The sequence below is a fragment of the Anabaena subtropica FACHB-260 genome (genome assembly GCF_014697105.1).
In the GTDB taxonomy this organism is placed as follows: Bacteria; Cyanobacteriota; Cyanobacteriia; order Cyanobacteriales; family Nostocaceae; genus Trichormus; species Trichormus subtropicus.
In genome coordinates this window covers 1-57671 of sequence record NZ_JACJRF010000025.1, presented here as the reverse complement: position 1 = coordinate 57671, position 57671 = coordinate 1, and the positions used below count along the sequence as shown (strand labels likewise).

48 protein-coding genes and 2 pseudogenes (1 of these 50 running past the window's edge) are annotated in these 57671 nt (G+C 38.6%); 19 read left to right on the top strand and 31 right to left on the bottom strand.

From position 1 onward, the window contains the following. Window positions 1–6 carry the beginning of a PEP-CTERM sorting domain-containing protein gene (locus tag H6G18_RS15175; RefSeq protein WP_190407931.1) on the bottom strand. The gene continues 648 nt to the left of window position 1, outside the view, so the window shows 6 of its 654 coding nt (coding positions 1–6); the start codon lies at window positions 4–6; the stop codon falls past the left edge of the window. A 394-nt stretch (window positions 7–400) separates the two neighbouring features. Next, window positions 401–2260 carry a carbohydrate-binding protein gene (locus H6G18_RS15170; RefSeq protein ID WP_190407930.1) on the bottom strand — a complete coding sequence of 620 codons (1860 nt, stop codon included), beginning with the start codon at window positions 2258–2260 and terminating at the stop codon, window positions 401–403. A 1370-nt stretch (window positions 2261–3630) separates the two neighbouring features. Between H6G18_RS15170 and crtA the strand changes: the two genes are divergently transcribed. Genes crtA through hpsJ-A form a run of 3 tightly spaced genes read left to right on the top strand, consistent with a single transcriptional unit; the run spans window position 3631 to window position 5948 of the window. Further along, entirely contained in the window at window positions 3631–4476 is an 846-nt protein-coding gene (crtA, locus tag H6G18_RS15165) for a cyanoexosortase A (RefSeq protein ID WP_190407929.1), read from the top strand. Window positions 4477–4481: 5 nt separating this feature from the next. Continuing rightward, window positions 4482–5141, top strand: coding sequence for a cyanoexosortase A system-associated protein (locus H6G18_RS15160; RefSeq protein ID WP_190407928.1), 660 nt, complete (start codon window positions 4482–4484; stop codon window positions 5139–5141). 39 nt (window positions 5142–5180) lie between these two features. Continuing rightward, a complete protein-coding gene (gene hpsJ-A / locus H6G18_RS15155) occupies window positions 5181–5948 on the top strand; it encodes an HpsJ-like protein, cyanoexosortase A-associated (RefSeq protein WP_190407927.1) in 768 nt (255 codons plus the stop codon). A gap of 101 nt (window positions 5949–6049) precedes the next feature. Here hpsJ-A and H6G18_RS15150 read toward each other — a convergent pair whose 3' ends face one another. The 23 genes from H6G18_RS15150 to H6G18_RS15040 all read right to left on the bottom strand — a co-directional run bounded on the left by H6G18_RS15150 (window position 6050) and on the right by H6G18_RS15040 (window position 31277). Then, a complete protein-coding gene (locus tag H6G18_RS15150) occupies window positions 6050–6610 on the bottom strand; it encodes a YdcF family protein (protein WP_190407926.1) in 561 nt (186 codons plus the stop codon). A gap of 39 nt (window positions 6611–6649) precedes the next feature. Further along, the gene (locus tag H6G18_RS15145; RefSeq protein ID WP_190407925.1) at window positions 6650–7426 is read right to left on the bottom strand and encodes a glycosyltransferase family 2 protein; all 777 of its coding nucleotides are present in this window, start codon (window positions 7424–7426) and stop codon (window positions 6650–6652) included. 238 nt (window positions 7427–7664) lie between these two features. After that, a complete protein-coding gene (locus H6G18_RS15140) occupies window positions 7665–8837 on the bottom strand; it encodes a glycosyltransferase (RefSeq protein WP_190407924.1) in 1173 nt (390 codons plus the stop codon). Between the two features lie 114 nt (window positions 8838–8951). Further along, entirely contained in the window at window positions 8952–10106 is a 1155-nt protein-coding gene (locus H6G18_RS15135) for a glycosyltransferase (protein WP_190407923.1), read from the bottom strand. Between the two features lie 24 nt (window positions 10107–10130). Next, complete coding sequence (locus H6G18_RS15130; protein WP_190407922.1) at window positions 10131–11378, bottom strand: glycosyltransferase family 4 protein; 1248 nt, start codon at window positions 11376–11378, stop codon at window positions 10131–10133. Window positions 11379–11382: 4 nt separating this feature from the next. Then, complete coding sequence (gene wzy, locus H6G18_RS15125) at window positions 11383–12891, bottom strand: O-antigen polysaccharide polymerase Wzy (protein WP_190407921.1); 1509 nt, start codon at window positions 12889–12891, stop codon at window positions 11383–11385. Window positions 12892–12901: 10 nt separating this feature from the next. Then, window positions 12902–14212, bottom strand: a complete 1311-nt coding sequence (locus H6G18_RS15120; RefSeq protein WP_190407920.1) for a glycosyltransferase — start codon at window positions 14210–14212, stop codon at window positions 12902–12904. Between the two features lie 67 nt (window positions 14213–14279). Beyond that, window positions 14280–15017 (bottom strand): FkbM family methyltransferase, encoded by a 738-nt coding sequence (locus H6G18_RS15115; protein ID WP_190407919.1) that lies wholly within the window; start codon window positions 15015–15017, stop codon window positions 14280–14282. Between the two features lie 94 nt (window positions 15018–15111). Next, a complete protein-coding gene (locus H6G18_RS15110; RefSeq protein ID WP_190407918.1) occupies window positions 15112–16134 on the bottom strand; it encodes a glycosyltransferase in 1023 nt (340 codons plus the stop codon). A gap of 13 nt (window positions 16135–16147) precedes the next feature. Continuing rightward, window positions 16148–17374 (bottom strand): glycosyltransferase, encoded by a 1227-nt coding sequence (locus H6G18_RS15105; protein WP_190407917.1) that lies wholly within the window; start codon window positions 17372–17374, stop codon window positions 16148–16150. Next, window positions 17371–18657, bottom strand: coding sequence for a glycosyltransferase family 4 protein (locus H6G18_RS15100; protein WP_190407916.1), 1287 nt, complete (start codon window positions 18655–18657; stop codon window positions 17371–17373). Before H6G18_RS15100 ends, H6G18_RS15105 begins: the two co-directional genes overlap by 4 nt. Before the next feature lie 75 nt (window positions 18658–18732). Next, window positions 18733–19743 carry a glycosyltransferase family 2 protein gene (locus tag H6G18_RS15095; RefSeq protein WP_190407915.1) on the bottom strand — a complete coding sequence of 337 codons (1011 nt, stop codon included), beginning with the start codon at window positions 19741–19743 and terminating at the stop codon, window positions 18733–18735. Between the two features lie 53 nt (window positions 19744–19796). Beyond that, window positions 19797–20768, bottom strand: a complete 972-nt coding sequence (locus tag H6G18_RS15090) for a glycosyl transferase (protein WP_190407914.1) — start codon at window positions 20766–20768, stop codon at window positions 19797–19799. A gap of 18 nt (window positions 20769–20786) precedes the next feature. Beyond that, the gene (locus H6G18_RS15085) at window positions 20787–21731 is read right to left on the bottom strand and encodes a glycosyltransferase (protein ID WP_190407913.1); all 945 of its coding nucleotides are present in this window, start codon (window positions 21729–21731) and stop codon (window positions 20787–20789) included. Window positions 21732–21859: 128 nt separating this feature from the next. After that, entirely contained in the window at window positions 21860–22933 is a 1074-nt protein-coding gene (locus H6G18_RS15080) for an acyltransferase family protein (protein ID WP_190407912.1), read from the bottom strand. Between the two features lie 40 nt (window positions 22934–22973). Continuing rightward, entirely contained in the window at window positions 22974–23684 is a 711-nt protein-coding gene (locus H6G18_RS15075; RefSeq protein ID WP_190407911.1) for a class I SAM-dependent methyltransferase, read from the bottom strand. A gap of 35 nt (window positions 23685–23719) precedes the next feature. After that, a complete protein-coding gene (locus H6G18_RS15070; protein ID WP_199311705.1) occupies window positions 23720–24976 on the bottom strand; it encodes a glycosyltransferase family 4 protein in 1257 nt (418 codons plus the stop codon). Between the two features lie 29 nt (window positions 24977–25005). Continuing rightward, window positions 25006–25992 (bottom strand): polysaccharide pyruvyl transferase family protein, encoded by a 987-nt coding sequence (locus H6G18_RS15065; protein WP_190407910.1) that lies wholly within the window; start codon window positions 25990–25992, stop codon window positions 25006–25008. 87 nt (window positions 25993–26079) lie between these two features. Further along, the gene (locus H6G18_RS15060; RefSeq protein ID WP_190407909.1) at window positions 26080–27339 is read right to left on the bottom strand and encodes an ABC transporter ATP-binding protein; all 1260 of its coding nucleotides are present in this window, start codon (window positions 27337–27339) and stop codon (window positions 26080–26082) included. Between the two features lie 104 nt (window positions 27340–27443). Next, on the bottom strand, window positions 27444–28202 hold the full coding sequence (locus H6G18_RS15055) for a Uma2 family endonuclease (RefSeq protein WP_190407908.1): 759 nt from the start codon (window positions 28200–28202) through the stop codon (window positions 27444–27446). Window positions 28203–28271: 69 nt separating this feature from the next. Continuing rightward, on the bottom strand, window positions 28272–29117 hold the full coding sequence (locus H6G18_RS15050) for an ABC transporter permease (protein ID WP_190407907.1): 846 nt from the start codon (window positions 29115–29117) through the stop codon (window positions 28272–28274). A gap of 25 nt (window positions 29118–29142) precedes the next feature. After that, on the bottom strand, window positions 29143–29571 hold the full coding sequence (locus tag H6G18_RS15045; RefSeq protein WP_190407906.1) for a hypothetical protein: 429 nt from the start codon (window positions 29569–29571) through the stop codon (window positions 29143–29145). A gap of 356 nt (window positions 29572–29927) precedes the next feature. Beyond that, window positions 29928–31277 (bottom strand): glycosyltransferase family 4 protein, encoded by a 1350-nt coding sequence (locus H6G18_RS15040; protein ID WP_190407905.1) that lies wholly within the window; start codon window positions 31275–31277, stop codon window positions 29928–29930. A gap of 1166 nt (window positions 31278–32443) precedes the next feature. Here H6G18_RS15040 and H6G18_RS15035 point away from each other — a divergent pair. Beyond that, entirely contained in the window at window positions 32444–34588 is a 2145-nt protein-coding gene (locus H6G18_RS15035) for a GumC family protein (protein WP_190407904.1), read from the top strand. 394 nt (window positions 34589–34982) lie between these two features. After that, window positions 34983–35777 (top strand): cistern family PEP-CTERM protein, encoded by a 795-nt coding sequence (locus H6G18_RS15030; RefSeq protein WP_190407903.1) that lies wholly within the window; start codon window positions 34983–34985, stop codon window positions 35775–35777. A 181-nt stretch (window positions 35778–35958) separates the two neighbouring features. On the opposite strand, the pseudogene H6G18_RS15025 reads toward H6G18_RS15030, so the two are convergent. After that, window positions 35959–36189: pseudogene (locus tag H6G18_RS15025) on the bottom strand (transposase); the annotation flags it as partial. A gap of 249 nt (window positions 36190–36438) precedes the next feature. Here H6G18_RS15025 and H6G18_RS15020 point away from each other — a divergent pair. From H6G18_RS15020 to H6G18_RS15010, 3 genes are all read left to right on the top strand, one after another. Further along, window positions 36439–38979, top strand: a complete 2541-nt coding sequence (locus H6G18_RS15020) for a proteasome protein (protein ID WP_190407902.1) — start codon at window positions 36439–36441, stop codon at window positions 38977–38979. 53 nt (window positions 38980–39032) lie between these two features. Then, window positions 39033–42422, top strand: coding sequence for a virulence factor SrfB (locus H6G18_RS15015; protein WP_190407901.1), 3390 nt, complete (start codon window positions 39033–39035; stop codon window positions 42420–42422). 95 nt (window positions 42423–42517) lie between these two features. Beyond that, a complete protein-coding gene (locus tag H6G18_RS15010) occupies window positions 42518–43612 on the top strand; it encodes a hypothetical protein (protein WP_190407900.1) in 1095 nt (364 codons plus the stop codon). Between the two features lie 79 nt (window positions 43613–43691). Here the strand turns inward: H6G18_RS15010 and H6G18_RS15005 are convergent, their stop codons facing one another. Further along, window positions 43692–44096, bottom strand: coding sequence for an MAPEG family protein (locus H6G18_RS15005; protein WP_242040342.1), 405 nt, complete (start codon window positions 44094–44096; stop codon window positions 43692–43694). Between the two features lie 160 nt (window positions 44097–44256). Beyond that, window positions 44257–44979 (bottom strand): cytochrome b/b6 domain-containing protein, encoded by a 723-nt coding sequence (locus tag H6G18_RS15000; RefSeq protein ID WP_190407898.1) that lies wholly within the window; start codon window positions 44977–44979, stop codon window positions 44257–44259. Between the two features lie 94 nt (window positions 44980–45073). Between H6G18_RS15000 and H6G18_RS24815 the strand changes: the two genes are divergently transcribed. From H6G18_RS24815 to trpD, 4 genes are read left to right on the top strand one after another with little or no spacing between them, the layout of a single operon-like run. After that, complete coding sequence (locus H6G18_RS24815; protein WP_242040341.1) at window positions 45074–45436, top strand: hypothetical protein; 363 nt, start codon at window positions 45074–45076, stop codon at window positions 45434–45436. A gap of 38 nt (window positions 45437–45474) precedes the next feature. Further along, entirely contained in the window at window positions 45475–45996 is a 522-nt protein-coding gene (locus tag H6G18_RS24810; protein WP_242040339.1) for a hypothetical protein, read from the top strand. Window positions 45997–46009: 13 nt separating this feature from the next. Further along, window positions 46010–46891 (top strand): DNA adenine methylase, encoded by an 882-nt coding sequence (locus H6G18_RS14990; protein WP_190407897.1) that lies wholly within the window; start codon window positions 46010–46012, stop codon window positions 46889–46891. Between the two features lie 60 nt (window positions 46892–46951). Further along, window positions 46952–48028 carry an anthranilate phosphoribosyltransferase gene (gene trpD, locus H6G18_RS14985; protein ID WP_190407896.1) on the top strand — a complete coding sequence of 359 codons (1077 nt, stop codon included), beginning with the start codon at window positions 46952–46954 and terminating at the stop codon, window positions 48026–48028. On the opposite strand, the gene H6G18_RS14980 is transcribed toward trpD, so the two are convergent. Next, the gene (locus H6G18_RS14980; RefSeq protein WP_190407895.1) at window positions 47958–49013 is read right to left on the bottom strand and encodes a retropepsin-like aspartic protease family protein; all 1056 of its coding nucleotides are present in this window, start codon (window positions 49011–49013) and stop codon (window positions 47958–47960) included. The two genes, trpD and H6G18_RS14980, sit on opposite strands and share 71 nt — an antisense overlap. Before the next feature lie 280 nt (window positions 49014–49293). Here H6G18_RS14980 and carA point away from each other — a divergent pair, with 280 nt between their 5' ends. The 5 genes from carA (at window position 49294) to H6G18_RS14955 (ending at window position 53368) form a co-directional block, all read left to right on the top strand. Continuing rightward, the gene (carA, locus tag H6G18_RS14975) at window positions 49294–50460 is read left to right on the top strand and encodes a glutamine-hydrolyzing carbamoyl-phosphate synthase small subunit (protein WP_190407894.1); all 1167 of its coding nucleotides are present in this window, start codon (window positions 49294–49296) and stop codon (window positions 50458–50460) included. A gap of 152 nt (window positions 50461–50612) precedes the next feature. Then, window positions 50613–51014, top strand: a complete 402-nt coding sequence (locus H6G18_RS14970; RefSeq protein ID WP_190407893.1) for an STAS domain-containing protein — start codon at window positions 50613–50615, stop codon at window positions 51012–51014. A 421-nt stretch (window positions 51015–51435) separates the two neighbouring features. Then, entirely contained in the window at window positions 51436–51921 is a 486-nt protein-coding gene (locus H6G18_RS14965; RefSeq protein WP_190407892.1) for a Mini-ribonuclease 3, read from the top strand. A gap of 79 nt (window positions 51922–52000) precedes the next feature. Next, on the top strand, window positions 52001–52972 hold the full coding sequence (gene rlmB / locus H6G18_RS14960) for a 23S rRNA (guanosine(2251)-2'-O)-methyltransferase RlmB (protein ID WP_190407891.1): 972 nt from the start codon (window positions 52001–52003) through the stop codon (window positions 52970–52972). A 93-nt stretch (window positions 52973–53065) separates the two neighbouring features. Then, window positions 53066–53368, top strand: coding sequence for a DUF1816 domain-containing protein (locus tag H6G18_RS14955; RefSeq protein ID WP_190407890.1), 303 nt, complete (start codon window positions 53066–53068; stop codon window positions 53366–53368). Window positions 53369–53471: 103 nt separating this feature from the next. On the opposite strand, the gene H6G18_RS14950 is transcribed toward H6G18_RS14955, so the two are convergent. Then, complete coding sequence (locus H6G18_RS14950; RefSeq protein WP_190407889.1) at window positions 53472–54308, bottom strand: alpha/beta fold hydrolase; 837 nt, start codon at window positions 54306–54308, stop codon at window positions 53472–53474. A gap of 171 nt (window positions 54309–54479) precedes the next feature. Between H6G18_RS14950 and hflX the strand changes: the two genes are divergently transcribed. Further along, window positions 54480–56219 carry a GTPase HflX gene (gene hflX, locus H6G18_RS14945; protein WP_190407954.1) on the top strand — a complete coding sequence of 580 codons (1740 nt, stop codon included), beginning with the start codon at window positions 54480–54482 and terminating at the stop codon, window positions 56217–56219. 92 nt (window positions 56220–56311) lie between these two features. Here hflX and cofG read toward each other — a convergent pair whose 3' ends face one another. Beyond that, on the bottom strand, window positions 56312–57286 hold the full coding sequence (cofG, locus tag H6G18_RS14940) for a 7,8-didemethyl-8-hydroxy-5-deazariboflavin synthase subunit CofG (RefSeq protein ID WP_190407888.1): 975 nt from the start codon (window positions 57284–57286) through the stop codon (window positions 56312–56314). Between the two features lie 227 nt (window positions 57287–57513). Here cofG and H6G18_RS14935 point away from each other — a divergent pair. Next, window positions 57514–57671 (top strand): annotated as a pseudogene (locus tag H6G18_RS14935) (photosystem II q(b) protein); the annotation flags it as partial.

The following is a 57671-nucleotide window of genomic DNA, read 5'->3' as shown; positions in this document are numbered from 1 at the left end:
TTTCATAGGGTTCCAATTTATTTCCATGAGATTATTTTGCGAATACTAATACAAGTATCAATTAATCTTTTTATTTAAAAAAGTTATCAATTTTATGATTAACTATTTAATAAATTAATTGAATTATACTAGTAATCTCGATTACAATGATTTCAGAATTACCGTAAATTTACAATACTTACGTGTATAGTTTACAAAATCTTCTTATGAAATACATATTCGATTTACTATTTTTTCATTAAACAATTGATGAATTTATTGTGTCCAAATAATAAACAATAAATTAAAGACTGTTTAATTTACTCATAGATGTCATACTATATCTACAATAAATATATAAAAAACAACCCATGAGCCAACTCACAGGCTGTTTTGAAATTTCACTCAATCGAGTTACTTTTTAGTTAGGCGCTCTTACACCATTCGTCCCAAATGCAGAATAGTCTGCTGTGGGGAATATACTGGCTTGGGCATCCACCTTATAGCTGAATCCTTGGACAGGAACTCTTTGCTTAAAGGTAATACCCAGATCAGGTACAGGTGATGTTCTTGCATTTTTCCCGTAAGCATCTGTATAAACTATGGAATTGGGAGAGTTGCCAAATGCAAGCCCTGAAAAGTGGCTACCGGAATGAACACTTCCTCGGAATGGTGAACGAGGGTCATCCCATGTCACTTTACTCCCCGCAGCTAAAGTTTCTTGACACATTAGCGTCTTAGAAAGAGGATGGCTTGAGTTATAGCAAGCATCTACTGTCCTGCTAATTTTCGTTGAGGAAGAAGCATTATAAAAACGAGAGGGATTTGTAACTGCGAAGTAAAAACTACGTCCGGCAAAATCCGTCAGCCAGAATTCAATATTTCTTCTTATAACCGCCGAAGATTGCTCATCTTGTGTACCCCGCACATAACATTCTGCGGTGGGAATGGCTCGATGAAAACCACCTCTGGGCTGGTTAATAGGGTTTGGTGTGATTCCAGATGTAACTGGAAGTGTACATAGCGGAGCTTGAGACTCTATGAACGATCCAGGCACTCCAAATAAGGCAAAATGTTTTAAGTTGAAAGGTTCATGTCCATCACATTTTCCAGACACAAACATCTCATGTGCTGTGTTTGCTAGTGCATCCGGCGAGTGTGTACCCATGTGCAGTTTTAAACTCACATCACAGGTTGTGGTTTTGCTGGAATCTTGTGCATCGTACATACGCCAGTTATTAGCAACAAGAACCTTATGCCCAAAGTGATCTTCATGTCTATGAAGAGATGGACTAGATGGATTATTAGTTGCTAGTTGCTCATTGACATAACCAAAAGCTGGCATACCCGCAATATTAAATACTTCTGAACTGCGGGGATCATCACCATGCTCATGACCATAAGTACAGTAGGTGTTGGTTTCAGGGTTAAAATCTACTGGTGGATGCCATGTGGGGTATACCTTACCATCTTCGCCCTTAGTCCAATAAGTATCGTGCATCCATTTCGGACATTCCCAAGCTTTACCAGGAGACCACATCCCATAGGATTTACCCAGAATCTCAGAACTTGTTGGTAATAGGTTTAGTGTTCGCACCGGACTACCTGCAATAGGAATAATCGGTGCGCCTTTGTTGACGGAATCAGGTTGGATTTTTTGTATTTCGTCAATTTTTTGCAGGGTATTCCTTGCCCAGAAAGCAAACCAATTAAACCGCATACGGCTGTTAGTCCCTATGAACCGGATGACAAGGTTGTGTTTTCCCTTCGCAAGACTAATACTCAAAGGACATCTAACTGTACGGTAAGTGGACTCAGAACCTGTGCTGTTGATAGTACACTTACCCAATATGGAACCACTAGCCGAGCCAGTACGGACTTCTACAGTGTGAGTTCCAGATGGTAAAGCGACACGTAGCATCAAAGCTTCTACACCACTGCCTAAATCAATGTCGTTATACACTGCATAGTTACCATTGGCAGCATTGATCAGTTCTTGGGACTGTGCGGTATAACCAATAGAAAACGGATTTTCGCTACGCTCCCAATAATCCCCAGAAATAGTTTGTAAACCAACGCGGGACGAAAAGCTGAGAGCGTCTATACGGTGAAATACTGGCCAAGGCGCAAGCGCGCTCGATGGAATAGTCGATATGTTGGTGGCTACTTCATACCTCAGTGGCACATTAACAGGAGTTCGTGCATGACTGATGCCAGAGAAGCTCAACAGTAAGGCGATAGCGGCGTATAAGCAGAATTTGCTAATTTTATTTTTCTTCATATTCCTTTAAAACTAAGTAGCTTTGCTGATTCATCTTTTGAATCAGGCGATCGCAGTCAACTTACTGCTACTACTTCCGCTAATGAGTACTGAGTTACACTTGAGATAATATATTACAAATCGAAGCAACAACCTCAGCATTTCTTTGGATTAAAGGATGTTTAAATATGAGAACTCTTGTAGGAAAATTTACACTGATCAACCTGAAATATTGAATAAATCAGCTTTTTTTCACCAATTGTCCAAAAGAAATATCCTAGCTCTTATCTTGCTTGTAAATAGGATAAATACTGCATCGCTGATTAAGAGATGAAGAAGATAATCTATAGTAATCAAGCAAATACAAGGCTAAACTTATAAAAATGATAATCATTTTTGACAAATATAAGAATAAATTATTTTTTGCTTCTTGATTCCTGCATCACATTATCAGTCAAAAATTTGTCTAAATTTTTAACCAAATACCTTCAACTCATAATATTTGTAGATACAGCTTTTAACTGCACCAATTTTATCAACGGCATTTAAAGGTAAAGTAAAAAAATATACTTAACATTCAAGTAACTTGATGCCTTGGTAAGAATATAAAGATTATCAAGAACAAGTAAGGTCAGTACCTAAGGGAAAGGTAGGCTTTAATGCTGTCAGAGAAGACAGCTAAGAATATCTTCTGAAATTAAATGAAGATTTGATGAAAAAAAATCAATAAATATTGTATTATTTGCACGTTGTATGCAAAGGTATTTACATACAAAAGTTAGTTGTCAAGTGGTGGTAAGTTATCGTAAAAATCACAGTGTGCCATAGCAAAACTACTCATCCGTAAACAGCATCTACGGCAGAAGCAGTTCTTAATGTATTGATAATGACTGAAGGAGGGAAAAGGTCAAGGATTTTACTATTGAAAAAAACTGATTCATTTATTTCAAGAGCTATCTAACATCAGGTCAATAATATATTGATAGCAGCATTAAAAACAAATCAGCTATCTGATTCAGCTAGTCTTTTCGTCAAGCAATAGTTTTTCAAAATTTTATTGATGATTCGCTTCATTCTAGTGTTCCCCAGATTTTATTTGTAACTAGCTGTCTTTTGAATAAGCAATATACTTTACAGACTAAATTTTTGTTCAAAAGCATTTGGTCATATTTTTATGCCAATGTATATGAAAAAATCATGACTACTAAATTAGTATGGGGCTTTGACTGCAATTTCCTACTATTAATGTTTATCTTGCCTCAAGAAAATGCAAGGGTTTAGAAACCATTATGCAAGATAAAATTATCTGTATTTGAAAAATCCTGAAAGTAAAATTCTTATTTTTACTTTTAAAATGAGAATTGTGTAAATTAATTCATGAAATAAAAAGTATGCAAAATATATTAGGCACATCATTAAAAAATGCTGAATTATGGTTATTAGGTATAGGCGGTTCACTAATAGCAATTAATTTGACGATGGTTATAAGAAAAGATGAACCAACAGACCTCTACATTAATGTTTTATTCATGTTTGTGATATATTCATTGCTGAAAGAAAAGAAGCAAAAATTAAATCTGGAAAGTGGTTTTTTTTCCAGCTTAATAGGAGTATTCCTGATATCTTTAATATTTATAATTAGTTTATTACAAATAAATATTGGTATATTATCTTTATTACCCCCATTAATATCTGGTTTTGGCATTGCTTTACTGGCTTCTGGTTATAGGGGGCTAAAACAATACTATAAAGAGTTATCTCTATTAGGTTTTCTCTGTCTACGTAATTTTATCTTCCTACTTCCAGATATATCAATCTTAACTGCTAAATTATCAGGAGCCATTCTTTGGTATACAGGTTTCAAAGTAACTCGTTCTGGAATCATTATTAGTTTGCCAACGGGAAGTATAGAAGTATATTCTGGTTGTGCAGGTTTGGATATAATCATAGATTTATTAAGCTTAGTAGTATTGTTTGTTTTTATGTTTGATATTAAATCACAGCAAAAATTTATATTACCGATAGTAGCTATAATGATAGGATTTATTGTTAATGGATTTAGAGTTGCACTAATGGCTATTTTGGTGGCACAGGGTGATAGGCAAGCATTTGAATATTGGCATGAAGGAGATGGTTCTCTGTTATTTTCTATGATTGCCAGTCTATTCTTATGCCTTTTCTGCTGGTTTCTGCTCAGTAGCAATGAAAAAGAAAGTAAAAATAATACAAATTACTGAAAGTAATGTACTGGAAAGAAACCCGGATTAAATTTTTAGCTTTAATATTTGGTGCAGGAATATTAGTTTTAGGTAAGTCTATTTTCTTTCCTAATACAGATAAACCAAAAATTAATACTTTTGTTTTTCCTCAAGAAGTCCCTTTAGGAGAATGGCAAGCTAGTGTAGCTATACCAGTCAAATCTTTAACAAAGGAGAACCTAGATTCATCAACACAAAAACATTACCGATACTTCAAAAATAATTTGCCTCTAGATATTCAAATGCGTTACTTAGAGAATTTTTATCATGCAGATATCGGTGTATATATTAAACACAATCTAGGCATAGAATCACCTACTGTAGTACGTCAAAAAAAGGAAGTAGGGTACTACGGAGTGGGAATAGATAAACAGACAGCCTATCTCAGTAGTTGTATTAATCCACGAGGAGGTAGTACCTTTACTCATCCACAGTTTAGAAACAATCGCTTTTCTGAAGACATTAACTTAAATCGCATAATGCCCATCTTAATGGGACAGGAAGCACTTTTAGACAAACGCTGTTTGTGGGTACATTTATCTATTCCCTTAGGGAATTCTTCCCCAGAAGAAGCCTACCAATTATTAGAGAAAGCTTGGTTTTCCTGGTATCAATGGTGGCAACCGCGCTTTCCTAAACTTTGAATTTTAATAACCTGTACTTTTTGTAATTACCTGAAACTTATGGCTGAAACTGACATCCGTGAATCTAACACCCGCGAATCGGACACCCGTGAATTTGTTGAATTAGAATTTACCAAATTAAGTAAATTAGTAGGGTCTATACAGCCTCTACTTGAATTAATTAATCTTTGGCGAATACTTGGCTACGGGATGTTATTTTTGGCACTACTAGACATAATTGAAATGTTTGTGCCACCAAACTTCATGAATCCTAGTTGGGAATTTCAAACAATGGGAAGGTTAGTAAACCAAGTAGGTGTCCCGTTAATTGCTACATTATTTGTATTTTCAGGTAAGTTAACAAAACGATCTAAATGGGAACTACCTGTCTTAGCTTTATTATCTCGCTTAACTTTGTTAGTAGCACTGTTGTACATACTACTAATTCCTTTAGGAGTATTTAACACAGTGCGTCTGTATAATACTAATCTTGAGCAAATCAAGACTGGCTACGAACAAAGACTATCTCAAGCCAATCAAGTTGAACAGCAGTTGAATAAAACCTCGCCAGTAGAGATAGATAATTTAATCAAGAGCCAGGGTGGTTCATTAAACGGTCGAAATGCTGAAGATGTAAAAAATCAAATAATTTCCCAACTAACACAAGCCAAGCAGCAACTCAAAACTCAGAAGGAAACAAATCAGTCTTCTGTAACCGTGAATTTACTAAAAAATTCGGTGAAATGGAATTTAGGAGCTTTAGTATCTGCTGCTTTGTTTATTACTATTTGGAAGGAAACACGCTGGGCTAGAAAAAAAGCAGGATAGTTTGTAATTACTAGTTAAAAAAACTACACAAATGAAACCCGCGTAAGCGGGTTTCATATTTATTGAATATGTTGAGATTGTAAATGATGTACAGAGATAAGTTAAAATTCAGTTCCGGTATAACCTGTAACTATCCAGAGAAGAGAGCGAACAATATCACGAACAATTCGTAGGATAGATTCTAATTCGGTCTTCTTGGATGCTATGGAGACAGGAGTAAAGGCAATACCCCGACTACCAAGGACTATTGTAGCGATCGCCTTGGCTCTAGGCATATGAAAATCGGAAGTAATTAGAAAGATATGTTGTATCTGCTGTTGCTGGAAAATGTCTACTAAGGTGGTGAAATTAGTAACTGTATCCGTAGCACTGTAGTCAAGATGAAGACGATGATCAGCGATACCTGCGGCACGAAAAATTTCTCGTGCTTTGTGGGGAGGGGTACCAGAAGAAACCCAGATTTTCATATCTGGATAATATTGGGCAAAGAATGCAGTAAATTCTTCTCGGCTGGAACCGCCACCAAGAGTTAGAATAGCCTGGGGTAGAGGAGTTTGGTAATAAGCGATCGCTAATTTTACAGGAATAGTCAGTAGGAAAGCAAGAATAAAACCCGCTAATAACATCCAAATTTTTTTGAGTCGGTATGGTGGCAATTTCATAGCTAGACTAAACGCTTGGATGATGTCTGCCAGGTTAGTCTATTCCAGGTTATTTTGCAATTTTTCCAACTCAATTAAACGAATTGATAATAACACTTCGGCTAGCATTCGCTGGAAAGCATAGTACCAACCAGGCCAGCCGTCCCAAATTCCGCCTTTGAGAATCAGACAATAAAAGAAGATTATCAAAGGTGCTAGAACTTTTTGTTTGCGAATGCGATCGCCTAAACTCAGTTCACTGACAGGAGTTTCTAGTAACTTTTTGCCTTCAATCACCATATAGCGATCCTGCGCCCATAACCAACGACTCAAGGGCTTGCGATCGTCATGATGGATATAGTTGGAAAGTATGCCACACTTACCAGTTAGTTGCAAAAGTTGAGTGTGTCCATCATCTATATAAATAGCTTTATCTTTGCGGAATAAAACTTGGCGGGGGGGAAGTATTGTACCTCTCAATGGTTTACCAACAATGCAATACTGAAATCTGGCAGCATAGCCATTCACTGCCCCATTTACGGGTAAGGTAGCAATTTCAGCAATTAGTTCATCCGTCATGATGTAATCGGCATCTAAGGAAAGTACCCATGCGGATTTAACTTGCTCTAATCCAAAGTTCCACTGTTGAGTATGAGTATCAAATTTTCGTTGAAAAACTTTAACTTGTGGAAAAACCGATAATATTTCTAAGGTTTCGTCTGTACTATAACTATCAATAACTATGATTGTCTTAGCCCAAGTTAGATGTTGGAGAGTGCGCTCAATATTTGGAGCTTCGTTATATGTAAGTATGAGAGGGGTGACTTCTTCTAGCATTTCTCAATAAATTTAAATAATTTTCGTGTTGGAAATAGAGCGACATAACACGATTTAGATTTTTAAGGCTGAAAAATCTGTCTAACAACTTAATAGGTTTACTATTTAATTAATTTGTTTAGGCTCTGATTAAATTGTTTAATATATTTGTATATACATTTTTATGGTTAAGAAATCTTTAAAATCTAATTTAGATTGATATTGTTCATTGTTTTTATTGATTTACAATATCAATTTGCTAAGTTTTGATAGTACTAGTATAAACTGATATCAGGTTGGATGCAATACAATCCCATGTATAATTTTCGGATATAAATTTCCGGGCGTGGTTGCCCATCTGTTTGACTTTGAGTGGATGTTCTAAAGCTTCTTGGATACAACCAGCGATCGCAGGTATATCAAACTCGGCAACATAACCAATATTTTGCTGTGTTACCATTTTAGCTAAAGCAACACCAGGAGTAATTAAAACAGGAAGACCAACAGATAAAGCCTCCAAGACCGCTACTCCAAAGTTTTCCGAGTAAGAAGTGAGGGCAAATAAATCAGCACCTTGTAGTAATAAATCTTTAACTTCTCCTTGAACAAATCCTGTAAATTGGGTGCGGTTCTCAATATTATTAGCAGCAAGAAGAGATTTTATTTCTCTTTCATAATTTGCTTCTCCACTACCTGCTAAAACGAAGGTAAAGCGATAATCAGATAGTTTACCTAAGGCTGGAATCAGGTAATCTAAGCCTTTTTTAGGATGGAGGCGAGATAAAAATAAAATGATTGGTTCATCCTCTGGTAAATTTAAATATTTTCGCAAACCCTGACGAGCATTAGGCATGATATTAGGAACATCAATACCATGAGGTATCACAAAACTTGGTGAACTTAGTTTTAATTGTGAAGCTTCTTGTTGTTCTTGCTCGGAAGTAAAATGTATCGATTTACTAGAATTTAAATTGGCTTTTTCTATGAGTTGGAGATATATTTGCTTTTTATAATAACTTTGCTGTAGTGACCATTCACACAGTTGTCCCAAAGGGCGAACAATGTAAGGTACTTTTTGGAGGCGAGCGATCGCCATTGCGATTGTAGAAGGATAAGAAAAAATAGCATGAATGTGGAGTAAATCATACTTGCAGACATTGTGCCATAACCATATAGTTAGCTCTTTAGAAAAGGCAAATTCTCTGATAGAGCTAACTTGAGGGGAAAAGCGCCTAAAAAACTGTACTGGTACTTGCTTGTAATCAATCAATTTACCAATAGGTACATCAAGCAAATCATCCCCATTATCATTAGTGGTAGCAATTTCAGCTTTAATTCCTGCATTTGTTAGTGCCTTAACTGCTTCGATTACTGCCTGGCTAGGCCCACCTCTTACTGATGCTATGGAAGGGATAATATGTAGAATTTTCATATTGACTTAAATCTATTAAATATATGTAAATATAATAATTATTAAAGATAATTTATAGATAAACATTATTTTAATTTATTGTGAGTAATAATCGTGATACATAAAGAATAAGTTCTAGGAAATATATTGTTGTAAGTAATAACCAATGCTTTTTTGAAAGCGGTCAAAACCAAATCTACTAATAACCTGACTTCTCAATTCTTCCGGTTGATACATTAGAGAGTGAGGATATTTACCCTGTAAGATTTGGATGATAGTTTGAGCGATCGCTTCTATATCATCTGGGTCAACAAGTGCGCCTAATTCACCTTGGCAAAGGGCATCAACAGCCCCATCTTTATTACCTCCTAGCGTAGGTTTCCCACAAGCCAGTGCTTCTAGGTGAACAATACCAAATCCTTCACCTTTACTAGGCATGGCAAAAAGATCACAGAGGTTATAGTAATCTTGCAGTTTTTCATCAGGAATGTAGCCAGCTAGTGTTACACAGTCTTGGAGTTGCAGTTGGGATATTAATTGCTCAATTCTAGGTCGGTCATTTCCCTCACCTACCAAAACATAATGTACATCAGGAATAGTTTGACGAATTTGAGGTAAAGCCTGCAAAATTTTGTCATAGCCTTTACACCTCTGCGGTGATTGAGAAAGACGAGTAACGGTGAGAATAATTGGCTGTTGAGGATTTAAGCCATATTTTTTGAGAAGATGTTCTGGCTTGGGTGCAATTTGAAAATTATCAGCATTAAAGGTATTGGGTAGGACTATAACTTGATCTGGCTTGAGGTTTTGTTCTTGCAAGAGGCGATCGCGGGTGTAATTACTAACCGCTAAAATCAGATCAGCATTCTTGAGAGCTTGTTTGATTGAGGGATTTTGAATATTCCAAGCATCAATTCCATGCGCTGCAACCCAGTAGGGTATACCAATTAACTGTTTTAACAGATAAGCTGTAACACTAAAATTGGGATGGGTGGAAAATATTAAGTCGGGACGTTGCCAAAGACCAAGACCCATCATTTGAGATGCAAGGGCTGGAGTCCTTAATGGTAAAGGCCAATGACCAGTTATGTGAAAACACAAATTAGCCGATTTAGATGGCACATCTGTATCATGTTTAATGACAACATTGTAAGCACAATCAGGGTAAAGACTTTGAAACGCCTCTAAACACAAAGAAGAATATCTTTGGATTCCACCTGTTGAGTTAAATAGGGCTGGAAACCAAAGATGAAAATGGTATTTATTTTTCCGAAAGATAGGTTTAATCACTTTATTTTTATATCTAGCAAAAAATCAAGGCTGGGAAACTTGCTTAGGAGGTTTTTGTTTACCTAGTTCTACTTTGTAATCATCGAATTTGATGGATGAAATTGTATAATCAAGTGCCTGTTTTAGACCCTGAGTTGCTTGAGTATAATTGTACTGAGAAATGATTTTTTTCCCTGCTTCCCCCCAGCGCTGCAAACGCGAGCGATCCGCAAATGCTTCTTGTAGACTATGAGCTAAAGCTGACACATCACCAGCCGGAAATACAAGCCCATTTTGTTGATGATCAATCAAATCTTGAGCGCAACCTACATGACTGCTAACTACTACTGGACGAGATAAGCACATTGCTTCGTTAATTGCTAGTCCCCAGGTTTCTGAAGCACCATAACTGGGTAACACAAATAAATCAGCAATTGCATAGGTGCGAGGCATTAAGCTTTGATTTTGAAAAGGTGCAAAGTAAATATTTGTCTGTTGCGCTGCTGCGGTTTTTAATTGCGCCTCTAAAGTACCTGCACCGACAAATAGTAGAGAAACTTGAGATAGGTTTGCACTCAAAAAAGCTTGTAGCAAATCCAAAGGACGTTTCTTGGCTTCAAACTTCCCAGCAAATAGAATCACTGCATGATCAGATGGGATACCCAATTCCTGCTTCCAGATTGTTGCTTGCTGTTTAGCATGATCAGCTTGAGCAAAAAAGCGATCGTTATCTACTGCATGGGGAGAAAAAAATAGATTATTACTTGATACACCATGATATTTAAAATATTCATAATTGGCTTTTCCTACATACAGACAAGCTGCAAAACGCCGATAAATTTGAGTAATAAATTGCTGACGCGCCCAGGCTTTTATTCCACTAGGTTTGATGAGGCGATGAGAATCACCTCTAAATAGTAAAGGTATCTTACGAGAGTTCCATTTCCACAAAAAGTTATATATGCTGGCGTAGTTATAGTTCATCAACAACACCGCATGAGGATTATACTTTTTTACTTGAGAGATTAAAGATGGATTTTGTAATCCCCAAAAGTGACGCACTCCTGGTTTTAAACTAACATTTGGGACAAACTCATATTCATATCCATCTAATAGAGGTATATCCCACTGTACGACTTGTTGGAATCCAGCATCAAGCTTCTGTGTGACACCAAAATCCCATAAATAAAATACTTTAATTTCTAAATCACTATCATTGTTAATATGACGAAACCAAGGTGCATAGTATTGTATTGGATGAGATGTAATAATTGCCAGTTTAGTTTTATTCATATATTTAAGCCATTTTGCCTCTTGGGAAACTATAATTAGGCGGTCGCTGTTTCTTCATGAGGAAAAACGCTATACCAACCAGAATGATACTTGACTGGTATAAAGCTGCCACATATACTCCAGCCGAAAATTCAGATTGGAAAGCAAAGGACATCATGATGACAGCAAATAAAGATTGAACTGAGAGAATTGGTGCATTAATACTCCAACGAGATACCTTACCATAAATTGCCCCTAATACTATTGCTAATCCTCCACAACCTATTAATCCAAAATTTGCATAAGATTCAGCTAGTAAACCCCAACCAATAGTTGTTTTTAGAGTTTGCTCTCTTGTTTGCCGCTTGTAGTGTATGTTTAATAAACTTGTACCTTCGTGAGACCAAATTTTATTAGAGTTGAAGATGCGAGGAACAAGCAGTTCTGGAATTATTGCATATGTTTCTCCATACATATATGGTATGGGGTCAGGACTTTTGGTTTGAGCTAAAAGCAGCATTTGAATTACACTGGCTCGCTCGAGAAATGATTCTTTTTTTTCTTTTTTAGTGGGTGAGTTATCTCCTTGATTATTCTTATTAAAATAATCTACTGAATAACCTATCCATTCAGCATATCTAGTAGGATATTCCCAAGGTTGAAGATAATAATCTGTAGTATCCCAATATTTAGCTCTCATTGATCCCTTACCGTAGTGCAGTAAAGAAACACAGACAAGAACTATTACAATTGGGATTATAGGTACTTTTTTACTGGAAATTGTAAAAGCAATTACTGCAAGTAAAAATGAACTAGAGGCACCCACAAGTAAATAGCCTAATGAATTTGTTATCATATAGGTAAATACTAATATGATAAATAGAGTACCTTGTATTTTTGTTAATTCTTTATTACCTAACTGATAAGAAAGTACAAAAGTAGCCAGCGCGTTTAAGCCCAAAACAGTAGCACGCACTGCGGTAAATAACCCTCCCGTTAAAATAGATAGCCAACCCCACTTTCCATAAATAGACACATTAAAAAAAACACCCGCTATTAAAATAAAAAAGAAGAACGCATTACTTTTTTGGTTAGTTAAAGCTCGATAATACTTAGGTATTCTAGGAACAGATTTTACAAAAGAAAACCATACTGAAGTTCCAAGAATGAGAAATCCAGCTACAGTTAGACTGGCAAATAATTGACTTTCTAGAGAGTAAGTTAAAACAGTGGGATGATGAGTTACGAGAGGTAAGCCATAAGTCCAAATATGAGTGAGTGCAAAAAAGGGAAAAATAGGCATTCCCTTAGCACGACCTGAACACCAAAGATAATTAGGCCACAAGGCAGCGACGGTGACAGCAACAGCCCCCAATTTACTTAAAAATGGAGTATCTTTCACCAAGAAAAGTTCATAGAAAACCAATCCCAATGCGATGAACCAAAATACCCTCAATAGTTGTTTCTGTTCTTTTTTTGGCAGAGAAGGCAAGTATGCCCATAGTTGAGGAGTTGAATTGGCGAACTGGTTCATAATGATTATTTTATCTGGCAGTAGTCAGGCACCGATCAAAAACGGCACATTGTTTTTGAGTCATTTCCCTAGCTGTATAGGGTCGGAACGCTAACCAATCAGTGTTTGGTTGGAACCCTTTATCTGTAGATAGTAACCAATTGAGTTGAGTAATAACTGGTGATATCAAATCTCTTGGCTGTTGTTTTGAAGTAAATGTTATGGCTTGACCTGCTTGGCTGCGGCGTAAAATATCAACTACAGAGCTTTGGTGATGGAATATTGCTAAGATGGGTTTGCGGGCTAAAATGCAGGGATAAAGTTTGGAAGCTGTATAATCAGGATCATCAGAGCCAATAAGTAAAATAGCATCGCTATCTACAAGAACTTGTAGTGCTTCAAAATACGGAATGCGATGGGGATGTTCAGTTACTAAGTCTGCAATACCTAGTTCTTGAGCTATCGGCTCTATTGTTTTAACAGCCAGATTACCAGGAGCATAGCTAGTACCAACAAAGTGCAACTGCATCGACTGCCAAATTTCTGGGTGATGGCGACGGTGTGACTGAATACCTAAAAATAAAGACCGCACAGCTAGGGCCATATCATTTCCCCCCCGACCAACATATACCCAATGACGCTTACCATCATTGGGGTTAAAGATATTCTGCTGAATATTCAGACTAGAAAGTGCTGTAAAGTCAGGTTCTGGAGCGCCAAAAGGTAAAACGGTAAACTGTTCTGATTGTAAATATGGATAACGCTGTTGTAAGGTTTTTGGATATGCTGGTGAAACACTAATTACATGAGCAACTTTACTTAAGGCCTTTGGTTCTAGTAGTTTTGCCTGGAGTTGAGCAAATCCATATTTAAAGCGTCCACCGGGTGGCAAAGTCCCTGCTTGTTTGTAATAGTCACTTAGCCAAGGGTCTTGAAAGTCCAGGACATAAGGTGTTCTAAAACGTTGATACCATATACTACCCAGCCACATAGTGAGAAATACAGTTGTGGAAAAATAGATTAAATCAAATTTTTCTTGACGAAGTAGGCGATCGCCTGCTTTAAGTAAATAGGGTAAACATCGCAAACCCAAATTACTCATCCCAATACGCCGAGTTTGTTGCACAGATAATGCTTTGGTGTGTGTAATTGGGATGTGAGGGGGAATTGTTTTGACCAGTGTGGGGTCTTGAACGCCTTCAATATAATTTGGCAACACCGTCAGAATGTGTGGTTCCCAGCCAAATTCTTCCATGTAGGGTAGAGACATTCGTACCCTTTGATGATCGGCAGCATTAATTGGTGGAAAGTGGGGGCTGATGATTAAAACTTTATGATTCAACTTTGAACACCCTACACCTTAAATAAAAAATGATATTAACTTTTTATTTGCAATATTTTCTAATTTTTTAATAGAAAGCTATAATTTCCTCAGATTCTTCTAAACTCTTATTACCAATAGGTTTTATTTTGTAGCCTAATGAAGTGAGAAAATCAAGACATTGTTTATGAAGCTCATCACTATGGGTTGCTAAAAATATAGTTGGATGGGCATTCATTAGCATATTTTTAGCACCAGTCAAAACCTTGATTTCTGCACCTTCTACATCAATTTTTATGTAGTTAGGCTTAGGAATTTCTCCTTTAGCGATTAAGTGATCAAGGCTAACTGTTTTAACTTCCAGAGTACCTTTTGATGATAATTGTCCTTGAAAACTAGAGGAATTTAATTCAAAATAATCAATGCCAGTGGTATCAGAAACAGCTGACTCCATAACAGTAACGTTAGATATCCGGTTTAATTGCAGATGCTGTTTTAGATACTTAAAATTAGTAGGCATTGGTTCAAATGCAAACACTTTGCCTTGAGAACCAACTAATGTTGAGGCTAAAAGTGTATAAAATCCAGTATGCGCTCCTAGATCAAATACAATACTTCCCTCTGTAATAGTTTGCTCAAAGAGAATTTGCTTGTCGTATTCATAGCTGCCTAACCAGCAACCATGTTGACTTGAACCAGTAATCCATTGCTTACCTTTGAGTCTCCCTTGTAAGATAGGTAAAACTGTTGTTGGTGGAATCAGGTTTAGTGGCCAGCGCAAAAGCTTCCCGAAAAAAGATTTATTAGAAATTCCAGATATATTCATGGTAAATTTCACCTACAATTTTTACAATTTAGCCAAAAATAATTTTTGAGAAAGCAATAAGTAATTTTATTATATATGTTGGTGATAATTTGATTTAAAAGCTTTTGTATAGTTTTTCATATTGTCCTATAATTACATTAGCTGAAAAATATTTTTCAACACGTTCACGGCAGTTATAACGGTTGATATTTGGTAGGTTTTCAATAGCTATTAAAGCGTCCTCAATATTATCGATTAAATAACCATCAATACCTTGACGTACAATCTCTGGTAATGCGCCTCTGGGGCAAGATATCACAGGAGTTCCACAAGCCAAGGCTTCAGCAAAAACAATTCCGAAAGGTTCCTCCCATTCTATAGGGACAATCATTGCCGCAGCTTGTCCTAGAAGTTCATTTTTCTGGATGTCGTTTACAGCCCCAACATATTCAATTCCATCCTTTCCCAAATGAGGGACAATTTCTTCTTGCCAATATTTACCAGCTTCCCCATTTGTACCGTGATTACCTGCAATGATTAGCTTGCGTCCCGTTTTTTTGGCAATGGCGATCGCTGTATGCGCTCCTTTAATCCGTTCTACTCGACTGAGAAATACTAATGGTGCGTCGGGGGCTACCTTGGGCTGAAAGGTATACTTTTCTATCTCGACGCAGTTGTGAATGGTATGCCAAACGCCGCCAGAAGTCCGTCCAATGCCACAAATGTAATCACTACAACCTGTAAAAGTCAAAGAACCCTTGGCAAGTTTGACACCCCAGCTAGTAGTGCTATGGCTGGGATATCGCTGATAAGACATCACCTTGGGGAGACGAGAGGGTAAAAGGGGTAATAAATAAAAGATGCGCGAGAAACTATGGATAATATCAGGCTGAAACTGCTGCACTGCTGACCATAGAGTGATTGTATTTTGTAGGGCATCAACTTTATTTTGCGATCGCTTCCCTCGCCAACTAAAAGACTGATTTGCTGGTGATGTGGAATCAGGGTGAGCAACAAGCCCAACTTTATGTCCACGAGCCTGTAATCCTGTGACAAGTAAATCAACAATACGCTCAATCCCACCATAAAGTTTTGGCGGTACTGGTAATTCTGGATCAGCAGTAAGCAGGATTTTCATAGCTACGATTTAATTATTTTAAAGCGCTTTTTATCGAGATCAAAAAATTTTGTTTCTCTGTATCCCAGTTATAAATTTTTCTACCTAATTCCCAAGCTTTAGCACGAGCTAAGTGTAATTTCTCTGGGTCGGAAAACCACTTATCCAACGCAATGGCTATTACTGCTGGTTCATCAATATTGACTAATAAAGCTGCTGCTGTTAATTTTTCATAGATTTCTTCTTGGGCAGGCGTTTTGCTCATCAATATAGGCAAACCTGCCAAAATATAAGTAAAAATTTTGTTTGTTAGACAGATAGCTCGATTCAAGGGTTGAGTTAATTCTAGGCATAAGCCCAGGTCATGAGAGGCTGCTAGGCGCACCATTTCCGCCGGGGGTGCAGGGGGAAGCAAATGGAGGCGATCGCTCACTCCCATTTTTTGCCCTAACTCCATGATCTGTTCTGAGTATCCAGCAGCCAGAAGACCACGCAGATGTAACTGTACACGGGTCTGCATTTGCCCCATTGCCTGGATAATTGCTTCAATTCCCCTACCAGGGCCAATGGTTTGGGAAAACCAGTAAAGCGATGGTTCTGAGGCTTTGCGTTCACAGGGTGATGTAGGTGCTTCTGACAGGGGACAAACATTAAGGATGGGCTGCATTTCTACCCCGTAACGTTTAGCGTAGGCAGCCGCAATTCCTGGTGAAGCAGCTGTTAAGTGATGACAACGGGGTAAAAAAGTACGTTCAATGCGATCGCGCACTGCAATTTCTGCCTGATACTCTGGTGTATCGGGTAATTCCCCAGTATGAAAGTCTTCAGCATCAAAACCTAATCTAGCTTGGTGACGTTGGGCTGCGATCGCTGCGGCGGGAAGTGCTGCTAAATTATGAGCAATGTAGAGGTCGGCAGGTTCAGCCGCAGCAGCCTTGGCAAGCTGAAAACTTACTGAACTATGCGTCCAAATAGCAATTGATATGTGGGGAATCCAACCAGTTTTGGTTATCCGGCGTGCAACATCTTGCCATAGCCGACGCACTAAATAAATCGGTCTTGACCCTAAGCCCACCTGAAACCAAGCCCAAGGAGCTTGTGACAGAATCGTTTCATCTAAGGGACGAATAGCTGTCATATAATCTCCGGCAACCACTCTGACTTGAAAGCCAGCTTCATGCAAAGCATTCGCTTCTTTCACCAATCGAGGGTTAGAAGCAACATGACCAGGACTAACTAGACAGACCCGTTGCTGTTTCATAGGGTATATCCCGCCGTTTCTAATCCATCCAGCATTTTTTCAATCAAAGTGCGGCGATAATCAGACCATTGCCAACTAGCAGCAGTTTCTAGCGCAGCTTGTCGCATAGCTTTGAGTTCTTGTCTATGGGTTAAACACCACTCCAAGGCTTCTGCTAAAGCCTCAACATCGCCGGCAGGAATAATCAAACCGTTAACACCATGTTTTACCAAATCAGCCGCACCAGCCCGGCTAGTCGTGATAACTGGTAAACCTTGGGCAAATGCTTCAGTCACGACCATACCGAAGCCATCACATAAAGTAGGAAAAACTAGTACATCAGCTTGGCGATAAAGTTCATAAAGTTCAGAACGGGGAACAGTCCCAGAGATTTTGATTTCCCTTGGTAAATCATGAATCAAAGAATTTGGTAATGCTAAAGCACCAAACACATCTAAACGAGCGCTAGAACCTGGCTGAAGTTTTTTCCAAGCTTTCAATAGATAATGAGCGCCTTTACGAATACTGAAAGTCCCAGCCCAAAAGAATCGCATAGACTCTGTTTCAGAGCTACCCTGAGAAACTTCACTGGTAATTGGTGGCGCTCCATAGGGTACAACTCTAACTTTTGCCACATCTAAACCAGCCGTAGCATAGGAAGCTTTCGTAAATTCTGAATTGGCAATGACAACATCTGCTAACTCCCATTCTTGCCTACGCCACTGGGTGCGACTTTCTTGAAGAGTCAGAACATATTTCCAGTAAGCAGTATTGAGTTCTGGATAATCTTTAATTTCTTCATTGAGAAGATGAGTCACAAAATCATGTTCTGGTGCAGGCACATCATAAATACACGCCATGTTGTGTTTTTTGGCAGCTTGAAAGGTTTCCACACAAGCTGTCTCGTAACTATACACCGCTTTAGCACCTGCTAGAGCAGAACGAGCAACCCATTGGTCAAAACCCTTATTACCCCAGTGAAACACAACATCTGTAAGTCTTTTATCTTTATCTAAGCGGCTTATTAACAAACGGATGATCTCAGGCCAAGGGTAATCTTTGACTAGAGATAGAGGAAATTCAGTAACAGAACGGCGTGATAGCTGTTTACTTAAATCAAATTTAAATAACTTGGCTAGAGAATTAAGAGAATTTAACCATTGAGTATCAGGACGATATACAAGTGTAGTTGTATATTGATTTAACATTCCTGTTTCAAATAATGCCCTACCAACTTGCTGCACAAAAGGAGTGGGAGCAGGATGTGAAAGGGTAATTGATTGAGAATATTTTACTTCAAGCATATAATTATTAAATTAATAAGAAAATTAAGCCATAAATTTTAAAAATAAACATATAAGAAAATTTAGCTTTTTTCTTTATGAATTAAAAATTATTCTGTCTTTTAATTTTGATAATTTCCAACCAAGGGCAGCTTCACCATATCCATATTTATAAACTTGTTTTTGAACTTGTTTTGCCAACTTCCAGCCCAAACAAGCAGACATTAGTTTAAACATTGGCCCACCGGACGGTGTGAGATCAGAACCACCAAAAGCTTGAACCTTGGCTTCTGCTCTATTTTGCAAATCTGGTACATCAGGATAGACCTCATAAATAAAACGTTGGAAAACAGTAGCACAAGCATGGCGTGTGCGTGGACTGTCTTCTTTTAGTAAAAGATTATTTGTACCAAGTTCTAGAGCTAAAAAAGCAGATTCCCAGGCTTTGCGAGATTTAGAACCACTAAGACTATTGTTATTTCCTGACCTGTAGTAAGTTCTGGCTTCTTTACAAAATTTCACTCCTTGACTCGCCAGTAAAATTCTAGTGAAATAATCAAAATCGTTAATTAAGGACAATTGTTCATTCCAAGAACCTGCTTGCTCTGCAATTTTACGTGGAACTAACCAAGCAGCACCGTGCATCATGTAATGTCCTTCCCAAGCAGAAATTAGCCAGTCAACTGGTGACATATCTGCCCAAAGAGGTTGAGGAATAAACAAAGCTTCTTGAGGCGATTTATAAAATCTTGCCCATTCGCCTGATGCTACAAATTCAGAATTGCTATCACCCAAAAGCTGAATTTGGCGTTCAATCTTGTCAGGTGCAAGCAAGTCATCAGCATCTAAATATTCGATAAAATCTCCTTGGGCTTCTTGGAACGCTCGATTTTCTGCTGCACTTTGTCCTGTATTTTCTTGATTAATAATTTTAACTTTAGATGATGTAAAACTTTTAGCTACTGCTAATGTATTATCTTTTGAACCATCATCTACTAAAATGATTTCTATATTTTTCCATGTTTGCGCTAAAGCAGATTCAATGGTTTCTGCAAGCCATTGTTCTACATTGTAACAAGGTATAAGTATTGAAACTAAAGGTTTCATAGAATTTATTTTATAAGATTTACTATTTTCTTTATGACAATCACAGATTAATATTAAATAATATGTTTCCAGGCATATCGGAAATAACCAGGCTTAGAATCTGCGACATAGTGATGTAAAACTGCTTGAGGCTGAATCACTTCCTCTTGATTAGGCATAACTATATAATCTTCTGCTGGAACTACCGTACACTTCTTACCTGCTAAAAACATAGCACTTAGACATTGAGTGACATTATAGTGAGTTCCTTCTGTTTCTATCAAATTTTTCAACCAATATTCAATTTGTTCCCAATCAATATCTTCACTTTTTAAACCAAAAATTCCAATATTTACTAAATCTGGAATCTTTGCACCAGCTAAAGATGTCATTAAATCTTGTGGATAACCATAAGCATTAAAAATATCTACCATATAGCAGGGGTAGTCTGGAAATTTCAACCAATTTAACAAGAAAGTTGGCGGTTTAAAGAAAAGCATATCTGAATCTAAAAACAGCTTCCACCCTTGTGAGCCTACGTGAAAATCAGTTAATTTACGTAAAAGAGGCTGCTTTAAACGTCGCTCTCTTAGATAAGGAAATTTGCTCGTTGGTAAATAGTTATCTAGTATAGGTTCTATATCTTTTAGATATAATATTTTAGCATTAGGGAATATTCTAATAATTTCGTTTATATGTATTTCTTCTAATGTTCCATCGTCATAAATAATTGGTCGAATATTTGTTTGTGTTTGGTCAATCATCGAATAAGCACAAAAACAAGTTTGATACCAATACTTCTTACCAGTCATGAAATAAATATCTAAAATATCAGAAGATTGGTTAACAGAAATCGAAGGCAATTGGAAAGTAGCATTTTCCATTCGCTTTTTTCCAACATTAGTTAGGTAAGTATTAATAAATCCCCAACGCATAAGTTTTTCTAAATAACCCTTAGGTGCATAATAGAGTCTATAAAATGCAACTCCTAAACCCAGTTTTCTAGCTATATGTTTAAAATTATATTTTTCAATATCAGTAGACATTGTTAATTTCATCTCCTATCATAAAAACAAATTAGCTTGACCTTCAAATATGCCACAGGCTCCTTGCCAAAGAATATATGAAGCCTCATTCTTCCATGCTTGATATATAAAAAATGCCTTCAATTTTCTGGGTAACAGAGTCCATCGAGAAATCTTCTTCCAGGGTCTGATACCGTGCATATCTAAAACTTGAACCCAGGAACGATTGATGGCTCGCTTAATTCCAGCTAAATATTCTTTAGTTAAACGATTTTTAGGAATTAGGTGTGTCAGCTTTAGTTGGGGAAAGTATCCTATTGACCAACCAGATTCTAACAAAGTCATAACAATGTCATTATCTTCCCCTGAAGTTAATTTTTTACCAGTACGTCCTAAACTTAAGCCGTCAATATTGTTTTGAATGCGCTGGAAATATGTTGCAAATGCTGTCTTTCTTAAAACTAGACCTGCTCCAATTGGTGCAAAATCAGGATATTTTTTATTTTCAATATCTTTTTGTGTCCATGAGCAAACTTTAATTTCTTCACCTAAATCTCTACATCCTAAACTAATGCCTAATTCATGAAACCAATACTCTGGTTCGGTTTCAAATTCTGCAATAGATTTACCACCAATTGCCCCTATATAAGGATTTAGCTGCAAAATTTCTGCTGTGTTCTTTAAATAATTTTCTTCAATGACGTTATCATCATCAACGAAAACAATAATTTCATTAACTGATTCTCTAAAAGCTCTTATTCTAGCTGCTGTTAATCCTAAATTTTCTTCCCTAATATGCCTTGCTTTTGGATGCCAAGTGATATCTATTTCTTTTGATAAAACGCGCTCGCTAGCATTATCTATTAGTAAAAATTCCCATTCTTCTTTTGACAGAGTTTGAGATTTTAAAGAGTTTAAAACTCTATCAAGATAATCCCTACGAGGATTATGAGTACAGATTATTACACTGATTAAATTTTTCATGAACTTGTATCATTAGATAATTTCAGACTCTCTTGAAGAATATCATCAAAATTTCTTTTCTAATCTAAGTTGCATCTGTTTTTTTTGGATTTAAAGGTTTATCAAAAATATGCTTAGAAGATATTTTCTTACTTAAATCGAGATTTGAGTGAATTAATAGGATTTTCAATTATCTGCCAAGATAAAGCAGAGATCAACACAGTCGCTAAAATTTTATATATGATTTGCATTTCTATTGAACTAGGATATGGTAAGTGCAGAATTTTGAATAGTTTAGGATAAAAAATAATTACATTAATAAAATTATGGAATAAATATATTCCATAACTAATTTTACCCAAATAAATAATGAATTTTGCTGTTAATATTTTCCCTATAACTCCCTTAAATCCATTAGAAGCGTTAATTATTAACCATGTAGAGATTAAAGTATAAGCATTTAAATCCAAAATTATCAAATAGTATTCACGGTTAAATTTACCAATATCTGGGGATGATGCTCTTAAAACATAGGCAGTTATCAAAATGAATAAGCCTATTATTAATCCATAATTACCTACTTTATTTAAGGATATTTTAGAGAAAGAAGATTCCCAATTATAATATGCTATCAACGCTCCAAATCCTAAAGCATCAAAATTTGATGTAGTAAAAGCTATTGCAGCAGTATCAGCACCTATAAGCAAAAAAAGTATACGAGATATAGGAGCTATTGCTATTGTTAGTAGTATTATTGGTTTTAAATGTTTTCTGTCTGCAAAAATAATAATAAAAGGCCAGATAAGATAAAACTGAATTTCTACGGCTAAAGTCCAAAAATGAGAGGCATATCCAATCCAGCCATTAAACGAAATATAAATGTTTGATAAATAGCTTATATGCCAAAATAAATGTTGCCTAATGTTGCCAATATTAAAAATTGATACAATTAAAATAGTTATGTAGTATATTGGCAGAATGCGTAGAACTCTTCGCAAATAAAATTTTCTGATCAATGACCAGGTATTTTTATTCTCTAAGTCAATTTGATTTTTATAAACTAATAAACCAATAGTTACTAAAAAACCACTAAGAACAAAGAAAAGTCTAACACCCATTCCTCCCCAAGGGAAAATACGATAAAGAAAGTTATCCTCGGGAATATAGTGGGCCATCATTATAAAAAAAACAGCGAATGCACGTAAAGCATCCAGTTGCGGCATATAAGATAACGTGCCGATATGATTTTTTATATTCATAAATTTATATGTTTGGCTTTTCTGCAACTACTATATAGTTTTTGCAGTATCCAGATACTACGTTTTTATATTTGATATCTAACCAGGAAAATATGAATGATAAAAGCTTAAACAAGGGTCTAGAAATTAGGACTACGCTAGTTCCAATCAAACCAGAGAAACTACCGCCATAAAATCTTGGATTAGCCGGAAGGGACTTTGAAGCTGTTTCTAATTGATAAGCTAAGGTTCCATAATATCCTTCAAGTCGCTCTATTTTTTTAATTTCAAATCCAATTTTTTCAAATAAATATTTATGACCAAATTGAGTATATCTGTAAAAATCGTATGGAATTCCATGTTCCTCATAAAAAAAAGGTGCTGAAAGCCATAACTGACCATTGGGTTTCAATACTCTATATAGCTCTTTTAAAGTTGCTTCAGGTTCGGGAATATGTTCTATAACCTGATTGCAAATAACTAAATCATATTTATTATTTTCAACAGGTATAGATGTTAAATCACATACATAGTCTATTTCTCCGTATTCTGAATCAAACTGGCAGAAATCAGCAGATTCATACTGAACATGAGAAAACAAAGGTTTGTATGGACAGTTACCAGCACCTGCATCAAGGATAATAGCTGTGCTGGGAAGGGATTCAGCCGCTTCTCTAACAAACTTTTCTAGATAAAATCTAGAGGAATTAAATTGAGTTGTTTTTCTTGGTTCCATTATCTATTAGCTATTCAAAAAATTAGCTTTTAAAGTTAATTATTAATCACTCTCTTTCCTAACTCGTGTCTTTTCTTAATAGCTCGAATGTAACTAGCTTCCTGTAAAGTTGCAATTCGTTCTAAGTTATATTCACTAAGAACGCGATCGCGTGATACTTGTCCTAACTGCATACGCAATTTTGGATTTTTAAGTAATTCAACAACAGCATCAGCAATTTTTTCAGGTGCATGAGGAGGAACTAATAACCCTGCTTTGCCATCATCCAACATATCCAACATACCACCCGCGCTACTGCCTACTACTCCCCGACCTGCTGCCATTGCTTCTAGACATACGTTGGGGAAATTTTCCCAGCGACTTGGAAAGACACACACATCAGTATTAGCTAAAAAAGAAGGAATCGAATCAAGAGAGATAGAACCTGTAAATTCTAGAGATTTGCTATAGCGTTTCAATTTCTTCTCTATGTATTGCCGCATATCTAAGCCTGGCTCAGGTGAAGGCCAAAACGCACCAATAAAGCGAAATTTTGTATTTGGACAATGTTGCAAAATTTTTGGTATTGCTTGAGCAAGTTCAAGAATACCTTTACGAATTTCTAAACGTCCAATAAATGTTACTGCATCAGTATGAGTTTCAATTGGAATATTTAAAAGTTCTTGGGTAGGTATATACGGATTAGGTATATGAAATACCTTTTCTGAAGGTAATTGCCATTCGGCAATCAACTTATTACCTAGTGCTTGTGAAGGAGTTGTAATCTCATCAGCATCTAAAGTATGTAAACGCTCAATATCAGTATGTGGATCATAGTACAAAGATACAAAAGGTTTTGGTTTTTCTCCTCGGCGTAATGCACCCACAAACCTACGAACTTTCATCTTTAAAGATGGCTCAACATAATTGATACCATCAATCATAAAAGTTGGAGTATGCAGCTTAATAACAAGTGCAATATCTGGAGTAATTTCTACAGAGCCTTTTGTATGAGCGCCTGCCTCTGCTCCTTCAATGACATCGAAATTAACAGTAGCATGGCGTTCAGCAAATATTTTACCTATCCGAGCCGAAAAATCACGTCTATTTTTACGATTTTCTTCAATGATACGATGAATTTTAATTCCATCTTCTATATAAGTTCCACTCCTATGAGGACTAGCAGTAAATACCTCTATATAATGTCCTCTTTGATTTAGCATTTTTGCTAACTGATACATATAAGTAGCAATACCACCATAGGCAGTATCAGGGGGATATTCATAACTAATAAGCGCTATTTTTATATTCATTAATATGAAGATATTTATTTTTTATAAAACTAAATTTTATTAAATATGGAGAATTGTGATTTCCATCTATTTATGGAATCTTTAGGCATTTTGATTTCTACTTTCGATGGGTTTTCAATCCATTGAGCAATCCTCGGAAAATCTTCACGTTCACAAGTTGGTAGATTGGTATCTTTAGCTATTTCTTTAGCTCTACTATCTATTTCTATGATTAAAGAGCGCTTTTTTGCTAAAAGGCATTTAATACCGCCATGTAATCTTGTTCCTATATAGTCAAATGAAACACCGGAATTGATGAATTCATTGAATACACTATAGGAGTGGTTTAACATGACAACTGGTATTGCTAGATTAGAAACTAGACTTGATACGTATTTTTGATCACCTCTCCCTTGAGGCCATACAAATACTTTTTCATATTTGGTAGCTATTAGCTCTAATAATTTTTGATCTAATTCTGGACTTTGTGAATAATCCGTCAGCATTAATAATACATTTGCAGATTTTTCTGAGGGGATATCTTGGCAGTTCATATCTATAAACGGCCACATTGTTGGACAAGCAGTATTAATTACATTCTTAATTCCTGCCGATTCAAGTTTTTCTTTAGTATAGTTATCTCTAACAGAATGTATTTGTTTAGTTGAGAGTGCTGCGCGTAAGGAAATTCTGGTATATAGGTTCGGTCTAACCTGATATCTTTCCCAACCAACGCCAAACAGAATTGCTTTTCTCAAAATAATTTTTTGCAATAGAGATACCTTCCATTGCTTGTAATAATCCATTCTAGAACCTAATAAATTTGTTCCACCAACAAAAATTAGTGGACAACTAGTAGCTGTTAGGATATGAGATATTGTGGGAAATTCATGAGTAGCAATGTTTATAAATTCTCCATGAGTAAATAATCTATTTAGTTCTCTAGTTACAGCTTCCTGAATAATTAAATCACCTAAATTTGCACTTGGCACACCTTGATTATTTTCTAACCCTGGATCAAATAAACAAATTTTCATATATTAATTATGTATTACTTTAAAAATATTTTTAAATATAAAAACTTAAATATTACCTATGTTTAATTTTTAACTTACTTGTTATGTTTAAACTGGTAAAATCCATCTATGATGTATACAAACAGAGCCATATCCACTACCAACTGCAATAGGTCGTCCTCGCAGGTCTCCTGGCTCAACATCTACGATAGTTACTGCATCTATAGCATCTTGTAATTCGCCATCACTAAGGATGGCTACATTCATACGATAGCGTCCAGGCACAATTCCTAACTCATCAAGCTCGCAAATGCAAGTTTTACCAACTTGTGGATTGGTTAAATCTTGTGTACCGTGAATCATACTATTAAAGTTGATCACTGGCTGACCATATTGATCATAAAGTGTAAAAATGCACGATAGTTTTGGCCTGATATCTGTTAAATAAAATTCAAATCGGGCAGGTCTGCCAGTTGCTAAAGTGGTTGATGAGTAATCATCACCTGTAGTGATTTTTATATGTGATAACTTTACTAAACCTTTGCCACGCCGATCAGTTCTTTCTAATAAATTCTCTGTAACTGCTCCTTCGAGAGATTTGAGATAAGTGCTGATAGCTATGTATGCGCTATCATCTATTTCTACACTGCCTCTTTGTAAAAAGATGCCACGATTACAAAGTGTTTGTACTACTGCTATATTGTGGCTAACAAATAAAATGGTTCGACCTTCTTTACCAACTTCCTCCATTTTGCCTAAACACTTTTTTTGAAACTGCACATCTCCCACAGCTAGTACTTCGTCTACAATCAAAACTTCTGGTTCTAAATGCGCTGCCACTGCAAATGCCAAACGCACGTACATTCCTGATGAATATCGTTTGACTGGTGTGTCTAAGAATTTCTCGACCTCTGCGAAGGCTACAATTTCATCAAACTTGCTCTTAATCTCCGCCTTACTCATCCCTAAAATTGCACCATTAAGGTAAATATTTTCCCTTCCGGTTAACTCTGGGTGAAAGCCTGTACCTACTTCTAGTAAACTAGCAACTCTTCCTTTAATCTTGATACTGCCTTTTGTTGGTTCAGTAATGCGGCTGAGAATTTTTAAAAGGGTGGATTTACCTGCACCGTTGCGCCCAATAATTCCAACTCTATCTCCTTGTTTAATTTCAAAAGAGATATCTTTTAACGCCCAAAATTCTTCTTGGTAATTTGTAGATTTAAATTTTTGATTTTGAAAAGATTTGAGTAGACCTTTAGTACCATTCGCTATCACATCTCTGATAGTAGAGTATTTCTCCTGTTGTTGGTGTCCAATAATATATTTTTTATCAAGGTTTTCTACTCGAATTATAGTGTCTGACATTGGTTTTTAGTTATCAGTTATCAAATTCATTTTTTAATAAATAGAAATAATGTAAAGGCTCGCATCCATCACAAAACTTACTAGTGCGATCGCCCATCCTAAAATTACTCTAAAGTATCTGGATCTACACCGAGCGATCGCAATCTTTGAGCCAATCGTTCAGCCCTTTGCCTTTCTTGTTCAGCCCTTTGGTATTCTTGTTCGGCTCGTTCCTCCAAAGTGGGAATCCAATTACCTGTAACATCATACCAACGCAGCCATAAACCTTCTGTTTGTTGATAGCTTCCCTGCCAAACGCCTAAACCTAACTCTAATTCCTCAAACCAGAATTTCGGCTCGGCAAGTGCTACTGCTTGATATCGCGTTCCTGTTAATTGAAACACTCGCAACAAATTGTGATAGCGGTCAAACACAACGTAGTAAGGAATGCGTAAATTCTGTTCATACACTTGCCATTTTGTCGGCGGCTTGTTGGCATCCCTTAACGTCTGTCCTAAATCTTCTGCCTCTGTACCGGGGGAGAGTAATTCTACCACTAAAAATGGTGCGATCGCTTCTTGCCAAACAACGTAGCTGAGGCGCATTTCTTGTTGCTGTTGAGCGCGAGATACCCCTAATACTAAGAACCAATCTGGTCTTTTATGCCACAATCGATTGCGAGCATCATAGTACAAGTTTAAGTCTGTACCAATGAACATTTCCCCACTAGGGTAATTTGCTGGTTGGCAGGTTTCTCGCAATAGTTGGGGTTGGAAATTGTGAAATTCATCGGGCAAACCAGGCTCCTCTGGGTCTTCGCTGGGAAGATCATACATTGTGGGTAGGACTTCACTGGGGGGAAGTGGTGGGTTAGTTTGGTACATGGCAGTCTTTCTTTCCCAGGATGATCTACTTTATTCTATGTGATTACCGATAATTTCAGATAGCTAAGACTAGATCACATCTGCAAATGTTCGCTCCATTTTCCGGAAGTACCAAATTCCACTAATTAATAGTAGAAATACTAGTGCCAAAGATAGGAAAAAGCCTGGTAGATATAAGTTCGATTCCCCACCTAAAATTGCCCAGCGAAAACCATCAATTACACCAACAATTGGGTTTAATGAGTACACAAATCGCCACTGGTCTGGGACTATGGTGCTACTAAATCCCACTGGGGATATGTATAAACCAAACTGCACAATAAAGGGGACAATATAGCGAAAGTCTCGATATTTAACATTCAAGGAAGCTAACCATAATCCTGCACCCATTGATGCAGCAAAGGCAATAGCAATAAAAAATGGTAATGTCACAATGCGCCAAGTAGGAACAAAGTTGTACCAAGCCATTAATCCTAGTAAAATTATTCCCGAAATCATGAAGTCTACAAAGCTAACTACCACGGCACTAGTCGGTACTATCAGACGGGGAAAGTAAACTTTTGAGATTAAATTGGCGTTACCTATCAAACTATTGCTGCACTCTGAAAGAGAATTAGAGAAGAATTGCCACGGTAACATTGCTGAGAATACTAAAATTGGATAAGGCGCACCTTGGGAAGGTAACTTTGCTAACTGTCCAAAGACGACGGAAAACACTACCATCGTCAGAAATGGTCGAATTAATGCCCAAGCAATCCCAATCGCAGTTTGTTTATACCTTACTAAAATGTCACGCCAAGCCAGAAAATAGAATAATTCTCTATAGCGCCATATATCTTTCCAATACTGCTGTTCGGTGCGCCCCGCTTCAATCACCAACTCTTGTTTGGAGCTAATATTTGTACTACTACTCATAAGTTATTGATTGAAGATTAATACCTTAATTCACAGATTGGAAACCACTCAGACCTTGATAATTTACATCTCTGGAACTCCTCCGCGTGAACTCACTAACGGAAGGATTGCCCTGAGAATTAACCACTCCTGTTACTTGCTGCCATAGTTCTTGCGGTGCTAGAGAAATATCATAGCTACGATCGCCAGACTTACGAACGTAATACCATTTTGTCTGTTGACATTCTTCACACCAAAAAGCTTCTAACCATTCCCCTTCTATAGAAACTGTCGTTTGATTTGCTACTAGCATTAAAGCATTTCGCCGGCTCATGCCTCGTTGCTGTAATTGACCTGCTTGGTCAGCAAATATTTTATATTTCTGGCTAACGCTATCAAGATAGCATCCATGAATCGGGCAGTAGATAGCCCGTCGTTTAGAACGTTTCCGATTTTGGTCACACCTTCTCTGCAATTCCACCTCCTGTATACATAAAAACAATGAGCCAGGAAGGCTACGTTGGAGGGACTGAGATCATATAGACCATCGAAGACCAACTCCTAAATAAGAACTACCAAAATATTCAATTACAATGATGAGTTTCTTTCTTCCTGTTACATTTGTTGCTTGATTATTTCACAACTATTGTAATTTGAGAAAGTTATTTTTCCTGAGATAAAGAACTTGTTTATATTGAAATAAATTTAATTTCAATTTGTTCTTAATCTTAGATTAGTCTCATGATAGTTTTATACCATGTAGTTGAACATTTTGCGCTCTTGTTATTCCGAATTATTGGAAATTACTAAATTTTAATAACTCCAATATGCTTACTTTACATTGCTTTGTGGTACTGTCATTACCTCATCAAACAATACTGCCTGTTGCAAAACACGTAAGTATTGTTGAGATATAACTTTGGGGGTGAAGTGCGATCGCATATACTGACGACCAGCTTTGCCCATCCGTTCACCTATTTGGGGGTCACGGCTGAGAAAGCGAATAAATTGTGCTAAACCTTGACCGTCACCATTATCGAATGCGCTGCCACAGTCAGCTTCAGCTATAATTTCTCTCAGATATGACGACTGAGAACAGACTACAGCAATCGGTCGTCCAGAAGCTAAAGCTGAGTAGAGTTTGCTAGGCACAACTAAACCCTCTGTAATTGCATCCACACTCACTAGTGATAAATCACAAGCCGTTAAGGAATGGGGCAGTACTTGCTTATCTTGATAAGGTAGAAAGGTAAAATTGTTCAACCCTAAGCGATTCACATCTCTAATTAATTCCTCACGTTTGGCACCACCACCAATGCAGACAAACTGAATTGGCTCATCTTGTAGTTGCTTTGCGGCTTCTAACATGGTGTCAATATCATGGCAACGACCCATATTGCCAGAATACAACACGGTGAATTTGTTAACTAAATTGTACTCGTGGGCAAACCAATTTTCTTCTTTGGGAATCGGCACGATCGCATCCGGGTTAGCCCAGCTATGTATTACCGAAACTTTATCAGCTACTTCGGGACAATGTGCTACTATCTTTTGCTTCATCGCCGGGCTAAGTACCACAATCCCCTTAGCTTTTAGCCAAACCTGTCTGTTAATTGCATTCCACATCCGTGCCAGCCAACTATGCCTAGACACTACCCCTAGCGCGATCGCAATATCTGGATATAGGTCGTAGAGTATGCAGACATAGGGTAATCGAAACAGCAAATAAGCCAAATACCCAATGACTGGTAAAAATGGTGGAGCTGTAGTAACTAATAATACATTGTTACGCCGCCATGCCCTCAGCATATACAGTAAAGCCCGTAAAGTATATAGGACACCATTAACAGCTTTACCACGAATCCTACCTGGCCAAAGTTGAGCAGTACGCGATCGCTGAATTCTAACTCTGTCTGCCCATTCAACTGCTGGGGCTGTCTGAGATTGAAACGCATAACCAGGTTGGCTAGTAAATACCTCAATATCCACTCCTTGCTGTCCTAACTGTTTCACTAGTTCTTCAATTAACTGCCCTGTAGGAGCATAATCTGGTGGAAAAAACTGAGTGAGTACGGACAATTTGATGGCTTTTTGAGTTTTCAGGCGAGGCTGATTTTCAGCTTCTCTTGGAGTAGAAATGGATTGCACAAATTTATTATTAATCCATTCGTTAAGTCTCATCGGCTGTGTCCTAGTTGAGAATGTAGAAATTTTGTTGATGACACTACCGAACTGCTCAAGCCATTAATTTTATAGATATGAAGCTAGCCTGGATCAACAAATTTTATTAACTTTTGTTTCTTCAGGTTTATATTAGATTAATTATATGCTTTTAGGAAATCACCTCATCTACTTATATTGTTCAGTGGAGCTAGGTAATTTCTCTGGCTAATAATTATCCATTAATAATCTTAGGAAGTGCTTCTTTTTAAGATATGGGAACACAAAGGAGAAATAAAAAAGCACTATTAATAATTAGTATTCCTAAGAGCTTGTCTTTACTGTTCAGTGTAACTAGTCTATTTCTCTAATGAAGTAATTTATAAAGCAATAATTGCTTGTGTATTGCGATCGCTTGAGAACGCTAGAAGCTTCACAGTGAGTGAATAGGACTAAACACTTTATGTGTGTGTTACTTATATAAAACTGTTATTCTTACTTGATAATTTTTTTTCAAATATTTATCTCCTAATATTTTTACTGACTAAGTGTAATCACGAAATATACGATACCATGTTTTAAAGATGACTAGTATCCTTCATAAAAAATTCATTTTTCTAAAACGTTTTTTAGATGTTTCTTCATATAAGGCACAGTTTATTTTGTATTAAATTTTATGTAGGGCGAGCATTTTATACTTAATAAATCAGACTTATACTTAATTGTTAAAATACTCGTAGAGTGAGAATTTCCCAGCAAAACCATCATGCAGTGAGCATTTTCTACTCTACAGATACTAATTCTGCCAAAAAGCCAGCAAATTCGATTGCTATGGTTTCCAAGTTGTGTTCATACATCCTTAATGATTCATGCAACAATAACTAATCTCATTATTAAAAGTCATTGAGACAACAACTACAGTAATAAATTTACTCTAGTTCTAATTGTTACTTATTTACCAGTAACCGAGTAAATTATACGTAAGTAGTGCCTAAGTAATCTAGCCTATAGATAATCTATAACTAGAATAGTGAAATCTTTACACTACAGAAGCACTATGTAAATTACGATCTGTGTATTAAAAGCAATTTATTAGGTATGAAAATATTTTTTCAACAAAATGTATATTAAGTTACATTTTTTTAAACATTCTGTAAAATAACCTTCATGACTAATAGTTAAAATTTATGAATAAACAATCTTACCAAACCTTAAATACTGAAAATAACGGCAACTCTAAACCTTTATTTGCTCAACCACAACCAATTCCTGTTCCGTGGAGCGAAGAACAAGAAGATAATTTCAGTATACAAGATTGGCTTAACGTAGTCAGGCGGCGATCGCTAGTCATCATAGGTGTATCTGCCACCGTTATGGTAGCGGTGTTTGCCAATGTGATGCTAAGTAAGCAGCCAATAGAATATGAAAGCAACTTTTTTGTATTAGTGGAACCAGTTAATGATGATAGCGAGGTAGTAAATATTGTTAAAGATACGAATTCAAGAAACTCAACACTAGATTACGACAGCCAAATTATAGTTCTAAAAAGCCCTGAAGTGATGAGAAACACACTTCAGGAGTTAAGGACATCCTATCCAGAGATTACTTATCCATCACTACTCAAATCCCTAACTATTAATCGGGTAGGAGAAACTAAAATCATAGAAACACGCTATCGAGGCAATGATCCAAATCAGATTAAAACAGTATTAGATCTGCTTGTCAAAGATTATTTAGAATATAGCCAAGAAAGACGGCAAACTAAGTTAAGGCAAGGGATTCAATTTATTGATCAACAGTTGCCATCCATCCAAAAGCGAGTTGATCAAATCCAACAAGAACTGCAATTTTTTCGACAGAGATACAATTTTAACAATCCAGAAAAGCAAGGAGATTCCCTTGATGGACAAGCAGGTTCTCTAGCTGGAACACAACAAAATCTTAATTTACAGTTAACACAAATTCGTAATCAATTAAATCTTCTCCAGACAGAAGATGGAAAAACAACTATACTCAATAGCGCTTCTTTATATCAGCAACTTTTGAATCAGATAACGCAATTAGATACTCAAATTGCTACAGATTCAACACTTTTAGAGAACGAAAACCCCAGGCTGCAAACATTGAAAGAAAAACGAGCTAGTCTCCTGCCAGTATTGCAACGGGAGAAACAGCGTTTTCTGGATGTCAGAACAGCAGAATTGAAAACTCAACTCCAAGCCCTAGAAGTACAAAGCCAAGAAATCGCTAAAATATCACAGCAGCTTGAACAACAACGCAAGCAAGTGCCAATTTTGGCGCGACAATATACAGAAATACAACGCAGATTACAGTTTGCCAATGAAAGCTTAAATCGTTTTTTATCAACACGCGAAAATTTACAAATTCAGATATCTCAAACAGAATTAGGTTGGCAGTTAATCCAACCACCTACTCAGCCAAAGCTGGTTACAGCTTCTAGTAGATTACGCAATTTAATTATAGGCTTGTTTGTAAGTATAGCAATAGGTCTTGGTATCGCTTTATTACTAGAAAAGACTGACAATACTTACCATAGTGTGCTAAAGCTTAAAGAGAAAGTAAATATACCCTTGTTAGGGAATGTTCCTTTTGACAATGAAGTCAAATCTCTTCAGTCTAGTACTTCCAAATCTCAATTCTTTCCAATTAAAGTATTTAATTCCTTACTAGAAGGTAGTCAAGATTCTAATGTTTCAATTGCTCAAGAGTATAGTAGTTATTCAACTGAATTCTTAGATGCTTTAAGATTTCTTTATACAAATATTCAACAAATCAAATCTAATTCTCAAGTACGTTCTTTAGTTGTTAGTTCGGTTATGGCTGGTGATGGAAAATCCATCGTCGCTTTTTATCTAGCTCAAACAGCCACAGCAATGGGGCTGCGAGTACTATTGGTAGATGCTAACCTCCGGAACCCGATGATTCACAACTTAGCAAACTTAAAGAACCTATGGGGATTGAGTAGTTTATTATCTACAAATTTACCAGTAAGTGAAGTCATTCATCAGCTACCTTCTATGGAGCAACTATCTATCATCACTGCTGGCCCCGCACCTGAAGACCCAATCAAATTACTTGCTTCGGAAAAAATGAAGCAATTAATGGTAGATTTTGAAAATAATTATGACTTTGTAATTTACGATGCTCCCCACTTCTTTGGACTATCTGATGTTAGTGTGATATCACCTCATACAGATGGGGTTTTGATGGTAGTCAGGATCAACAAAACAGATGCGTCAGTGATAGAGCAAGCTTTAGATTATCTCAAGATTTTGCCTTTAAATATATTGGGTGTGGTTAGTAACAGTTAAAAAGTAGTTTATAAGTATATCGGTTATTTGATTTCAGCAGGCTAACCAATAACAGTAATAAAAGAACGATAGGATTCATATTTGATTTTTGAAATATACGTAGGGTGAGCAATGCTCACTCTACACATACTGAGATTTTTTTCAATTAAATCAGATTTATATATGCTGCTATTAACAGCATTGTGATGTTACAAAGCTTGTAAAAATTCAGCCTTTATTCTTACTCATACCCAATAGTTTTGAGAAAAAAAGAATGTGTAAAAAATCAATAAATTTTAAGATAATTAAATATTTAATTTTGATAAATACTTGATGAAGTTACAGTGTATACCTATTGATTTACTGAAAATTACACCCTATATTTTTAATACACTGTCTTTTCAGTTTCTAGTAAATGATGAAGTATACCTCGGTTTTTTCTGCTTTATTAATAGGAGCGAGCGTTGCAGTTACAGCCTCTGCTTTTGCTCCGGCTCAAGCTATTAGCATAACCACAGCACCTGGGGCAGGTGGTAATCCTTCTGGACAGACTCTGTATCAAGCGGAAATTTCTAAAGCTAATGACATCGGTAAAACTTTTGAGATCGATTGGTATTTAGCAACAGGAACCTATCCTCCAAATACTCTCACACAGCCGTTAAGTGCTACATCAACCTGGACAATTGTTAACTTTACTAATAATGCCCTAACGTTGCAGATTAGCCTTACAAACACAACTCCAACGACTCCAAATGACATAAATGCACGTCTGACCTCATATGCATTTGGAGTAAATCCCGAAGCCACAAGTATCGACTTCAGCGATGGTTCTAATACTGATACAGATGCTTTTGGCGAAGCTAGACTAAACCCAAATCCAACGATCCCTTCTTTTAACCAAGTTGATATCGATGTGTGTTTCATTGCTGGTAATAACTGTGCTGGTGGTGGGGGCGGAGGTTTGCTTTCAGGTCAAACCGATGTCATGAACCTGACAGTAAATGGAAACTTTACTGACGATAAAGCTTTCCTACAATTCTTTGCTGCTAGATTCCAAACTGGCGAAGGTAGTTATGTACTAGCCGGTAAACCTGGTGAACCCGTTCCCGAACCAATCACCATGCTTGGTCTTGGTGTAGGTACAGCCGGATTGGGAGCTTTAAAACGTAAGTATGGCAACAAAGAAGCCAAAGCAAAAGTAGCAGTTTAATCAAAGTCCAGATAAGTTTGATTAAGCCAACAGTAAGGCTAGATTTTCTACAGAGTGTATAATTTGCCAAATAGACATCTTAATAATTAAGTCATGTCAAGCCTGACAAAAATACTACTTTTAACATTTGAGTGTATTCCCTATTTTTTTTAAGCAAATATTTTGGATTATTCGGTTACTTTTAAAGATAATTAATAGTAAACTGCCAGTTTAATAAACTGCGTAATTTAAAATTGCTAAAGTTACGAAAGCCATATCCAAGCCTTTTAGTTAACTTGAGTTTCTTATTAATTCCTTCTACAGTACCACTTGTATTTCTATCATCAAAATAACCGACTATTTCACTAAACTATCTAACTATTGTACCTATACTTTTCGGAAAATATAAAAGTGGCTCATACATCCAATCTATAGGAATCCGATTTGATTTTTGTTGGTGTAGCCTGCGCTTGCGCTGAAAAATCTCAGTATGTGTAGTGGCGTGACACGATTAAAATGTTGCAATAGAAATTATTTCTATCCGCGTTCATCTGCGTTTAATTCCATCCTAATATTCAACAACATCATACCTAATCATCAACAAGATGGCAGATAGGGGAATGAAAAGATTTTTTTTGTGTTATAAAACTCACAGAAATTTATCTTAGCGGAAGGCTACTCTATGGAGCCAGAAAATCTGGGACGTTTGAAAGAGTACGGCGAACTTATTCTTCAAAAATTAGATTTTGTTCCTCAATCTCCCTCCCAACTTGAAGATTGGGTTCCGGCTAGTCTGGATGATTGCCTTTTACGTCTGCGGGAAGCTGCCCAAAAAACGGTAGAATTGGCTACTTCGCCCGTAAAAATTGGCGTGATGGGAGAATTTAGTAGTGGTAAAACTCTTCTGTTGGGTAGCCTCATCGGCTATGCAGATGCTTTACCCATTAGCGAAAATCCCACTACAGGTAATGTCACAGCAATTCATCTTATTCCCCATCCTGGCTTTACTACTACTCAAGTTGGTAACTTCACCGTAGAGTATCTGACACGAGAGGGGGTAAATGAGTGCTTACGCTTCATGTTAGGAGAAGCCAACCGTCGGACAATAGCAGCCGGACTTCCAGCGATACAACCGGCAAAACTCAATTCTGGGAAAGAAATTCTCGGCTGGTGCGAAGCGACTTGGAATAGTAGTAATAATTTAGAATTGCGTTATATTTTGCGGGAGTTGGTGCTGTTTATCCGCGCCTATAGTTCCTATGGGGAAGCACTCTGTGGCGGACGTTACGAAATTGATCCTACAGCCGCCCGTGAAGGTTTGCAATTGGCGGAACAGCCTTTGGCTATCCAAACCCTGGGCTTTGGAGATTTACCGCCAGCCCATATCCGTCTACCAAGTCCACCGCAAAATTTACCTACAAAATTATTACAGAATAGTTTTCCCTTAATTCGCCGCGTTGATATCGAAGTGAAAATCTCTAGGGAAATTTGGGATATTACGGACGCTTCCGAATTTATTATCTTGGATTTTCCGGGATTGGGTGCGGCTAATTCTGGTGCTAGAGATACGTTCTTATCATTGCGGGAATTAGCAGAAGTACAAACGATTCTGGTACTGCTCAATGGTAAATCGCCGGGGAGCGATCGCGCGAATAAAATTTTCACGATGATGCAGCAGCAACGCCCAGGACAAGACCTCAAAGATTTGATTCTAGTGGGGGTGGGACGGTTTGACCAGTTACCGTTGGAAAGTGAAGGCGGCGAAAGACAACTTGACCAATTAATTGACGAGAGTCAAACGCCAAATTTAACAGCTGACAAGGTTTTACAAAAACTGAGAGTTTTGCAAACCACCATCGACGGTGCGAGTGCATTCACCACCAACAAAGACCGCATTGTGTTGTTATCGCCATTGTTGGGACTGGCGGAACTAGCTAAACGTTCCAGCAGTGTGAAAGCTGGTTCGCCGGAATTTTTAGCTAACTTGGACTATCCCAATTACTTGGAGAGGCCGAAACAGTTGCAGCAAAAGTGGGGATATTTGAGCGATCGCCTGTTAGAATCAGATCCACGCAGTCATTTAAGTCGCAAGTTAGGTTACTTTGCTCAAGACGGGGGTATCGCCAAGCTGCGGGAATTGATGCAAAATCACGTCGCCACTCACGGACTTAAGCAACTGTATGCAGATACTAGCCGCGCCGCCGAAAATTTACGGCAACAACAGGATAATCTCAAAAATATCATCGCCGAAATTCACGAACAAGGCATACCCACAGGTGACAGTCCCGCTTTAATTGATTTGCGGAATGCGCTGGAGAATTTAGATAAAACTTACCGCAACTTCCAGAAAGATTTAGGTAAAGAACCACTCAAAGACCGTCGGGGAATTGTGGTCAGCGATGTGGTGAAAGATGAATTGACTTTTAGAATCTTGAGTTGGAATCATTGGACTTTGTTATTTAACAAAGCCAGTAATGGCACAATCACCATTACAGAATCAAAAGGTGCAGCAGGTAAGCTATTTGATAGGGGAAATAGAACTAATACCAGTATCCCTACCAAGAGTGATGACTTTTATCCAGCCTTTGAAAAGACAGTTAAAGAACTAGAAGAATTTGCCCGTGATCGCATCCGTCAAGCGGTGGTAGACTTACTGAGTAAATTATCCCAACAAATCGCCCCAGAAAGAGAGCGTTTGCAAGCGCTACTCAACCCAGAAATAGAACAAGATATTGAGAGCAAATTTGGTGGAGAAGAAGCTGATTTATTTTACCAATTATTGTTAGGTAGCGACCCTATTCAATGGCAAGCAGCAATCATATCGGAAATTAATCATCAAGAAAAATTCCTCACCCCAGATATCATGTTTCCTCTGGCGCGTCAGGATGAAAAACACAATATTGGTCAAATCTTTGATTGGTCGCCCGAAAAATCACAAACTATATCTAAGTCTAGTAACCATCAAATGTTTGTGCTAAGACTACGGGATGAAATTACTGCTAGTGCCAGCTTACATTTGGTGCAATATGTTAGCGAAGTTAATCAAAGAGTCAATGCTGAATTAGAAGGAATTTTAGATCAAATTATTCCTACGTTGCAAAATATCTCTAAAAAAGATGGCTTGCTGAGATTTATTGCTGCTGGTGATACCCAATCTCCAGGTGCAGTTCCCACTTGGTTGCAAAATCTCTCGGAAATTGCCGATTTAGCAGTCAATTCTTAGTAATGAGTAATTAGTAGCCACCACTAATTACGACTGCATAGGGAACCGAGAAAATGCCTGTAAAAATTCAGCTTGCACCACGCTTTCAGATGCGGGTTAACGAAAAAAAATATCTGGAACTTCCCACGATTCAATTAATTGGTACTGGGAACAACGTCCCCCATATTTCCCGCATAACCTGCACTGTTAAAGGCGCATCAAGTGAATTGGCATTAAAAATAGAAAAATCTTATAGACAATTTGATTCTGCCACACCAAAAATTTCTCAAATTGGGCAATTAGAACAATATCCTTGTAAACTAGAGCAAACTTTAACACAAGCTATTAACTGTAATTTACAAGTAATTGTTGAATATTTCGATTCCGATTTATCAGGAAATCCTCTGCTATCTGCACGCAAAAAAATAGCAGCTTATTGTCATCTGTGGTCACTACCTATGAAACCAACAACACAACCAGATAATCCCCAACAAATCCGTAATTATCATGAACAACAACCGGATATTAAGCAACGCAAACGGTTTCCCGGATGGTTCGCTTTAGATTTTGGTACATCTAATTCTACTGTGACACTTTTCGACCCAATTGAAGTGCCAATTGCCGAAGTTTTACCGAGAGAACAAGAATTAAGATTACGCGATCGCCTGTCTCAATGGTTGAGTTCTCCGGCTACTATTGCTCTACCAGAAGTGAGTGCAAGTGAATGGGAAAAGTTTCTAACAGATATTAGTAAAAACTTAGAAGTTGATCCAATCCAATTAAGCGAAGTTTTTCAAACTGATAATAAAGACAGGTTTTTAGAAGCGATTAGGCAAGTAGAATTATGTTTAGGTAATAGTGATAGATTTCGTCACGCCATCAGCAGAAAATTATATAATATCTACCATGAAGTTTTTCGTGTTCCTACCTTAGAATCACAAAATCTTATTCCCGTAGTCCTAGATATTGACCGCCGCGATACAGAAATACCCAGTGAGTTAGAAATCTTCAGTTTGGCAGATGTGAAAATTCGCATGGGTAGGGAAGCAAGAGACAATCGAAAAAAGGCGATCGCTCAAGGAACTAGCAGTTCTCTCAAAGAAATTATCAGCAGATTTCACCATTCACCAAAACGTTATTTTGGACAAAAGCGTGATTTCTCAGTGATTTTAGATGGCGAAGAAGAAACAATTAATGTTAATCAACTTGTACAAGCTGCTTGGTCACATTTAATTGATTTAACTGAAGATTATCGCCAACGCGCCAGACGCAGATTTTCTGACGGAGAATTCCTCACGGCAGTTGTCACATACCCCACAGTTGCACCGCCAGTAGTGCGGAAAGAAGTCAAAGAATTAGTTGAACAATTAGGAATAGATGACGTACAAACCGCCTACGATGAAGCGGTATCCGTAGCTATCTTCTTTTTATGGCGCGAGTTTGGTGGTAATCTCAATATTGGCATTGAGTCATTTAAAACTCGTTGTCGCCAAGAAAAAAATAAATGGTCACAAAATGTCCTCGTTTTAGATATTGGTGGCGGAACAACAGACTTAGCTTTAATTGAACTTACCTTAGAAGATAAAACCCCATTTTTTAGTAGTAATGAAGATAGAGGATTAGGCGGACGTTATTATAAACTCACCCCGAAACTGTTGGGTTCCTCTGGACATTTACAACTGGGTGGCGAATTAATTACCCTACGCGTGTATAGGTTATTGAAAGTAGCGATCGCTGATACTTTACTCACAGCAGTCACAGTTGGTAATATCGAAAGTGACAAACTAGAAGATTTAATTAGTGCGGAATTAAACGAACGCTTTTTAGAAAAAGGAAAATTCAAAAGCGGTAGTTTGTTGAAATGTTTAGATAAAGAAAATCCTGAAGGTGATGCTGCTTATAAAGATGCCTTAGATACAGCCGAGAAAGTCATCCCCACTCGTTGGCAACAAGCACCCCAACGCCTGCAAACCTTCTATACTTTATGGGATCATGCAGAAGCAGCTAAACTTAAACTCGGACAAAAACCACCAAACGATGGTTCTCCCTTAACCTTCACCCTTGCTGAACAACAAATTGCCGAACTGCTGACTCAAAGCGCCATCAAATTCCAAGTCAAAGAATTAGACACCCTCAGCGTTACCTTAGACAGCCAGCAATTTGAACGCGCCGCCGCCTCAGCCATTAAAGAGGCGATTGGGATAGCTAAAGGCTTGATGGAAAGTCGGTTACGTTCCGAAGATAACAATATAGATCCTTGGAACACCCATAAAGTTGATTGGTTAATTCTCTCCGGTAAAACTTGCAATCTCGACCTAGTACAGCGCCACATCTACCAAGAATTTAGCAACTCTCCCCATTTTGTCTGGAATCCCGAACGCATCACCTTTGTCTTGGAATATACCAAACTAGCCACCTCCGCCGGCGCTTGCTACGCCGAGAAACTGCGGAGACTAAGATTCGACCCAGAAGAATCCAAAGGACTGCTACGTAAAGGTGCTAACCAACTAGAAATAGATGTCAAAAACCTCTTTTATTACCTTCCCTGTAACTTCAAACGCAAAACCCAAAGCAACGACCTATTAACAGTATTCAAGGCTGGACAGGAACTATACCAACTCACACCAGGGGAAAACGTCGCCAAAGTCCGCACCGAATGGCAAGGGATACAGTTAACCAATATCATTTACCGCCAAGACTACGAAGACGGAGACTTACGCCTGTGGGGTAGCTTCGATGGCAAAACCCTCATGGAAAAATTGGCAATGGACGAAGGGGAATTTCTCAGAAAAATTAAAGTCCAGTTTGAGATAGACCAAACCCTACAATTTAACGTCTTGCTGTGTCAAGGAAACCCTCACTATTTAATTGATGTTCCAGGTATTGATGTCAATTCAGCCATATCAGCAGCATCTGAAGCATCAACCTTGTTTACTGACGGTAACTTGAAATGGAACATCGCCGTTGAACGCCCAGACAAAGACTTAAATGATGGTGATATTGCCGTCAATGTAATCGAATCTGCCACCGTAGATCAACCAGATGCCTATCATTTGGTTTTTGAAGTAGACAGAAATAACCACAAAACTCTGCAAACCTTCCATTACCTGCGGGATGGTTCACAGCAACCAGGCGCAGGCTTAATTAGCAAACCCCTTCCCCCCTTCCCCCAAAATGGACAACACACCTTTTATGTTTACCAAACCGACACCGAAACCAACACCAAAAAATGGATACGTATTGGCGCACTCCGCAAACCAGATGTCAGCACAGATTATCCTTGTCAATATCGTGTGACTCTTGATAACAAAGGGATTTTACGCATCCACGCTGGTGATGTACCTTACTGGACATCCACAAATGCAGAATGTCTCCAACAGGAAGGATGTGTTTACTGTGCTGAATTAGATTTGCAACCGAATGAGGTTGATAAGGAACGCGACCCTTTCTGTGGAATACATTAAACGCAGAGGGGCGCTGAGGTAAGCGCAAAGGTACGCGGAGAGTTATGCACAATCTTTCTCTGCGCCTCTGTGTGAGATAAGAAAAGGAATTACTAATGCAGCACCTATATCAGTTACTAGCAACAAAAAACTCGGAATTAGCGCGGTTATTGCGATATGGTCTGTATGGGCTAGAGGCTTCCCTCAAAAAAGCCCAAGCAGAATTACCGCAAGACCCAGGCGCAAAAGTATGCGATGAGGTGCTGCAAGAACTGCAAAATCTCCTACAGCCAGAACAACAGACCGTAGCCATCATCCAGCATCCAGATGAGTTAAAGCTAAATTATCTGCGAGAGGCTTTCGATTCTGACTCAGAACTCAGTTTATATCTGGGAGATTCTCTGTTACAAAGTCATACAGATGCCGATTTATGGAACGAAATGCACCGCAAATTATTACGAGTTCCCGAAGATTTGGCTCAATTTTGGCGACAACGGGCTTTAGATTTTGCTCAAGAAATGGGTGCAGTAGAAAATAATGAATATGTTTATCACCTGCCTTTTATTCGCAATGAAATTATCTACCCCGGACTGATTGGTAGTGTCAATGCTCAAGGCTTATGCCTATCACAAAAAGCCTTTTTTCATAACAATATTATCCAAAATAATGCTTCTGAAGAACTACATTTATTAGCTAGTTTCTTACTTTTATGGAGCAAATTTATAGAAATAGAACCAGATTTACATCACGCCTTAAAAAGTGTTTTCAGCTTCGATGTTATTCCCTTACATTTCCAACCAGAGCAACAACACCAATACATTGATACATTAATAGACCGCTTCCAGCGTACAAAAAAAGCCGAAGAAATTGCCGAACCCTTATTAACTTTACGCGCTTGGATTGACATGGATGAAGCCATCAATTCTTTGGTATTTGTACCCCCATCTGAGCGTTATTCTTGGTGGGGGAAGCTGCAACAAGAATCAAGACGCGCACTAAAAAAAGTAGCCGATAGAGCGACCAATGCAGGTTATGAGGTACGGATTCGCCAATTAACAGGAATTTATGCTGATATTTGTGCTTTTTCTAAAGATGACTTGCAATTAGACTGCGGCGGTATTCCAGGGGAAGTTTTAACTTGTTTGCGAGTCTATGCACGCATTAACCAAGAAGAAATTCCTGGTCGTGTCATCTTTCGCTCATCAAGGTAGAAAAGGCAGGGGGAATCAATTCAAAATTCAAAATTCAAAATTTAGTAGTCAACCTCCTTATGAAAATTGATTTTCTCTGTTAGAAAACTGCTAAGACAATCAAAGTAACCAAGCAGACTAACTGAATCACTAGACTTGAGAGCCGAAATACTGGATTTAGTCCGGCTATATGAATTAATGAATGCACAAGTCGAAATAGGATGTATACGACAACTAGTGAATCTACCACTGTTCCCGATAAGCCTCGAACTGTTAGAAGAAACACAACTCCTATATACAAAGGTAGGTTTTCTACTAAGTTGGACTGCACTCGAAATAGTCGCCAAAGCAAACTTTCCTCATTTGGTGTTCCAAAATCTTTTGGAGAACCGCCAGTAGATAAATGCCGAATCCTAACTGCTAGCAGAAATACAACAACAGCAATTGTCCAGATAATAAAAATTGCCAGACCCCACAAGGGGACGGTCATATCAGTAGTAACCATGACTGAACTCATACACTAACGGACTAATGCAACTGTAGCGTTTATCTCACCAATCGGTTTTTAAATACTATACAGCGATTACCGACAGTCGGTCGTAGAGCATCGCTTTTCTAGACGTATACTATTTTTAATATTTCTTCATATCCCTATTAAGTACTCACTACTCACCAGAGAAGAATAAAGGTAAAACTAGGGCTGCAAAAATTCCCACTAGCACACTTATCTCAATTACTCTGAGAGGGAAATTATTCTGCATGAAATCATTCATTCCTCCAGCCAAATTAGCTGATAAATTACTTAACCAATTCTGCAAACGAGTAGACCATTTTGTGGGACTATCTTCTGGGCGAATTTGCCATGAAAATATGGAAAGTAATAATGGCACACCACCCACTTTAATAGACATCAAAATATGAACTGCTAAACAGAAAACTATCACCACCCAACCAATCAGATGTAGGTAGTACCAGCTATGATTTAATTGTCCTGTGGGCAGCCACTCTTCTTTCATCATTCTGCCAGACAACACAGCTAAAACCCCAGCAATTAGCATGAGTGTATTCGCAATTCTTTGTAAGCTCACCCACCAAATCGATCTACCCACCTGAGTTAAATTTTGTAAAGAATCTTGTTGTAATAGCTTTCGGTTTCCAGCATGAAAGCTATAGAGGGCTAACGCCGGGAACACAAAGAAGAAAAAGACTGCAAATGTACCGTGAATGTCTATACTTTGCCCAATGCGAGGGATGGGTAACTTGCCAAATCTGCCATCGAAGGTATTGTAAACTAAAAAACCTGTAATGATAGCGGAGATCGCTAAAATTCCACTCACACCATGAAGAATCTTTAACCACAAAGGCTGATAAGGCACAGAACGGGACATAACCATTACCTCGGTAGCTTTTATCAGATTTTTTTAACAGAAAATGAGAACATAATATTAACATTTACTACTACAGTCATAAAAATTAAAGGCAATGTCAGCATTTCTAAATTTTACAGGGTTCATTAAAAATCTGAGTTATAGAACTTACTTGAATGATCATTTAAAAGAAAACAATATTGATGGATTTGATATTAATAGAGCGGGTAGCTATGGCTTAATCAAGTCACCAACAACAGAAATCGCTTATTCAAAATGGGTATCGCCTAAAAGAACCAGAAGTTATCCCTTTGCTAGAATCTACAATACTTACAATTCATCTAAAATTATTACTATCATTCCTATAATTAAAGATGAGGGCAAAAATGGGGATAGGGATATAATTCAATATTCTACTATTTCTTGGATGAACCTACTGAATATTTATATCGTTTTAGCCAGAAGTGTTGAATGTTAAGAAAAAGCCAATAAAAATAGCCCAAAATCTAACATATTTTGGGCTATTTTTATTGGCTTTTTCTTAACATTCAACACTTCTGTCAAAATGCTAGTAAGAGAGAAGCTATTACTTCGCACAAGTTAGAATATTTAGTAGACGGATTAAAGGCAGCTTTCAGTATTGAGAACTATTTAGGAGGTATTTATTATCTGACTCCCGATGAAATATTGGTCGATAATGGTGTGTATATCATACAAGAGTCAAAAAATACTTCAAAAAATTCATTACCTAAGTTACATGATATTCAAGATGGCTTATTCAAATTAATTTTATTTTCTAACTTAGATTCTTTAATACTTAATGAAAAACCAGTCTTATTTGTTCCCAAATTAAAGCTCACGGGTAACAATGTTACAAGCTCTATTATTTTCCCAGAAGCATCATCAGAAGAAATAGAATCTTTCATCAAAGTCAACAATAATACTTTTAACAACAATCAGAAATTAATTATCAAGAAATTAGCATTGGAAGCCCAAAATAACCGTAAACTAAAAATAGAAATATCCGGCAACTCCTAATTTTTTTTGAATTATGATCAAAAGTCCACTCCGATATCCTGGCGGTAAATCCAAAGCAATCAAGCAAATAATTGAATATCTGCCAGAAAATTTTGATGAATTTCGAGAACCATTTGTAGGGGGTGGTTCAGTATTTATTTACTTAAAGCAAAAGTTTCCTCATCTGAAAATCTGGATTAATGATTTAAACACTGAATTATTCCTTTTCTGGAAATTTGCACAATCTAACTTACCTCAGATAGTGCAAGAAATACACCGAATTAAAGATAAATATCAAGATGGTAAATTACTGTTTTTAGAATTAACCACAGTTGATGTCAATAACATATCTGATTTCGACAGAGCAGTAAGATTTTTTGTCCTCAACAGAATTACTTTCTCTGGTACTGTAGAATCAGGCGGTTTCTCTCAACAAGCTTTCCTCAAAAGGTTTACTTACTCCTCAATAGAACGATTAGAGAAATTAGCAAATATACTAACAGAAGATATAAAAATTACTAATTTAGACTACAGTCAACTATTGGATGGTGAACAAAATGATGTATTTATATTTTTAGACCCACCATATTTTAGCGCTACTAAATCTAGATTATATGGTAAGGATGGTGATTTACATACATCTTTTGAACACCAAAGATTCGCTAAATTATTGCAACAATGTCCTCATCGCTGGCTAATTACCTACGACAACTCGCCGGAAATTCGAGCAAATTTTCCCCTAGCTTATATTGATGAATGGGAATTGCAGTATGGCATGAATAACTATAAACAAAGCGATGCTGCGAAGGGAAAAGAATTATTTATTAGCAATTATGAAATTAAACATAATTTAAATAAAATGGCAAAAAATCAACAGGATTTACAGCTAGAACTTAATATTTCAACCTCCCTTTGATGACAGTCGATTTTTCGGTAGGATAACTGCCATGCCTCTCAACGTACACAAACTTGAGTTATGACAACTTCCCCAATCCCTACCCAAGAATCTTCTACTAGTTGGTATCTTCTACTGCAACAATTAATAGATGGTGAATCTTTAAGCCGATCGCAAGCTGCTGAATTGATGCAAGGTTGGTTAAGTGAAGCAGTCCCCCCAGAGTTATCAGGAGCAATCTTAACGGCACTCAATTTTAAAGGTGTTTCCGCCGACGAGTTGACTGGTATGGCTGAAGTACTACAATCTCAATCAAAAATGGGGAGTGGGGAAAATATTTCTCAATCTCCACTCAGCACTGTAATTGATACTTGTGGTACTGGTGGCGATGGGTCATCAACTTTTAATATTTCTACAGCAGTGGCTTTTGTGGCGGCGGCTTATGGTGTACCTGTTGCCAAACATGGTAATCGTTCTGCTTCGAGTTTGACGGGTAGCGCTGATGTTTTGGAAGCTTTGGGCGTTAACTTGAATGCTTCCCCCGAAAAGGTACAATCAGCACTCCAAGAAGTCGGGATCACATTTTTGTTTGCCCCTGGTTGGCATCCTGCACTGAAGGCGGTGGCTGGGTTGCGACGGACTTTAAGAGTTCGCACGGTATTTAATTTGCTGGGGCCGTTGGTAAATCCTCTACGTCCGACAGGACAAGTAGTCGGGTTATTTACTCCCAAACTTTTGACAACTGTTGCCCAAGCTTTAGACAATTTGGGTAAGGAAAAGGCGATCGTCTTACATGGACGAGAAAAGCTTGATGAGGCTGGGTTGGGTGATTTAACTGACTTAGCAGTGTTATCTAATGGTGAACTAGAGTTAACTACTATAAATCCCCAGGAAGTGGGTGTGACTCCGGCTCCTATTGGCGCACTCCGGGGTGGTGATGTACAAGAAAATGCAGCAATTCTCAAAGCAGTACTACAAGGTAAAGGAACCCAAGCACAACAAGATGCTGTAGCTTTGAATGCTTCATTAGCGCTACAGGTAGCAGGTGCAGTCCCCTTATTAGACCATGCCAAAGGTGTGAATGTAGCTAGGGAGATCCTACAGACTGGTACTGCTTGGGCAAAATTGGAACAATTGGTACACTTTCTGGGGAGTTAATTTCTGAGTGTGATTGGCGGCGAAACTCTACGACATTGCGCCTAATAGTGACATCGTAATTACCAAAAAAGTCGTGTCCTAAAAGACCAGTTTCCAGTTCTGCGCCAGCGATCGCCACTGGTACTCTATTTACTATCACCCCTCCCACTGCCATCGAATCTACATAACCAATGGGAAATTCTACAGCCTTAGCGCTAGCGGTGTTAGCCTTGGCTTTGCCCACAGTGACAACTCTCAACGCATTCGCCATCTGTTGAGTAATCACAGTACCACTGGCTCCAGTATCGACAATCATGTCAAATTGCTGCTGACCATTAAAAGTCACGGTCACAATTGGCGTACCCCCAATTCGTCGTTTAATTGGGGCGACAAAAACATCTTGTTCAGAGGTAAGTGCTGCTGATATAGGAAAATTTGCTGGTTCTGGGGTCAATTGTGTACTGTTGGGTGGCGGTACAGGAATGACAAATTGGGGTGAGGTAGATGGTTGGGGTGTAGCTACTGCCACCCTTTTGGGAGTGGGTTTTGTGAGCAATGGTTGAGCAATCGTATTGGCTTGGCGGACAGCGTTCTTCATCTGACGCTGGTATTCAGAAATTTTAGTTTGGGCGATCGCAAACTCAGGACTCTGCTTTTCGACTTGTTTCATGAGAGCGATCGCATCATGGAACTGACTCGCCACCAAATACCAATCATCAGGCGATTGAGCCGATTGGCTAATACTCAAAGCACCAGTAGCCTTATCTAAACCCATCTCAAAAGAACTAGGTTCCATTGGCGATGGTGGCAAGTCTGTCGAGGCTGAAATAGTTGGCACTGCTTGCGGTTCATCGGGTGCTGGTACAGACAAATCCTCAGTCACCAGAGACTGCTGATTGCGAAGAATACCTGTTTTCTGTTTGCCTGTGCTACAAGCAACACTCAAAACGGCTATAGTACCAGACAAACAAATCAGGATTGCACGAGATAAAAAGGGCTGAAGCATAATTAATCTCAATTTTACCTGTTCCAGCGAAGGCACATCCACTCCTGCCACCGATTCCCCTGTAGACTTAAATCATCTATTCTGATTTTAAGTTTTAATTAATTTCTTGGCGAACACGTAATTAACAAACTCATGGGATAATTAACAGTCGCAGTATTGACTAAATTGGGGACTAAGGACTGCTCACTGTTAACTGTTGACTGCTGAAAAGGAAATGTCAACTGTCAACTGTCAACCAAATCCCCAATCCTGAACCCTAATCCTTTTGCTTTCATAGCTTATGCCCCTGTCTGACGCAATACCTGCTCTCCTTGTCTTGGCAGATGGAACTCCTTACCGTGGTTGGTCTTTCGGTGCGACGGGAACCACCATTGGCGAAGTCGTCTTCAACACTGGCATGACTGGATATCAAGAAGTGTTAACCGATCCCAGTTACTGCGGTCAAATTGTCGTGTTTACCTATCCCGAATTAGGGAATACCGGCGTTAATCCCGAAGACGAAGAATCAGCACGCCCCCAAGTGCGGGGAGCGATCGCCAGAAATATTTGTTATAAACCGAGCAACTGGCGCTCGACTCAATCCTTACCCGACTACCTCAAACAGCACCAAGTCCCCGGTATCTTTGGCATTGATACCCGCGCCCTCACCCGCAAAATTCGGATGTACGGAGCCATGAACGGCGGTATATCCACAGAAATTTTGGATGAGTCCGAATTGTTGGAGCAGGTACAGGCAGCTCCCAGCATGGCAGGCTTAAATTTAGTTCGGGAAGTCACCACCTCAAATGTTTACGAATGGTCAGATCCCACAACCCCAGTTTGGGAATTCAACCCAGACGCTACGGTAAATAATGGGGAATCCTTGACAGTTGTTGCCCTAGACTTTGGTGTTAAACGGAATATCTTACGTCGTTTAGCCAGTTATGGTTGTCGAGTCATTGTTGTACCTGCCGATACACCATCGGAACAAATCCTCAAATACAATCCAGATGGTATTTTCCTCTCCAACGGTCCCGGCGATCCCTCGGCCGTAACAGAAGGTATTACCACAGCCAAAGCGCTGCTCCAAAGCCAAAAACCCATTTTTGGTATTTGTATGGGACACCAAATTTTGGGTCATGCCCTGGGAGCAGAAACCTTTAAGCTGAAATTTGGGCATCGGGGTTTAAATCAGCCTGCTGGTTCACAACAACGGGTAGAAATCACCAGCCAAAATCACAGCTTTGCGATCAACCCAGATTCTTTACCTGAGGCAGTTGTGGAAATTAGCCACCTCAACTTAAACGATCGCACAGTTGCCGGTTTACGCCACAAATCTCTACCCATATTCTCAGTGCAGTACCACCCAGAAGCCAGCCCAGGCCCTCACGATGCTGATTACTTGTTTGCCCAGTTTGTTCACCAGATGCGGACAGCAAAACAAGCCACTACAACAGAAGTGAGTTAAAAAGGAACTGGAGACTAGGGATTAGGGACTAGGGAACATAATTAAATCCAAATGTCCCATAATCAAGTACTAAAAATTCTTAATTTTGAATTTAATCCCGGAACCCCATACTCCAGCAGATTGTAGACAAACAGCCTCAAAACCATCTATACTTGAGCGTTCACTTTAACGACGAGGAGGGAATTATTGCTGAACCACTGAATCTAACCGTAAGCCTGAGGGGGACTCGTGAAGCCCGCGATAACTATCAGCTATTCCGCCTCACAGGTCTGTTAGATGCCTTTTCTGAGCCGACGTTTCGCAAGGTACTTGGCGGCAAAATTGATGAAGGCCCAAAGCATATTATTCTGGATCTTTCGCAAATTGACTTTGTTGACAGTTCCGGCTTGGGCGCTCTGGTGCAGCTAGCCAAGCAGGCTCAAAATGCCGAAGGAACCTTGCAAATTGTCACCAATGCACGAGTCACTCAAACCGTCAAGCTCGTTCGTTTAGAGAAGTTTCTTTCGCTGCAATCCACAGTTGACGCAGCAGTAGAAAATATCAAGGGTGCTTGACATCATAGAAAAATTAAGCTATCCGATATTTTTCGGCATAGCTTAATTTATAAGTGGGGAGTAGAAAGTAGGGAGTTGTGAACAATCACTTTCATACTTAGTGGTAGTGTAGAAAATTCATCAGCACTGCCTCCTACCTTCTGCTTCCCCAAAGATTGCATTTTATACTTTGAATTGATAAAGTACTCATCGATAGTAGAATTACGAGCAAAAAACCTACTAAAAAATAATTCTTTATTTGCTTGTTCAGATATATGTATCCAGATAGTATTATCAGATAATCTACCAAAAGGTAGATGCTTTTGCAACGTAGTAGGGTATAAAGGCAATAGGGATATCGTTTTAAATTGGCAAAATGTTAGGTATTTAAATCTTTTTACTTTTGCTTTTTAATAGTAGTCCATGAAGGAATGATGAATTTGTGAAGTCCCAAGAGGAAGAGTTATCAGAGCAACAAGGTGAAGACTTTAAGCCAGATTCGCCTTGGAATCAAGCACTCTTGGCAAGTACTGCGCCATTAATTGAAAATATCTCCCAGACACAATTGCAGCAAATTTCTCCTGCGGCTTTGGCTTACGTAGGAGATGCAGTTTATGAACTATATGTTAGAATATTTTACCTGCTACCATTACAGCGATTAGATCCTTACCATCGTTTAGTAGTAGCACAAGTCAGAGCAGAAACACAGGCGCTACATTTGCGATCGCTGACTCCTTACCTGAGGGCAAGTGAATTAGAAATTGTCCGCCGAGGCCGTAATGCTGCCACAGGTCGCCCCAAAAGGGTTGATCCCGACATATATCAACAAGCAACTAGTCTTGAAGCTTTAATAGGCTACCTTTATCTGACAGATTTCCCACGTCTAGCCGAACTGTTACAGAAAATCCATCTAGAGAAAGAAGAATAATTAAACGGTTCAATCTCCGTGATCGGAAAGATACTACAGGAATCGGACTGTCTACCCATGCGCCATAGATCAAACTTTTATGACTAACAAACCTAGAAAAATCAAAACTACGGGCGAAGCGAATCGCGGACAACCCATAAAAATTAAGGGTAAGCGAGTCATTTCTAATCCTATTCGTAGTCACAGAAATGGGGAGAGTAATTCTAGCTCTAGCAGCTCACGTCCTCCAAGTCCACGCCGCAAATTTTCTGATTCAGCACCTACTCCTAAACCACCGGAAGATAGCGACATTATCTATGGTCGTCATCCAGTACTTAGTGCTTTGGAAAATCAACGTGATTTAAACCGCATCTGGGTAGTTCCCCGACTACGTTACGATCCCCGGTTTCATAATTTGATTCTTCAAGCCAAGGAAAATGGCGCAGTCGTTGATGAAGTAGAACCCAAACGTTTAGACCAAATTACCGACCAAGCTAATCACCAAGGGATAGCAGCCCAGATTTCTCCCTATTCATATATTGAGTTACATGAACTAATTGCCCAAGCTAAGTCTGTCACCGATCCCGTAATTGTCGTAGCTGATAGCATCACAGACCCTCATAATTTAGGGGCGATTATTCGCACAGCCGAAGCAATTGGCGCTCAAGGATTGGTCATCCCCCAAAGAAGAGCATCCGGGATCACCTCTACAGTGGTAAAAGTAGCGGCAGGTGCTTTAGAAAATTTTCCTGTAGCTAGAGTAGTTAACCTCAGCCGCGCGCTAGAAGACTTGAAAGAAGCTGGTTTCTGGATTTATGGTACTGCGGCTGGAGGTAGTGAACCTCTACACACAGTCAGCTTCCGTGGCCCTATTGTTTTGGTAATCGGCTCGGAAGGCGAAGGTTTGAGTATGTTAACTCAGCGCTCATGTGATGTTTTGGTATCAATTCCCTTGATGGGTAAGACCCCTAGCCTGAATGCCTCAGTTGCGGCAGGAATGGCGCTGTATGAGATTTTTCGCCAACGTTCGTTAAACACTTTATACCTAGATAAGTTACAAAAACCTCTATGAAAATCATCAGTAAAAGAGTATAAAGAAATGTAACAACAAATAACAATACTATTGTTGAAGATTCAGTACCACTTTGAACAATTGGCGACAACCATGAAAACAATTTGGCAAAACCTGAAGGAAACTGCAATTAATACTTTCAATATATTTGGCTTGGCTTGGTGGGTGGAGATTAACACTCAAAATCCACGTTGCACATACTACTTTGGGCCTTTTCTCAGTTCTGCTGATGCTAAGGTAGCCATCAAAGGCTACGTAGAAGATTTAGAAACTGAAGGGGCGCAAGGAATAGTTGTTAACGTCAAGCGCTGCAAGCCCGATAATTTGACAATTGCTGACGACCTGGGGGAACGCATTGACCGCAAAGTAAAGCCTGCCTTTAGCGGTCAGATGTAAGTTAGGCAATTAGTCAATAGTCAATAGTCATTGGTCAATAGTTATTAGTCATGAGTGATTGCTTTCAACTCTTGACTTTGAACTTTTGACTGTGGATTCTAGACTATTGACTACTAATTATCTGTGAGTTATTTGCTAACCAGATATCAATATCACTGAGAACCTGCTGAGGTATTTCCCACGGAAAAAGATGAGCCGTGTTTGTGTAACATTTCCACTGACTATACTTGAGGTGTCGAGCAGTTTCTAAGCTGGAATCAGCTGTAATGTGGCGGTCTTGTGCGCCAGCAAGGACTAAACTAGGGCAGTAAATTTGCTCAATGTCTGTGACTCGGTTATATCCTAACCTTAGGGCGCTGTTAAGGGCGTGAGTGGCAGATGTAGAAGTTTGTAGATAGGCGGGAACAGCTTCCTTGGCGATGTAACTATAAGCTGTTGGTGTGTGTTGTTGAATGAGGTAACGAAACAGCGATCGCTTCCCAAAAGTTTCCATATTCCAGGGCCAACTCGGTTTAATATAGTTCAGGAGTGCTGCAACACCTGTATACAAATTATCTTGCCAAGAAATCGGCGGATGATTTCCACGGGGTCTTGCTGCTGTCGCCACCAAAATCAGCCCAGTGATACGCTGTGGAAGGCGTAACGCTAACTCCATTGCTAAAATTCCACCAAGTGACCATCCCAACACTAAACATTTTTCGATTTGAAAACGGTCTAATAATGCTTCTAGGTCAGTTAAATGATCCTGCATTGTAAAAGTGCCACGAAAGCGACTTTTGCCGTACCCACGTAAGTCAGGGGCAATAGTTTGGTAACGTTTTGATAAGTGATTAGTAAAAACAGACAGACTCCCACCACTACCAGGATGACCATGTAATCCTAATATGGGGAAACCTTGACCTTGAATGTGAACGTTGAGTTTTTCAGCCACAGTAACCATAAAATTAATTCGGAATCGTCCCTTCCCGTTAAAAGGATAGCTAGTTTTTGAATTGATGGAAGCTGACTGACTTGAGAATGCACCACCAGAAGATTGAGTTGGCAGTCTTAGCGCTGTTGTAAAATAAACAATAGAAGGATTCGGGGGGCCAGTGAACTGGTCGAAACGCCTATAGAAACTATTTTCGGTAATCTTCAGGGTTTAAAATCCAGTCAGCTGAAACAACTACAGCGACTGTACCACCAGCGCATACCAGGCGATCGCATCACAACGTCTGAGTTCTCCCAGCGTCTGGCGGCAATTAGCACAGAAATTAATCTACCTGTATGTGCCTACGTTAACCGTCGCGGACAAGTGATTCGTGTTGGCGTAGGCACACCGCGTCAAACTCAAATTCCGCCGATGGAATTACCGCGTTATGGTGCAGAACGTCTCAGTGGTATTCGTTGCCTAGCTACCCATCTCAAGACGGAACCGCCGAATGAAGGGGCTTTAACCGCAATGGCAATGCAGCGTTTAGATGCCTTAGTGGTAATCAATATCACTGGGACAGGCTTTACACGGCGCGGTGGCGGGGCTACAGGATACGTTAAAGAAGCTTATTTGGCACACCTAGTCCCTCAAGATGCCCGTACTTTGATTCCTAGTGCAGCGATCGCAGGATCAAATAATGCTCAGTCTACCAGTTGGAGCATATCACCACCACTGGATTTAGATGATCTGGCACAGCAGGATTTCATCGACTTGGTGGAAGGACTGGAAGAGGAATTTCGCCGGGAATTTATCGCCCAGGAAGTAGACGCTGATCATGACCGCGTGTTAATTGTGGGTGTCATGACTGATAATATGTCACTCCAACAATTCCACGACACCTTGGCGGAATTGTCACGATTAGTCGATACAGCTGGTGGTGATGTACTACAGACAGTACAACAAAAGCGATCGCGCATTCATCCCCAAACTGTCATCGGTGAAGGTAAAGTCCAAGAAGTTGCCCTCACCGCCCAAACCTTGGGATGTAACCTCGTCGTCTTTGACCGCGCCCTCTCACCCGCCCAAGTCCGCAACTTAGAAGCGCAAATTGGTATCCGCGTAGTTGACCGCACCGAAGTTATCTTAGATATCTTTGCTCAACGCGCTCAATCCCGCGCGGGTAAGTTGCAGGTAGAATTGGCACAGTTAGAATATATGCTGCCCAGACTCACCGGCAGAGGTCAAGCAATGTCTCGACTGGGGGGTGGTATCGGGACTCGTGGCCCTGGTGAAACTAAATTAGAAACCGAACGCCGCACCATTCAAAGACGTATTTCCCGACTACAACAAGAAGTTGATCAATTACAAGCACACCGTTCACGCTTACGCCAAAGACGACAACATCAGGAGGTTCCCTCGGTGGCTTTGGTCGGTTATACCAACGCTGGCAAATCCACCTTATTAAATGCTCTCACAAATGCTGAAGTTTACACTGCTGACCAGTTATTCGCCACCCTTGACCCCACCACACGCCGCTTAGTCATTCCTCATGCAGAAACCGGAGAACCCCAAGAGATTTTAATTACAGACACAGTGGGGTTTATCCACGAATTACCTGCATCATTAATGGATGCCTTCCGCGCCACTTTGGAAGAAGTCACAGAAGCCGATGCCTTATTACACTTAGTAGATTTGTCTCATCCTGCTTGGTTAAGCCATATTCGTGCAGTCAGGGAAATCTTGGCACAAATGCCCGTGACTCCTGGCCCAGCACTGGTTGCTTTTAATAAAATAGACCAAGTAGATAGTGCGACTCTCGCTTTAGCTCAAGAAGAGTTTCCACTAGCCGTGTTTATTTCTGCAAGCCAGCGCCTGGGTTTAGAAACCCTGCGTCTACGTCTCAGTTTGCTGATTCAATATGCCATTGACTCTCAGTAAATATTCATAGTTTTCTGATAAAACTGCCACAATTCAAACAAAAACATTTTTTCTTGACAAAGCCCTCTATCGGGCTTTATTTGTTTACATTTCTATGCAAATACAAAATTTCTCCACCGTCTTACTACCGTCTGCAACTCCTCTGACAACCAACTATCAAACTGGGGGTATACAGGTAAACGTGGTACTAATTGCCACCCCGCAGGCTGTAAGATTTCTCTCAGTTCTTGCTCCTGAAGATGAGGATAATCAGGATTGACTTCATCTTTCGGCCCAATTCCTCCTAAATCTCTAGCACCAGTTTCTATACAACTGAGTAACCATCGCTCATCTTTAACTAAATTTGGCGGAATTTGAATTGTGATATCTGGTGGTAAAATCTGGCGTGCTTTGGCAATGACTTCTGGTAACTTATGGGGGTCAAAAGCCAGTGCATCAAAGGTTTGCTGATTTCCTGGGCTATGGGGTTGCAGAATGACTTCTTGAATGTGATGGTAACGTTGATGTAAGTTCGATATGGCTTGTAATGTTTCCCTCCAATCATTAGCGCTTTCCCCAATTCCTAAGAGTAAGCCTGTTGTAAAGGGAATTTGCAACTCTCCTGCCCACTCTAGTTGTTGTAGCCTGAGTTCTGGTAACTTACTCGGTGCATGACGATGAACTGTCTCTAATAATTTTGGCGTTAGCTGTTCCAACATCAAACCCATTGAAACATTAACGCTTTTCAGTTGTTGCATCTCTGCAAAACTAAGAGGCCCAGCATTAGTATGGGGCAGAAAACCCAGCGCTAACACTAATTTACATAAATCATATATTCTTTGAAACCATGCCTGACGCCGTGATGAATGGGGGTGTACTTCTCCACTGAGGATGAGAATTTCGCAGACTTTTTCCTTTTGCAGTCGTTTCAAGATGTTTTCTGCTGCTGATAAGGTCATCCAAGGACTTTTACCAGGATCAGTACGAAAGTTGCAGTAGGTACAGCGATTGAAACATTCATAGGTAGGAACAATTGTATAAGCAGGACTATAAGTGGCGATCGCACAAGGAGTATTGGCAACTGACATAAGACAGACTTTACTGAGTAAATTTAAGCTTTTTGGGATTTAGATTCAGAAAATTTATTTTCTTTACATCTGGAAACTATTGTAAAACCTGATTTTCAGACCTTTCTCCTGGGTGTACCAAAAAATGTTTTCTCAAAACACTTTACAAAATGAAATAATTGCAGTTAAGATATGTAACAGGTGGAAACGCCTACAACATACATACAAAACAACGTAATCATAAAAACATGACCGCAACCTTACAACAGCGCAAGAGCGCCAACGTATGGGAACAGTTCTGCGAGTGGATTACCAGCACCAACAACCGCCTATACATCGGTTGGTTCGGAGTACTGATGATCCCCACCTTGCTAGCTGCAACCACCTGCTTTATCATCGCCTTCAT

Excerpts from the sequence above, each read along its gene's own strand:
- H6G18_RS15015 (WP_190407901.1), top strand. The coding sequence starts at position 39,033 with ATGCCTGTAAAAATTCAGCTTGCACCACGCTTTCAGATGCGGGTTAAC.
- carA (WP_190407894.1), top strand. The coding sequence starts at position 49,294 with ATGCCCCTGTCTGACGCAATACCTGCTCTCCTTGTCTTGGCAGATGGA.
- H6G18_RS15100 (WP_190407916.1), bottom strand. The coding sequence starts at position 18,657 with ATGCTTGAAGTAAAATATTCTCAATCAATTACCCTTTCACATCCTGCT.
- wzy (WP_190407921.1), bottom strand. The coding sequence starts at position 12,891 with ATGAACCAGTTCGCCAATTCAACTCCTCAACTATGGGCATACTTGCCT.
- H6G18_RS15110 (WP_190407918.1), bottom strand. The coding sequence starts at position 16,134 with ATGAAAATCCTGCTTACTGCTGATCCAGAATTACCAGTACCGCCAAAA.
- hpsJ-A (WP_190407927.1), top strand. The coding sequence starts at position 5,181 with ATGGCTGAAACTGACATCCGTGAATCTAACACCCGCGAATCGGACACC.
- H6G18_RS15140 (WP_190407924.1), bottom strand. The coding sequence starts at position 8,837 with ATGAAAATTCTACATATTATCCCTTCCATAGCATCAGTAAGAGGTGGG.
- H6G18_RS15090 (WP_190407914.1), bottom strand. The coding sequence starts at position 20,768 with ATGTCTACTGATATTGAAAAATATAATTTTAAACATATAGCTAGAAAA.
- H6G18_RS15035 (WP_190407904.1), top strand. The coding sequence starts at position 32,444 with ATGAATAAACAATCTTACCAAACCTTAAATACTGAAAATAACGGCAAC.
- H6G18_RS24815 (WP_242040341.1), top strand. The coding sequence starts at position 45,074 with ATGTCAGCATTTCTAAATTTTACAGGGTTCATTAAAAATCTGAGTTAT.
- H6G18_RS15075 (WP_190407911.1), bottom strand. The coding sequence starts at position 23,684 with ATGGAACCAAGAAAAACAACTCAATTTAATTCCTCTAGATTTTATCTA.
- H6G18_RS15105 (WP_190407917.1), bottom strand. The coding sequence starts at position 17,374 with ATGAAACAGCAACGGGTCTGTCTAGTTAGTCCTGGTCATGTTGCTTCT.
- H6G18_RS15000 (WP_190407898.1), bottom strand. The coding sequence starts at position 44,979 with ATGTCCCGTTCTGTGCCTTATCAGCCTTTGTGGTTAAAGATTCTTCAT.
- H6G18_RS15050 (WP_190407907.1), bottom strand. The coding sequence starts at position 29,117 with ATGAGTAGTAGTACAAATATTAGCTCCAAACAAGAGTTGGTGATTGAA.
- H6G18_RS15080 (WP_190407912.1), bottom strand. The coding sequence starts at position 22,933 with ATGCCGCAACTGGATGCTTTACGTGCATTCGCTGTTTTTTTTATAATG.
- trpD (WP_190407896.1), top strand. The coding sequence starts at position 46,952 with ATGACAACTTCCCCAATCCCTACCCAAGAATCTTCTACTAGTTGGTAT.
- H6G18_RS15005 (WP_242040342.1), bottom strand. The coding sequence starts at position 44,096 with ATGGTTACTACTGATATGACCGTCCCCTTGTGGGGTCTGGCAATTTTT.
- H6G18_RS15150 (WP_190407926.1), bottom strand. The coding sequence starts at position 6,610 with ATGAAATTGCCACCATACCGACTCAAAAAAATTTGGATGTTATTAGCG.
- rlmB (WP_190407891.1), top strand. The coding sequence starts at position 52,001 with ATGACTAACAAACCTAGAAAAATCAAAACTACGGGCGAAGCGAATCGC.
- H6G18_RS15060 (WP_190407909.1), bottom strand. The coding sequence starts at position 27,339 with ATGTCAGACACTATAATTCGAGTAGAAAACCTTGATAAAAAATATATT.
- H6G18_RS15040 (WP_190407905.1), bottom strand. The coding sequence starts at position 31,277 with ATGAGACTTAACGAATGGATTAATAATAAATTTGTGCAATCCATTTCT.
- H6G18_RS15085 (WP_190407913.1), bottom strand. The coding sequence starts at position 21,731 with ATGAAAAATTTAATCAGTGTAATAATCTGTACTCATAATCCTCGTAGG.
- H6G18_RS14950 (WP_190407889.1), bottom strand. The coding sequence starts at position 54,308 with ATGGTTACTGTGGCTGAAAAACTCAACGTTCACATTCAAGGTCAAGGT.
- H6G18_RS15130 (WP_190407922.1), bottom strand. The coding sequence starts at position 11,378 with ATGAATAAAACTAAACTGGCAATTATTACATCTCATCCAATACAATAC.
- H6G18_RS15070 (WP_199311705.1), bottom strand. The coding sequence starts at position 24,976 with ATGAATATAAAAATAGCGCTTATTAGTTATGAATATCCCCCTGATACT.
- H6G18_RS15055 (WP_190407908.1), bottom strand. The coding sequence starts at position 28,202 with ATGTACCAAACTAACCCACCACTTCCCCCCAGTGAAGTCCTACCCACA.
- H6G18_RS14955 (WP_190407890.1), top strand. The coding sequence starts at position 53,066 with ATGAAAACAATTTGGCAAAACCTGAAGGAAACTGCAATTAATACTTTC.
- H6G18_RS14980 (WP_190407895.1), bottom strand. The coding sequence starts at position 49,013 with ATGCTTCAGCCCTTTTTATCTCGTGCAATCCTGATTTGTTTGTCTGGT.
- cofG (WP_190407888.1), bottom strand. The coding sequence starts at position 57,286 with ATGTCAGTTGCCAATACTCCTTGTGCGATCGCCACTTATAGTCCTGCT.
- H6G18_RS15170 (WP_190407930.1), bottom strand. The coding sequence starts at position 2,260 with ATGAAGAAAAATAAAATTAGCAAATTCTGCTTATACGCCGCTATCGCC.
- crtA (WP_190407929.1), top strand. The coding sequence starts at position 3,631 with ATGCAAAATATATTAGGCACATCATTAAAAAATGCTGAATTATGGTTA.
- H6G18_RS15095 (WP_190407915.1), bottom strand. The coding sequence starts at position 19,743 with ATGAAACCTTTAGTTTCAATACTTATACCTTGTTACAATGTAGAACAA.
- H6G18_RS15030 (WP_190407903.1), top strand. The coding sequence starts at position 34,983 with ATGATGAAGTATACCTCGGTTTTTTCTGCTTTATTAATAGGAGCGAGC.
- H6G18_RS15065 (WP_190407910.1), bottom strand. The coding sequence starts at position 25,992 with ATGAAAATTTGTTTATTTGATCCAGGGTTAGAAAATAATCAAGGTGTG.
- H6G18_RS14990 (WP_190407897.1), top strand. The coding sequence starts at position 46,010 with ATGATCAAAAGTCCACTCCGATATCCTGGCGGTAAATCCAAAGCAATC.
- H6G18_RS15160 (WP_190407928.1), top strand. The coding sequence starts at position 4,482 with ATGTACTGGAAAGAAACCCGGATTAAATTTTTAGCTTTAATATTTGGT.
- H6G18_RS15010 (WP_190407900.1), top strand. The coding sequence starts at position 42,518 with ATGCAGCACCTATATCAGTTACTAGCAACAAAAAACTCGGAATTAGCG.
- H6G18_RS15145 (WP_190407925.1), bottom strand. The coding sequence starts at position 7,426 with ATGCTAGAAGAAGTCACCCCTCTCATACTTACATATAACGAAGCTCCA.
- H6G18_RS15115 (WP_190407919.1), bottom strand. The coding sequence starts at position 15,017 with ATGAATATATCTGGAATTTCTAATAAATCTTTTTTCGGGAAGCTTTTG.
- H6G18_RS15020 (WP_190407902.1), top strand. The coding sequence starts at position 36,439 with ATGGAGCCAGAAAATCTGGGACGTTTGAAAGAGTACGGCGAACTTATT.